This is a genomic window from Mucilaginibacter psychrotolerans, from assembly GCF_004519315.1.
Classification (GTDB): Bacteria; Bacteroidota; Bacteroidia; order Sphingobacteriales; family Sphingobacteriaceae; genus Mucilaginibacter; species Mucilaginibacter psychrotolerans.
The window spans coordinates 1-57671 of sequence record NZ_SOZE01000020.1 but is presented as its reverse complement, the minus strand read 5'-3'; the positions used below and the strand labels follow the sequence as shown (position 1 = coordinate 57671).

The 57671-nt window shown below is 45.5% G+C and carries 50 protein-coding genes and 1 tRNA gene (1 of these 51 running past the window's edge); 20 read left to right on the top strand and 31 right to left on the bottom strand.

The features are described from left to right. From msrB to E2R66_RS18230, 6 genes are all read right to left on the bottom strand, one after another. Positions 1-414: the 5' portion of a peptide-methionine (R)-S-oxide reductase MsrB gene (msrB, locus tag E2R66_RS18255; protein ID WP_133233209.1), read on the bottom strand. The gene continues 75 nt to the left of window position 1, outside the view; the window shows 414 of its 489 coding nt (coding positions 1-414); the start codon lies at positions 412-414; its stop codon lies off the left edge, out of view. Between the two features lie 178 nt (positions 415-592). Beyond that, on the bottom strand, positions 593-3304 hold the full coding sequence (locus tag E2R66_RS18250) for a DEAD/DEAH box helicase family protein (RefSeq protein ID WP_133233207.1): 2712 nt from the start codon (positions 3302-3304) through the stop codon (positions 593-595). A gap of 135 nt (positions 3305-3439) precedes the next feature. After that, positions 3440-6607 carry a DPP IV N-terminal domain-containing protein gene (locus E2R66_RS18245; RefSeq protein ID WP_133233205.1) on the bottom strand — a complete coding sequence of 1056 codons (3168 nt, stop codon included), beginning with the start codon at positions 6605-6607 and terminating at the stop codon, positions 3440-3442. Positions 6608-6677: 70 nt separating this feature from the next. Further along, complete coding sequence (locus E2R66_RS18240; RefSeq protein WP_133233203.1) at positions 6678-9008, bottom strand: transglycosylase domain-containing protein; 2331 nt, start codon at positions 9006-9008, stop codon at positions 6678-6680. A 132-nt stretch (positions 9009-9140) separates the two neighbouring features. Then, on the bottom strand, positions 9141-9689 hold the full coding sequence (locus E2R66_RS18235) for a protein-tyrosine phosphatase family protein (RefSeq protein ID WP_133233201.1): 549 nt from the start codon (positions 9687-9689) through the stop codon (positions 9141-9143). A gap of 3 nt (positions 9690-9692) precedes the next feature. Then, complete coding sequence (locus E2R66_RS18230; protein ID WP_158288446.1) at positions 9693-10580, bottom strand: diacylglycerol/lipid kinase family protein; 888 nt, start codon at positions 10578-10580, stop codon at positions 9693-9695. 162 nt (positions 10581-10742) lie between these two features. On the opposite strand from E2R66_RS18230, the gene E2R66_RS18225 reads away from it, so the two are divergent. From E2R66_RS18225 to E2R66_RS18215, 3 genes are read left to right on the top strand one after another with little or no spacing between them, the layout of a single operon-like run. Continuing rightward, the gene (locus E2R66_RS18225; RefSeq protein WP_133233197.1) at positions 10743-11555 is read left to right on the top strand and encodes a DCC1-like thiol-disulfide oxidoreductase family protein; all 813 of its coding nucleotides are present in this window, start codon (positions 10743-10745) and stop codon (positions 11553-11555) included. A gap of 7 nt (positions 11556-11562) precedes the next feature. Then, positions 11563-12489 (top strand): TIGR01777 family oxidoreductase, encoded by a 927-nt coding sequence (locus E2R66_RS18220; protein ID WP_133233195.1) that lies wholly within the window; start codon positions 11563-11565, stop codon positions 12487-12489. A gap of 3 nt (positions 12490-12492) precedes the next feature. Beyond that, positions 12493-12969, top strand: a complete 477-nt coding sequence (locus E2R66_RS18215) for an SRPBCC family protein (RefSeq protein WP_133233193.1) — start codon at positions 12493-12495, stop codon at positions 12967-12969. Here the strand turns inward: E2R66_RS18215 and E2R66_RS18210 are convergent. Together E2R66_RS18210 and E2R66_RS28415 are read right to left on the bottom strand one after the other, a co-directional pair. Continuing rightward, positions 12947-13789 carry an MOSC domain-containing protein gene (locus E2R66_RS18210; protein WP_133233191.1) on the bottom strand — a complete coding sequence of 281 codons (843 nt, stop codon included), beginning with the start codon at positions 13787-13789 and terminating at the stop codon, positions 12947-12949. The two genes, E2R66_RS18215 and E2R66_RS18210, sit on opposite strands and share 23 nt — an antisense overlap. Before the next feature lie 265 nt (positions 13790-14054). Then, positions 14055-14195 (bottom strand): hypothetical protein, encoded by a 141-nt coding sequence (locus E2R66_RS28415; protein ID WP_158288445.1) that lies wholly within the window; start codon positions 14193-14195, stop codon positions 14055-14057. A 78-nt stretch (positions 14196-14273) separates the two neighbouring features. On the opposite strand from E2R66_RS28415, the gene E2R66_RS18205 reads away from it, so the two are divergent. Beyond that, positions 14274-15983, top strand: a complete 1710-nt coding sequence (locus tag E2R66_RS18205; protein WP_133233189.1) for a GMC oxidoreductase — start codon at positions 14274-14276, stop codon at positions 15981-15983. Positions 15984-16250: 267 nt separating this feature from the next. Here the strand turns inward: E2R66_RS18205 and E2R66_RS18200 are convergent, their stop codons facing one another. Together E2R66_RS18200 and E2R66_RS18195 are read right to left on the bottom strand one after the other, a co-directional pair. Further along, on the bottom strand, positions 16251-16682 hold the full coding sequence (locus tag E2R66_RS18200; protein WP_133233187.1) for an SRPBCC family protein: 432 nt from the start codon (positions 16680-16682) through the stop codon (positions 16251-16253). Positions 16683-16723: 41 nt separating this feature from the next. Continuing rightward, a complete protein-coding gene (locus E2R66_RS18195) occupies positions 16724-17302 on the bottom strand; it encodes a DinB family protein (RefSeq protein ID WP_158288444.1) in 579 nt (192 codons plus the stop codon). 245 nt (positions 17303-17547) lie between these two features. On the opposite strand from E2R66_RS18195, the gene E2R66_RS18190 reads away from it, so the two are divergent. Then, positions 17548-18528: a GlxA family transcriptional regulator gene (locus E2R66_RS18190; RefSeq protein WP_133233183.1), complete on the top strand. Its 981-nt coding sequence runs from the start codon at positions 17548-17550 to the stop codon at positions 18526-18528. A 164-nt stretch (positions 18529-18692) separates the two neighbouring features. Here the strand turns inward: E2R66_RS18190 and E2R66_RS18185 are convergent, their stop codons facing one another. The 4 genes from E2R66_RS18185 to rnr form a co-directional block, all read right to left on the bottom strand. Continuing rightward, entirely contained in the window at positions 18693-20297 is a 1605-nt protein-coding gene (locus tag E2R66_RS18185) for a M1 family metallopeptidase (RefSeq protein ID WP_133233181.1), read from the bottom strand. 12 nt (positions 20298-20309) lie between these two features. Continuing rightward, the gene (locus E2R66_RS18180) at positions 20310-20747 is read right to left on the bottom strand and encodes an energy transducer TonB (protein WP_133233179.1); all 438 of its coding nucleotides are present in this window, start codon (positions 20745-20747) and stop codon (positions 20310-20312) included. A gap of 12 nt (positions 20748-20759) precedes the next feature. Beyond that, the gene (locus E2R66_RS18175) at positions 20760-21734 is read right to left on the bottom strand and encodes a polyprenyl synthetase family protein (RefSeq protein WP_133233177.1); all 975 of its coding nucleotides are present in this window, start codon (positions 21732-21734) and stop codon (positions 20760-20762) included. A 77-nt stretch (positions 21735-21811) separates the two neighbouring features. Beyond that, entirely contained in the window at positions 21812-23953 is a 2142-nt protein-coding gene (rnr, locus tag E2R66_RS18170) for a ribonuclease R (RefSeq protein WP_133233175.1), read from the bottom strand. A 234-nt stretch (positions 23954-24187) separates the two neighbouring features. Here rnr and E2R66_RS18165 point away from each other — a divergent pair, with 234 nt between their 5' ends. After that, on the top strand, positions 24188-25582 hold the full coding sequence (locus E2R66_RS18165; protein ID WP_133233173.1) for a tetratricopeptide repeat protein: 1395 nt from the start codon (positions 24188-24190) through the stop codon (positions 25580-25582). A 71-nt stretch (positions 25583-25653) separates the two neighbouring features. Next, positions 25654-26349 (top strand): DUF92 domain-containing protein, encoded by a 696-nt coding sequence (locus E2R66_RS18160; RefSeq protein ID WP_133233171.1) that lies wholly within the window; start codon positions 25654-25656, stop codon positions 26347-26349. Here the strand turns inward: E2R66_RS18160 and E2R66_RS18155 are convergent. From E2R66_RS18155 to E2R66_RS18140, 4 genes are all read right to left on the bottom strand, one after another. Continuing rightward, the gene (locus E2R66_RS18155) at positions 26342-27598 is read right to left on the bottom strand and encodes an aspartate kinase (protein WP_133233169.1); all 1257 of its coding nucleotides are present in this window, start codon (positions 27596-27598) and stop codon (positions 26342-26344) included. The genes E2R66_RS18160 and E2R66_RS18155 overlap by 8 nt on opposite strands. Continuing rightward, positions 27585-28415 carry a DUF3298 and DUF4163 domain-containing protein gene (locus tag E2R66_RS18150; RefSeq protein ID WP_158288443.1) on the bottom strand — a complete coding sequence of 277 codons (831 nt, stop codon included), beginning with the start codon at positions 28413-28415 and terminating at the stop codon, positions 27585-27587. Before E2R66_RS18150 ends, E2R66_RS18155 begins: the two co-directional genes overlap by 14 nt. 4 nt (positions 28416-28419) lie before the next feature. Next, positions 28420-28962, bottom strand: a complete 543-nt coding sequence (locus tag E2R66_RS18145; protein ID WP_133233165.1) for a GNAT family N-acetyltransferase — start codon at positions 28960-28962, stop codon at positions 28420-28422. A gap of 236 nt (positions 28963-29198) precedes the next feature. After that, positions 29199-29882, bottom strand: a complete 684-nt coding sequence (locus tag E2R66_RS18140) for a YggS family pyridoxal phosphate-dependent enzyme (RefSeq protein WP_133233163.1) — start codon at positions 29880-29882, stop codon at positions 29199-29201. A gap of 42 nt (positions 29883-29924) precedes the next feature. Between E2R66_RS18140 and E2R66_RS18135 the strand changes: the two genes are divergently transcribed. The 3 genes from E2R66_RS18135 to E2R66_RS18125 all read left to right on the top strand — a co-directional run bounded on the left by E2R66_RS18135 (position 29925) and on the right by E2R66_RS18125 (position 33822). Continuing rightward, positions 29925-30317: a DUF4296 domain-containing protein gene (locus tag E2R66_RS18135; protein ID WP_133233161.1), complete on the top strand. Its 393-nt coding sequence runs from the start codon at positions 29925-29927 to the stop codon at positions 30315-30317. After that, complete coding sequence (locus tag E2R66_RS18130; protein WP_133233159.1) at positions 30298-32661, top strand: endonuclease MutS2; 2364 nt, start codon at positions 30298-30300, stop codon at positions 32659-32661. Before E2R66_RS18135 ends, E2R66_RS18130 begins: the two co-directional genes overlap by 20 nt. Before the next feature lie 78 nt (positions 32662-32739). Further along, positions 32740-33822 carry an SGNH/GDSL hydrolase family protein gene (locus E2R66_RS18125; protein WP_133233157.1) on the top strand — a complete coding sequence of 361 codons (1083 nt, stop codon included), beginning with the start codon at positions 32740-32742 and terminating at the stop codon, positions 33820-33822. Positions 33823-33945: 123 nt separating this feature from the next. On the opposite strand, the gene prmC is transcribed toward E2R66_RS18125, so the two are convergent. After that, positions 33946-34818: a peptide chain release factor N(5)-glutamine methyltransferase gene (gene prmC / locus E2R66_RS18120; protein WP_158288442.1), complete on the bottom strand. Its 873-nt coding sequence runs from the start codon at positions 34816-34818 to the stop codon at positions 33946-33948. A gap of 33 nt (positions 34819-34851) precedes the next feature. Between prmC and ribD the strand changes: the two genes are divergently transcribed. Genes ribD through E2R66_RS18105 form a run of 3 tightly spaced genes read left to right on the top strand, consistent with a single transcriptional unit; the run spans position 34852 to position 37391 of the window. Next, entirely contained in the window at positions 34852-35907 is a 1056-nt protein-coding gene (gene ribD, locus E2R66_RS18115) for a bifunctional diaminohydroxyphosphoribosylaminopyrimidine deaminase/5-amino-6-(5-phosphoribosylamino)uracil reductase RibD (RefSeq protein WP_133233155.1), read from the top strand. Continuing rightward, positions 35907-36776 carry a DMT family transporter gene (locus tag E2R66_RS18110; protein ID WP_133233153.1) on the top strand — a complete coding sequence of 290 codons (870 nt, stop codon included), beginning with the start codon at positions 35907-35909 and terminating at the stop codon, positions 36774-36776. Before ribD ends, E2R66_RS18110 begins: the two co-directional genes overlap by 1 nt. After that, entirely contained in the window at positions 36777-37391 is a 615-nt protein-coding gene (locus E2R66_RS18105; protein WP_133233151.1) for an IMPACT family protein, read from the top strand. Positions 37392-37406: 15 nt separating this feature from the next. Here the strand turns inward: E2R66_RS18105 and E2R66_RS18100 are convergent, their stop codons facing one another. Together E2R66_RS18100 and E2R66_RS18095 are read right to left on the bottom strand one after the other, a co-directional pair. Further along, positions 37407-37730 (bottom strand): hypothetical protein, encoded by a 324-nt coding sequence (locus E2R66_RS18100; RefSeq protein WP_133233149.1) that lies wholly within the window; start codon positions 37728-37730, stop codon positions 37407-37409. A 166-nt stretch (positions 37731-37896) separates the two neighbouring features. Further along, positions 37897-38742 (bottom strand): helix-turn-helix transcriptional regulator, encoded by an 846-nt coding sequence (locus tag E2R66_RS18095; RefSeq protein ID WP_133233147.1) that lies wholly within the window; start codon positions 38740-38742, stop codon positions 37897-37899. A 137-nt stretch (positions 38743-38879) separates the two neighbouring features. On the opposite strand from E2R66_RS18095, the gene E2R66_RS18090 reads away from it, so the two are divergent. Next, positions 38880-39863 (top strand): phytanoyl-CoA dioxygenase family protein, encoded by a 984-nt coding sequence (locus E2R66_RS18090; protein ID WP_240049345.1) that lies wholly within the window; start codon positions 38880-38882, stop codon positions 39861-39863. 173 nt (positions 39864-40036) lie between these two features. On the opposite strand, the gene E2R66_RS18085 is transcribed toward E2R66_RS18090, so the two are convergent. After that, positions 40037-40109, bottom strand: a tRNA-Lys gene (locus tag E2R66_RS18085). Positions 40110-40299: 190 nt separating this feature from the next. On the opposite strand from E2R66_RS18085, the gene E2R66_RS18080 reads away from it, so the two are divergent. Continuing rightward, positions 40300-40983 (top strand): heme exporter protein CcmB, encoded by a 684-nt coding sequence (locus E2R66_RS18080; RefSeq protein WP_133233145.1) that lies wholly within the window; start codon positions 40300-40302, stop codon positions 40981-40983. Positions 40984-41295: 312 nt separating this feature from the next. After that, a complete protein-coding gene (locus E2R66_RS18075) occupies positions 41296-41934 on the top strand; it encodes an NAD(P)-dependent oxidoreductase (protein ID WP_133233143.1) in 639 nt (212 codons plus the stop codon). Between the two features lie 149 nt (positions 41935-42083). On the opposite strand, the gene E2R66_RS18070 is transcribed toward E2R66_RS18075, so the two are convergent. The 7 genes from E2R66_RS18070 to E2R66_RS18040 all read right to left on the bottom strand — a co-directional run bounded on the left by E2R66_RS18070 (position 42084) and on the right by E2R66_RS18040 (position 50475). Beyond that, entirely contained in the window at positions 42084-42782 is a 699-nt protein-coding gene (locus E2R66_RS18070) for a response regulator transcription factor (RefSeq protein WP_133233141.1), read from the bottom strand. Further along, the gene (locus E2R66_RS18065) at positions 42775-44430 is read right to left on the bottom strand and encodes a sensor histidine kinase (protein WP_133233139.1); all 1656 of its coding nucleotides are present in this window, start codon (positions 44428-44430) and stop codon (positions 42775-42777) included. The genes E2R66_RS18070 and E2R66_RS18065 overlap by 8 nt, the downstream gene beginning before the upstream one ends. 112 nt (positions 44431-44542) lie before the next feature. Next, positions 44543-45064 (bottom strand): hypothetical protein, encoded by a 522-nt coding sequence (locus E2R66_RS18060; RefSeq protein ID WP_133233137.1) that lies wholly within the window; start codon positions 45062-45064, stop codon positions 44543-44545. Between the two features lie 635 nt (positions 45065-45699). Next, entirely contained in the window at positions 45700-47136 is a 1437-nt protein-coding gene (locus E2R66_RS18055) for a Glu/Leu/Phe/Val family dehydrogenase (RefSeq protein WP_133233135.1), read from the bottom strand. A gap of 151 nt (positions 47137-47287) precedes the next feature. Further along, positions 47288-47497 (bottom strand): CcmD family protein, encoded by a 210-nt coding sequence (locus E2R66_RS18050; protein WP_133233133.1) that lies wholly within the window; start codon positions 47495-47497, stop codon positions 47288-47290. 1 nt (position 47498) lies between these two features. After that, positions 47499-48173 carry a cytochrome c biogenesis protein CcsA gene (ccsA, locus tag E2R66_RS18045; RefSeq protein ID WP_394347195.1) on the bottom strand — a complete coding sequence of 225 codons (675 nt, stop codon included), beginning with the start codon at positions 48171-48173 and terminating at the stop codon, positions 47499-47501. 151 nt (positions 48174-48324) lie between these two features. Beyond that, positions 48325-50475: an FUSC family protein gene (locus E2R66_RS18040; protein ID WP_133233131.1), complete on the bottom strand. Its 2151-nt coding sequence runs from the start codon at positions 50473-50475 to the stop codon at positions 48325-48327. 202 nt (positions 50476-50677) lie between these two features. On the opposite strand from E2R66_RS18040, the gene E2R66_RS18035 reads away from it, so the two are divergent. Then, positions 50678-53251 carry a phosphoenolpyruvate carboxylase gene (locus E2R66_RS18035; RefSeq protein ID WP_133233129.1) on the top strand — a complete coding sequence of 858 codons (2574 nt, stop codon included), beginning with the start codon at positions 50678-50680 and terminating at the stop codon, positions 53249-53251. 221 nt (positions 53252-53472) lie between these two features. After that, positions 53473-54003 (top strand): DUF4142 domain-containing protein, encoded by a 531-nt coding sequence (locus E2R66_RS18030; RefSeq protein ID WP_133233127.1) that lies wholly within the window; start codon positions 53473-53475, stop codon positions 54001-54003. Between the two features lie 7 nt (positions 54004-54010). Here the strand turns inward: E2R66_RS18030 and E2R66_RS18025 are convergent, their stop codons facing one another. Then, the gene (locus E2R66_RS18025; RefSeq protein ID WP_133233125.1) at positions 54011-54466 is read right to left on the bottom strand and encodes a DUF4268 domain-containing protein; all 456 of its coding nucleotides are present in this window, start codon (positions 54464-54466) and stop codon (positions 54011-54013) included. A gap of 94 nt (positions 54467-54560) precedes the next feature. Here E2R66_RS18025 and E2R66_RS18020 point away from each other — a divergent pair, with 94 nt between their 5' ends. Continuing rightward, positions 54561-56054 carry an alpha-L-fucosidase gene (locus E2R66_RS18020; RefSeq protein WP_133233123.1) on the top strand — a complete coding sequence of 498 codons (1494 nt, stop codon included), beginning with the start codon at positions 54561-54563 and terminating at the stop codon, positions 56052-56054. Position 56055: 1 nt separating this feature from the next. Beyond that, on the top strand, positions 56056-56961 hold the full coding sequence (locus E2R66_RS18015; RefSeq protein ID WP_133233121.1) for an SMP-30/gluconolactonase/LRE family protein: 906 nt from the start codon (positions 56056-56058) through the stop codon (positions 56959-56961). 35 nt (positions 56962-56996) lie between these two features. Here the strand turns inward: E2R66_RS18015 and E2R66_RS18010 are convergent, their stop codons facing one another. Further along, on the bottom strand, positions 56997-57407 hold the full coding sequence (locus tag E2R66_RS18010; RefSeq protein WP_394347196.1) for an XAC2610-related protein: 411 nt from the start codon (positions 57405-57407) through the stop codon (positions 56997-56999). Positions 57408-57671 lie beyond the last annotated feature (264 nt).

The window sequence follows — 57671 nt, the reverse complement described above, 5'->3', positions numbered from 1 at the left end:
AAACACATGGCCCAGGTGCAAGCCGGTGCTGCGCTCTATGACTTCGTCGCGCGTCATACCGTAGCTGTTATCGGTCACGATCTCTATTTTGCCCGCATCTACTGCTTTTACAAAACTTGGCCAGCCGGTGCCACTATCGAACTTATCGGCCGAACTAAACAATACGTCGCCGGTAGCTGCGCTTACGTAAACACCTTTTTCGTGGTTATCGTAATAAGCGTTCTTAAAAGGCTGCTCGGTGCCACTCTCCACCATAATGTTATACTGATTTGGCGTCAGTATCTTCTTCCACTCCGAAGGGGGTTTGCTTTTTGGGCGTGCCGCGCTTTGTTTTTTTGTTTGCCCGTTGATATTCTGGCAGCTAATAGAACCGAATACACCGATAACGAGTATTGCTAAAATTAATTTTTTCATTTTTCTTTCTTTGGTAATAATTTGTAAGCTATCTAAATATGCTTTGCTCAATAAATCTACGAAATATAGTGCCAATGCGTTTGTCATCTATTGGTCGTAATAATGAGTTTTTCCTTACAACGTTAATAGGCTTTTATAACTTTTTATTAGCCCGGGAAAGTGGTACACGGCATATAATTTATTTCCATTTACTTATCCGTTCATTTTTTTCAACAAATTCAGACGAAAGAGATTTAAGTCTGGATTGTACCAGTATCTTTCGGCCTGCAACCGTACGCGTGTAAATTAATTCGCAAGGGCCTACTTTTTTTTCCCATTGCTGTGCAAAGTAGCTAGCGGATTCTTTGTTGCGCCCAAGATATTCGGGCACCGTATGAAAATCTTTTTGCTTTATAAAACGTGCCAGCAGGCTTTTTCTTACGATAACGTATTTGGGGTTATCTATCGGCGCAATTATCTCTTGCAGCATGTTTATAAATGCCGAGCTTTCGTAGGTAGATCCGCCTTGCAGATGGCAACTTACGCCACCTAATTTGTCAAGCGATGCATGAATACTAAGATCAGGTATGTCTGATTTCACCATTCCAACTTTAATCATGGTGTTCAACAGCACTTCGCCAATTTGTTGCAGGTCTTTGGCAATGTCCAGGTATTTTATGTATAGCTTAAACGTTTTATATGCCTTGCGGCCAAATATCAATAAGCCTGCTAAACCGAAAAACGCCAAAAGAAGATATAGCTGATTTAAACTTCTTACTTTACTCAATGCTCTGGGCAACGATTGTACTGTTCCAATCAAAAACTCCATAAAGCCAAAACCAAGGGCCGCAGATAAGTGCGCTATGGTTTTGTTTAGATACAATTTAGTAACCGCTTTATAGCCCCGGATATCTGAAAATGGAATTTTAATTTCATCTACCAGGTTTGCGCCGGTCTCGAGCGCATTTTGCCATTTATGTTTCAGGCCTTCCCGGTCGGCAGCAACAAGCATCGTTTTCTGGTTTGATTCCTCCATTATAACGGATGATGCCACAGTAAATAGGTGGAGCCGACCGATGCCATTTTCGATAGTTAAACTATCAGAAACACCTACAAAACATTTACAACGTTTTTCCAGCATCTCAAAATCAGCTCCTCCTGATGTCGACGTTCTGTCTAGGCAGCATAAATGCCAAATATTGCCGGTTTTATCAGCGTTGTCGTTTTGGGTTCTGATTGCCCTACCGCGCATTTGGTTGGATAAAACAAATGAGCCTACAACACTTGCGAGGATAAGGCTGTTGATTGATGGCGCATCCCATCCTTCGCCTAGTAAAGATTTTGTTCCTACCAGTACACAGATTTCGCCCTGTTCGAATAATTGAGTAATGATATTTACGATATCATTTTTTATCTGCTCGCATCGTTGTATCAATATATAATCATCATCGGCCGGCAAACAACCGCATTCGATGTTATGGATACCCAAAACACGTATTTTTGCCAAAAAAGTTGGGTAGGCATCCTTCGGTATTATAACTACAGATCCTGTTAGCACCCCAATTTTAAAATTTTCATTTTTGCTTCGCCTAAGCTTCTCAAAAATAGGGATGATGCCAATTTTGTTTAAGTCGAATACTTGATCGGAGCTATTGGCATAAAATTCGTTCCTGATGAAATCAGTTAAAATCACCAAACGCAGGGAAGGTCCTAATTGACCATATTCGAACTTTACAATGCGTTCTATGCTATTTAATTTACTAAGACTAGAGGTTAACGAACTGACGATTTTTTTATTTTTTGAAAACATAATCTGCCGGTTTTCCAATGCACCACACCGCCTAAGATCAGCCTCCAGTTTTAGCTTATGATCCTTATATAATTTGAAATCTTCTTTTTCTTTATACAAATAAAAATCCAGCAGCGTCTCTGCCCAATTGTAGTCAAAGGCAGGTATCCTGGAGTTTTTATTGCCTGTTATTTCAACGAAACATTGGGGGATTGTTTTTCCGCAGGCATTCAGGAATATTAAACAGGCAGAGTAAAACGACAAGTTACTATAAATCCATTCCAGGTTTTCAGTAGGATTTGTCCACCCCCGGTGCGATTCTATAGCTTCAATCAGGGTCGCATCGGTTTTAAGGCTATGGAAAGCATTTTCGATATTTCTACGAAACGAGGTAATATTATCCCACTCGCTATCGGTTGGCTGAGAAAGATACACATAATCCTGGTGAGGGCACAAGTCGCCTTCTGTTACTAACTCCGGTACTGATATTTCTACCTTTATAGGACCGTTCAAGTCTATATACCGTTGCCATTCATTTGCCGATACGTCATAAGGAGGCGTTGCTGTTAAGCCGATGATAACGGGATTAAGGCGCTGTTTTATTTTAATTAAAGTTTGCCACCATTCATTTTTTAAATGGTGGGCCTCATCAACTACGATAGTGCCAACTTGCAGGGCTTTTAACAAGAGGACAATATTTTCTAAATTTTGATTTTGTGCTGGCCGGGTATGCTCCTCAGAGCTTAATTCTTCGCTGTCCTCCTCGGCTTCTGCATTTATATTATTGCAGGCAGCATGCAAACCCTGGTAAGTAACTACCGTTAAAAAATCAGGCTTACGTATTTCGCGTGAGATCCACTCCGGCGGTGTATCGGTCTGCAGGAACGAATCGCAAAATTTTTGGATCCACTGGTTGCGGATTGCAATAGTAGGAGCAAGGATAAGCGTTGGCCGGTTTACTGTGATAGCCACCTGAAGGCCTAATATTGTTTTACCCGAACCGGGTGGAGCGATAATATGTAAATGACCGTCTAAAAGATAGTTATCTAAATTATCCAGCACCCGTTGCTGATATGTACGCCAGGAGTGTTTAAACTGAATATCGATCGGGAATTTATCCAATAAGTGTCTACTTTACGGGCGTTATTTACAAAAAAAGCATTAAAAGAGCCGAAGCAATAACACTTCGGCTCTTTATAATTTGTTTAAAAATGTAGTTGCTATTTCACATTTAAAATCTCACTTCTCAAATCTTTTTTACCATCCCGGCGTAAAATTAAACCCGAATACCGGTTTCTTCACGTCCTTGCGGTTGAATGGGAAAGCGTAGTAAGGTTCTAATATAAAGGCGCCAAACACATTCACCCTTAACGATACACCCGCACTAAATGCAGGCACACGGCTTACGGTAACATAGTTGGTTGTTTGATTGGTGCTTGGGTCGGTAACGGGTGTTGTAGAAAGGATATCCGGCTCGGTTTTGAACAGGGTGATCTTATCTCCCTTGTTCCAGGCTAAACCGGAGTCGAAGAAAAAGTTAAGATCTGAAAAAAGGAACTTCGAAGGTAATAAGGCCAACTTCTCAGGGCCGGTAAATGGCAGGCGTATCTCAAAATTTGCTACAGCAATACGGCTACCGTTCAGCTGGTTGCTGTTCCAAACGCTGGTAGTGCCGCCAATGGTACTGTTGTCGCTATAAAGATCGTAACCGCGTACCAGCCATGGGTAGCTAACGGATAGCGGGTAGAAAGCGTTCGCGTCATCGCCAAAGCGGCCCGTGCCGTAAAACCTTGCGGCAAAGGTAACCGGCTGCGCCCGCACGTATTTGCGCAGGTCGATATTCGGCGAATAATATTTGTAAGTTCCCATATTGTAATCAATACCCAGCTTAAAGCGATAACCACCAAGCGGGGCGGCAATACCGAAATAAGAATCGTCGCCGGTAAGCGATGTACCGATGGTATAGGTGCTGAAGGGGCGATAATCATAACCAGTTTCGGCACGATATTGTTCGCGGGATATCTTGTGCTTTTTAAAGTCGATGGCGTTGTAAACGTTTCCCGCTGTATCTATAGGGTAGTAGGTGCTGTAGCGGTCGATACGGAAGCTGCTACGCGATGCACTTGCGCCGATTTCGTACCGCAGTTGTTTAGAGATAGGGTACTGTACAAAGCCTTGTATAGCATCCTGAAAGATGCGGATGATATCGGTGTGCTGGTCTAAAACGTTAGTCTGTTGCCCCTGGTAATCTATAGTGGTTGCTGTGAGGCCATAATTACCAAACTGGTAGGGGATATGCGACAAGCCGAAACCCCAATTCCAACGACCCTCCTGGTTAATGTAAATCCCTTGCGCGCCAAAATCATAAACCTCGCCGTTTACCGATGCGCTGGCGTAGATTTGATTACGGCCCAATATATCGCTAAAAACGCCTACGATGCCGCTGGATAAGCCGGTGCCGTAAGTGCCAATCTGCGCGCCAACGCCATTACTGGCCAAGGCATCCAGCTTAAATTTGGGTTTGTATGCTATGCTGTGGATAGAATCGGCAGAGAGTTTTGGGTAGGCAAGGTAGTTGTTTAAGTTAGAATTGATCAAATCTACCCCCACTGCGCGGGTTGGGGGCAGCATAGCCACCTCGAAATTGGTTGTGCCACCATCAACTATCAGTGGCTTAAACTCTGAAGCCTTGGCATTGTACACAGTATATTTCTGCGCGCGATAGTACGAGTACACGATATCATCGCTGGCGGAGATGCTTAGCGCAGGTGAATATTCGGTAATGCCGCAGATGCCGGTAAACAAATCTGTCATCTGCTCAACCTTGCCATTCGCCAACGTATAGCGGTACAAGTTACGGAAGCCGTCGCGGTTACTCAGGAAGTAAACCTGCGTACCGTCTGCAGAATATAGTGGGTTAAGGTTGTTGGCGTGGTTGAAGATTTTGATATCGGTAACCTTGCCGGTTGCGATATCAAGTTCGGCCAGATTGAAGGTGATTTCCTGTGATAAACCCTGATCGTAAGTGCTGCGGTCGCTGGAGAAGATAATCTTGTTGCCATCGCGCGAGAAGCTGGGCTGGTAATCGGAGTACTTATCGTTGGTGAGTTGTATAACTTTTTTTGTTTCGAAGTTATACATGTAAATATCGCCCTGGCCCTCTGACAGTGCCTGGAATGCCACGTTTTTACCATCTGGCGACCAGGTTAAGTTACTGAATTGCTCGGCCTTGCCCATGGAAATATCATTCAACACCTTGCCATCGGGCACGGCAACTACCAGCATACGGTTGCGCCCCTTACTAAATACGCTGAAGGCGAATTTCTTGCTATCGGGCGACCATGCACCTGCCGATTCGATAAAGTTGAACTCATCCACGTGCGAATTGGCCGTTTTGCTCGTTAACCGCTTCACGACTCGCCCCGTATGGGCATCGGCGAGGTAAAGGTCTATACTAAAGAGATTTTTTGAAGACAGGAAGGCGATGTATTGACCATCGGGACTAACCGAGGGTGCCACCGACATATCGCCACCGTTTTTATCGTCAATAATTTTTAAGCCTACCGGTTTTTGCAGGGTATCTTTTAAAAACGGCTTGTATGTAGATTCTATAGAGTTTTTCCAAAGGCGTGAAAGCGTTTTATCATCGTACCCAAACGTGCGCCTGATACCGTATTGAAGCCCAAAACGGGCGGTATTCTTAAAGAATGGAACGATGATGGTATCGCCATAGGTAGATCCCAGGAACGACCAAAAAGCCTCACCATATCGGTACGGGAAGTATTTATTACCGGTGGTAAGCTCTTCTACCGTTGGAATATCGTGATTAAGGTAGGCATCGCGCATCCACATGGCGGTGTAAGCATCTTTTTTACCCAACGAAAGATACTCGGCCATACCTTCCACCATCCAAAGCGGTATGTTGCCGATATTCTCGAAGTTGGAAGAATCGCGCCCCAATAGCATATGGTACTGGAAGGCGTGAACCAATTCGTGCCCAAGTACGTGCCTGGTGGTTTGGTTGGTTTCCATTACGGGCATCACCACCCGGTTTTTCAGGCCCTCCGTAATACCGCCTGTACCCACGCTTATCTCGCCATCTATGGCTGTTGTTTGTTGAAAATCGGGATGGTTGGCGTACAATATGATGGGGTTTGGCTTGCTGAAAGTATCGCGAAATACCTGCTGGTGCAGTGTGTACCAAAGCTCGGCCTCCTGGGCAAATCGCTTCATCATACTATCGTTTTTTATGTAATAGTATATCTCGAAGTGCGGGGTCTTATATACCTTAAAGTCGAGTTTTTTGTAGCGCACTTTGTTTTGCCCAAAGTATTGCGCTTTTGCCTGCTGACTAAATAATAGCGCAAGCGACAGGCAAAATAGTACAAGCGGAAGTTTTACGTAGGAAGAGTAACGTTTATTCATAAGGCTGTGTTAAGAATATGGCGTAATTTAATTAAAAGCACGCTTATAGCCAAACGCTGATATAGGCAATTTATTTAGGCGTTGGCGCATTATTTTCCGGGCTTTCTTCTTTTACAGGAGTTGTTATTACCCCTGAAGTATCCATTGGCATCTCCATCAGGCTATCTACTGCCGTGGTATCAGCTTCTCTTATCCTTGGAGAAGGGCAGTTATACTCTTTGGTTATTTTCACCCATGGCTTAGGGAAAGGCCCGTAGGTGTACCCCGAGTTCGGATCGGCGTACACCTTTTCCATAAACTCACCGAAAATGGGTAACGCCGTATGCGAACCCTCACCGGTTTCTGATGTAGTGAAATGCACGCTACGATCATCCGCGCCTACCCAAATGCCGGTTACCAAATCTTTGGTGATACCCATATACCAGCCATCTACATAATCACTACTAGTGCCGGTTTTGCCACCTATTTGGTTGTCTTTTTTCCATAGGCCGGGGTATTCCCAAAGTGCCTGGGATGTGCCGCCTGGTTCTTCCATCCCGCCGCGGAACATATAAAGCATCAACCATGCTGTTTCTTCGCTCAGCACCTGCTCGGTTTTAAGCGTAAACTCCTGTATAACGTCTCCTTTTTGGTCCGTTATTTTGGTAACCAGCAAGGGGTCTACCTTTTGGCCTTTATTCAGGAACGTGCTGTATGCCCGCACCATCTCAAAAACCGAAACATCATTGGAGCCCAAGGAAACCGATGGCACCGATTTTAGCGGACTCTCGATACCTATCTTGTGCGCATAATCTACAATTTTATCCCAGCCCACATGCTCGGTAACCTGGGCGGTAATAGAGTTTACCGATTTGCCCATGGCCCAACGTAGTGACATTTCGCGGCCCGAGAAGTTGAAATCGGCATTGTTGGGTTCCCAAACATCATCCTTGCCGTTATCCTTGAATTTGATGCTTACGCGTTTGTCGGTAAACTTATCGCAAGGGGTAAAGCCATTATCAATAGCAGTAACGTAGGCAAAAGGCTTAAAAGTAGAGCCCGCCTGGCGTTTGGACTGGTTTACGTGGTCGTAATTGAAGTATTTATGGTCGATACCGCCCACCCAAACTTTTATCTTACCGGTAGATGGTTCCATGGTCATCATGCCGGTGTTCAGGATTTTTGTATAATACTTGATGGAATCTACGCTGCTAAAGGTGGTATCCTGATCACCTTTCCAGGTGAACACGCTCATGCGTTTCTTCTTTTCGAAATAGGCGTTTATCTGCGTAGTATCCCCCTTATATTTTTTGGAAAGCAGTTTGTAAATGGGGAGCCTTTGCTCGGCTTTCAGCAAGAAATCTTTTATCTCTACACCTTTGCTGTCGCGCCAGGGATTTTTATCGCCCCATAAATTATTGAAGCGCTTCTGCAGCATCTTCATTTTATCGTTCACTGCTTCTTCGGCGTATTGCTGCAAGCGGCTATCTATAGTAGTGTATATCTTCAGGCCATCTTCGTAAAGGTCGTAGTTGTTGTCTTTACACCATTTATCCAGCCATTTTTCAACCGCGTGCCGTATGTACGAATCGCCTTGCCCGGTTTTGTCTACATAATGCCCGTCTAGTCCGATAGGGAACTGGGTGTACTTGTCGTAGTCGGCTTTGCTTAAGTAGTCGTATTTCACCATCTGACCAAGCACCACATTGCGGCGTTCAATAGCCCGCTGCGGATAAACGCGCGGGTTGTAAGTAGAGGTAGCCTTGAGCATACCGATCAATGTAGCTGCCTCGGTAGGGGCAACCTGTCCTGGCATTTTATTGAAGTATTTTAAGGTTGCTGTTTTTATGCCATACGAGTTATTGCCGAAAGGCACCGTATTCAAATACATGGTAAGTATTTGCTGTTTGGTGTACAAGTGCTCTATTTTATAGGCTGTAATCCATTCTTTACATTTAAAAACAAGGGTGCGCAGCACAGGTACGTACTGTACCAGGCCCTGTGAGGTGCGTTTGCGCGTATTGAACTGATTTTTAGCCAGTTGCTGAGTAATGGTACTTGCACCACGCCTGTCGCCTTTGGCAGTAGATACCAGCCCGCTTACAAAGCCTATGAAATCTACGCCGCCATGTTTGTAAAACCGTGTATCTTCGGTAGCAACCAACGCGTTGACCAGGTAGGGAGAAATAGCCTTATACTCCACCGGCGAACGGTCTTGTTTATAAAAGCGGCCGATGAGCTTACCATCTGCCGTGTACACCTCAGAGGGAAGCCAAACAACAGGGGTTTTGATTTCACTCATATTAGGCGAATGCCCAAATAGCCATAAGAAATTCAATTCTATGGCGCAGAAAAAGAGGATAACAAAGTAAACAAAGATGGTAAGATATCTCAGGTATCGGTTTCTTATACTTCTGAACATTGGGTAAAGATGGAAATTTATGCAACTATTACCATAGCCGCAGCATAAAAAATTAACAACGCAATTTTATTAACTAAATTTTAATTTAGGCACTACCAATAGAAATTATTTCCCGAAAATTATACGACAGCCTTAAATAGTACTGTTTTTAGGATTTGTATGGCAGATGATTTCTAAATGTTTTAATTGTGCTATCTGCGTTGGGCGTGGGTCAATAAAGGGGCGCACCCGTTTTACCGTGTTAAAAGCATCATAATAGGTGGCTCCCGCCTTGATGAGATAAGCAATAGCCATGGTAGGGCCGCGGCCAAGTCCTTGCCTGCAATGCACGTATACGGTGCCTCCCATGTTTATCTCAGTCTCAATAAAATTTGCACCTTTTAACAAAATATCCATGGTAGGGGGGGTATTGTCTACCGTCGGCAAATGGAGGTATTTGATATGCGCATATTTTGCTTTTGAATAAACCCGATGTTCGCGCATGTTTACAATTGCGGTTACGCCAAGCGCTTTTAATTTTTTTAAGCCGATGAGGTTGTACTGGCTACCCAGATAGAGGTGGGCCGTTATCTGGCTCTTTTTAATATTTGGTAAACCGTAAATGTATCGGTGTAAAATATCCAGCATCTTTTGCATAAAGATGTAAATTACCAGCCACCAGCTTTTTATTATATGGTACATAGTTTATTGTTTTATTGCTGCAACCAACACATTTAAGGCCAGCGGTAGTATTTTAATATGGATGTTGTTTGCCTGCCGTTCGCTATCATCGCATATATAATGGGTACTTTCCTCCATAGTAATCACAATCTCTTTGCAACGCCAGTGCTTCAACACTTCAGATTCGTGATGAAAGATCGTACTCCCCGCAACTTGCAGTACCGACAAAGGGTCGGTATCATGCATCAAGATGACATCCAGAAAACCATCGTTTATACTTATGCCCGGGAAAAGCGCCATATCGCCAATGCCCATGCTGCCGGCGTTGGTAACGGTTAGCAGTACGCCGGTTTCGATGAACGTTTCGCCGTCTATCATTAAATTGTAGGTTTGAGGCTTTGCTACCGCCGCAGTTTTTAAAGCGGAAATGCCGTAAGCTACCTGCCCAAGTTTCTCTTTCAGTTGGCTATCTACCTCCAGTATCATATCCGCCATAACCCCCATATTTACTCTAAGTACAAAAAGGTTACCGTTGGCTAGCCCCATATCTATCCGCATCAGCCGAATTTCTCCTCCGATGATGAGCGCCAAGGCATCCTGCGACTGCTGCGGGATGTTCAATTCTTTGGATAATATATTTGCCGTACCCCCTGGTATAATAGCCATTGGCGTGTTGCTACCGCAAAGGGCCCTTGCTACCTGGCTGATACTGCCATCGCCACCGTAAATGACCACCAAATCGGTTTGGCCCACTAAATCAGATGCTATGCTATAGCAGTCATCTTCTTTAATGGCAACGGTTACCGCCCAGTTAATTGTGGTTTTACAAAGGGCATGTTGTATGTAGCTTAGTATCGCTTCGCTTTTACCCGATGCAGGGTTGATAATAAAATGAATGTTTTGGAATAGCATGGTCATCAAGATTACTCAAATATCATTCCGCATATTGCAGTGATACAATCTTAGCAATGATTAGGTAGAAATTTTCTAAATAAACTTTCAATATGTTTTGAAAGTTCAAAACAATTGTTTTACATTTGTCCATGCAAAAGAATTAACAAACTAAGCAAACAGATGAAAACCCTGCAAAACCACCTGATACTTTACGATGCCGATTGCCCCATGTGCAAGGCATATACCAAAGCATTTACCCATACCGGCATGCTCGATGATGGGGGCAGGGCAAGCTACCAGGATATGCCCGAAGCGGCCTGTCCGCTGGTTGACAGGCAGCGCGCTGTAAACGAAATTGCTTTGGTTGATACGCAAACCGGCGAGGTAAGTTACGGCGTAGAAAGCTTGTTTAAGGTTATCGGCAATAGCTTCCCGTTGTTGAAGCCGCTGTTTGGGTTTGCACCTTTCGTGTGGCTGATGAAAAAAGTATATGCGTTTATATCTTACAACCGCCGGGTAATAATCCCGGCAGCGCATGATCTTAACGGCATACAGCCAAGTTTTAGGCTGGGTTACCGCCTCATTTACCTGGCATTTACCTGGCTGGTTGTAGGGGGTATATTGACGGTTTACGCGCATCATCTATCACCACTTGTACCTATTGGCCATCCGCTGCGCGAGTACTTTATCTGTGGTGGGCAGGTCTTATTTCAGGGCATCGTCATCAGCATTTATGCCCCGGCAAAACGTTGGGAGTACCTCGGTAATATGATGACCATTTCTTTAGCAGGCGCATTGCTACTGTTGCCGGTGTTGCTGCTGGCGAAATTCATTGCGCTGATGCCTTTAATTTGCACGCTATGCTTCATGGCTGTAGCGGGGCTGATGTTCTTAGAGCACATCCGCCGAACCAAACTGATGCATCTTGGCTGGTTGCTTACCGTTAGCTGGGTAGTGTATAGGTTGCTGTTGTTAGCCGTAATCTTAAACTGAATTGATCATGAAATACCATAAAATAGTACTCGCGGGCGGCAATGGCTACCTGGGCACGGTGTTAGCTAAATATTACAAGAACTTTGCGGATGAAATTATCCTGTTGAGCCGCAAACCGGCACCCGCCAATGCCAATATTAAAACCTTGGTTTGGGATGGCGAAACCGAAGGTGAATGGATGGATGCCCTAAATGGTGCAGATATGCTGATAAACCTTTGTGGCAAGAATGTGAATTGCCGCTATACCGAAAAGAATAAACGGGAAATTATCCGCTCACGCGTAGTGCCGACTGCCCTGCTTGGCAGGGTAATCAATAAACTGGCCGCACCGCCAAAACTTTGGATCAACCTGGCGTCTGCTACTATCTACCGCCATGCAGAAGACCATGCGCAGGACGAGACCACAGGTGAGATTGGCTACGGTTTTTCTATTGACGTTTGCAACCAATGGGAGCAAAGTTTTTTTGATACCGATACACCCAAAACACGCAAAGTATGCCTCCGGCATGGTATAGCCCTCGGGCGCAGCGATAGCGTTTTCCCGCGGTTGCTCAACCTGGTGAGGTTTGGACTGGGCGGTAAACAAGGCGATGGAGAGCAATATATTGCCTGGATTCACGAACACTATACCGCCCGCATCACCGAATTCCTGATGGAGCATACTGATCTTGATGGCGTTATTAATGCAGCTGCGCCGGAAGCTGCGAAGAACAAGGATTTGATGCGCATCATTCGCAAAGCTTATGGCATGCCAATTGGCTTGCCTGCACCGCAATGGCTGCTGGAGATAGGAATGTGGGTTATTGGCAGCGAAACAGAGTTGGTACTGAAAAGCCGCTGGGTAGCACCGAAACGCCTGCTGGATGCTGGCTTTGTATTTCAATTTCCTAAGGCAGCGCACGCTGTACATGATATTTTAAGTTTGAGGATGTAAGCCATGGCGATTATCAAGTTAACCACCAAAATAAAAGCGCCCGTTGCGGCATGTTTCGATCTATCACGCAGTATTGATTTGCATGTCAACTCTATGCAGCACACGAGGGAGAAAGCCGTCGCCGGCAAAACATCCGGCCTTATCGGCTTAAACGATTGGGTAACCTGGCAGGCCAAACACTTCGGTCTGAAGCTGAACATGACCATCCGAATCAGCGAATTTGCCGCAAATGATTATTTTATCGACGAAATCGTAAAAGGTCCATTCAAAATATTGCGCCATCTGCACCAGTTTAAACAGGCCGGGAGCTATACCATCATGACGGATGAGTTTATCTTTAAATCACCCTTTGGTTTTTTGGGAAGACTTGTGGACAAGCTGATATTGGAGAAATACATGACTCGCCTGTTGCAAAAACGTAACAAGGTTATAAAGCAGGAGGCGGAAAGGCAGATACCTAAGCCTGCTCTGGTGGCATAATGAAAAACCTGTCCTCTTCGTGTAACTCCAAAACTGTCAACTCGTCGCCAACGTTCATTACGCCAGTGCCGTTGTGCACCAAATTTTGCCCGAAGTATATCTTGTTATTCCTTGCCCTGTATTTAGCCAGGGTTTTTAGCGGCTCCTTACCTTTGGTAGCATTAACCTGATCTACGGTGGTCATTACGCAGCGGGCGCAAAGTTTTACGCCATACATGTTTATCCCGTTTATAGTGATATGCTTCATGCTATCCTCGCTATAGGGATTGCCACCTGTAAAAACGATATTCGGGCGGAAACGGTCCATTGGCAGGGCAGCGGGCATACGGCTGTTCAAATCATCTAACGAAGCCTGTCCGATGATGAGCATTGGATACCCGTCAGAAAAAGAAGTAACCATCCCCTCGCTGGTGTATCTCGGGTCGGTTTGGCGGAGGCTGCTGTCTGGCATATAAACCAGCCTTGCGGGCATCCCCAACTTAGCGGTAAACCATGCATCTATTTCGGCGCTTACCAATTGCGCGGTACAGGTATCGTCCCAAATGGTAACTTCCAGCAATTCTTCGGTTTGTGGGATGAAGGGGATATGGATGGAGGTGCCGTCGGGCTTGTAGGTTACCCATACTCCATCAACCTCTACAGAAGTCTTTAACAAGGCCATCTGTATATTCTCCCGTTGGGAGAGGAAGCGGTTGTTCTCGTAAATCAGCATCCAGCGGCGGTCGTACTGCAGGCCACGATCGGTAACGTGCGCACTATCCAGCGCAATGCCTCCTAAAGATTTGATGGGATAGATGTAAAGCGCGCTTACCTGTAACATGAGGCGAAAATAAGGCTTTGGTTTAGGAATTTAGATTGCCTTAGGATAAATTAACAGGATTAAAAGATTTATGGATTCGACAGGATTTTTTCTGAACCTTGATTTTCATGATTTAAAGATTACCTGATGAATAATTGTGGATGATTCATAATCCTAAAAGATAACTAATCATGGTTCAGAATATGCGATAGGATTGGGCTTTCTTACGTCTTAGGAGAGCCTCGTGTGCGATGCTTGCATATTTATCTGAATTGAATTTACAGAATTATAGAATTTTCAGAATTTTAAAACAAACCTTGTTATGGGGCATTCCCTTTCTAACCTTTCTAACCTTTCTAACCTTTCTAACCTTTCTAACCTTTCCAACCTTTCCAACCTTTCCAACCAACCCTGCAATCGTTTGCATTTTCAATTATTAATCTATAAACTTGTTTTCCCAATATATATAGCCGGCATTTTCACCGGCTAAAACCTAAATAAAAACATGTTAGTAGACGCACCGAACTTAAATCTTAAAGCCAATGCCGGCAATACCTATGATGCAATTGTAATTGGTTCGGGTATCAGCGGTGGCTGGGCCGCTAAAGAACTTACCGAACGTGGCCTTAAAACAATAATGTTGGAGCGGGGGCGTAACTTCGAACATATTAAAGACTATAAAACAGCCAATAATAATCCATGGGATTTTGAGCACCGGGGTAATGTAACACAGGCACAGCGCAACCGCCGGCCCGTTATTTCGCGTAACTGGGGCGCCCAGGAGGCGGTGATGGATTACTGGATAGATGAGCAGGAGGCGCCTTTTACCGAAATAAAACCCTTTAATTGGTGGCGAAGTTATCAGTTGGGCGGGAGGTCTATTCTTTGGGGCCGGCAAAGCTACCGCTGGAGCGATTTCGATTTTGAGGCCAATGCTAAAGATGGATGGGCTATCGATTGGCCCATCCGCTACAAGGATATAGCCCCCTGGTACACCCACGCCGAAAAATTTGCAGGCATCAGCGGTTCTATAGAAGGCCTGCCGCAATTGCCAGACGGCCACTTTCTGCCGCCAATGGACATGAACTGGATAGAAAGGGACGTTGCCGCCAGCATCAAAAAGAAATTTGGCCGGCATATGATTATCGGTAGGGTAGCTAATTTAACTACAGCCATTCCGGGCCGTACAAAATGTCAATTCCGTAACCGCTGTTGGGAGGGATGCCCCTTCGGCGGATATTTCAGCACGCAATCCTCTACGTTACCTGCGGCGTTGGCTACGGGTAACTTAACGGTACGCCCGCAATCAATCGTTACCCAAATATTGTACGATAAAGAGACCAGGCGCGCTAAAGGCGTGGAGATTTTGGACGCAGAAACCAACAAAACGTACCAGTTTTTTGCTAAAGTTGTTTTCGTGAATGCTTCGGCTTTGAATAGTGCCTGGGTACTGATGAATTCGGCGACTGATATCTGGCCCGATGGACTTGGCAGCAGCAGCGGCGAATTGGGCCATAATATTATGGATCACCACTACAACCTGGGCGCAAGCGGCATTATGGAGGGCTACGAGGATAAATATTACTATGGCCGCCGTGCCAACGGTATTTACTTAAGCCGTTTTGCCAACCTGTTTGGCGACAAACGCGAATACCTGCGTGGCTTCGGCTACCAGGGTGGCGCAAGCAGACAGGGTTGGAGCCGTGAAATTGCCGAGTTGAACATAGGCGCCCAATATAAGGACGCACTTTCAGAACCGGGGCAATGGCAAATGGGCCTGGCCGGTTTTGGAGAGTTGCTGCCTTACCACGAGAACAAAATAACCCTGGATAAAGAAAATAGAGACAAGTGGGGCCTACCAACCCTGGCGATGGATGCCGAGATAAAAGAGAATGAAAAGAAAATGCGCGTGGATATCGTGAATGAAGCGAAAGCCATGCTGGAAATGGCGGGCGTAAAGAACATAGAAACACATGACCGTGGCCACAACGTTGGCGACGGCATACACGAGATGGGAACCGCCCGAATGGGCCACGACCCCAAAACATCGGTGCTGAACAAAAACAATCAGGTATGGGATGCCCTAAATGTTTTTGTAACCGACGGTGCCTGTATGACCTCCGCTGCCTGTCAAAACCCTTCCCTAACCTATATGGCTTTAACTGCCCGCGCAGCAAACTTTGCGGCAGATGAGTTGAAGAAAGGGAAGATTTAGTAGTTGGAGATACGGATTGAAAGTTTTTTATGATCCGGAAGAGGAATTTGGATGGTGCCAAAACAAAAAATCCCTCCGGGTTAGGGGAGGGATTTCAGAGCGAAAGACGAGATTCGATCTCGCGACAGCGGCATTGGGTGAATGCACTCCTGAAACGCAATATTTAAACCTCTACAATCGTATCGAATTTTTAAAGATCCCCCTAAAACGCTCTTTTTTGTGGCCTGGATAAGAAGCCTTTTTCTTCGACCTGCTAATAATACCAACTTACAAATCCGGATTGCCCTTGCCGGTAGTTATCAGGTTGCGCAAGCTTTGCAGATAGTAATTCCAACCACCACTGCAACCTTCGTAACAATCCAACGCAGGAACCAGTCCTATATGAGTAAACCAAAGTGTCGTTTGCCCGCCCTTTTCTTCGATATCAAATACTACGGTAGTGCCGTTCCATTCGGTTTTATCGTTTACAAAATTGATGCTGCCATCGGTAGTTAGCCACACCACTTTCTTAAGCGGGACAACCTCGGTTAACAGATGTTTACTGTAGTGCACATCCTTGTGCCGGTACACAAACTCGTCGCTTTGTTGCTTCGACGCACCTTCGAGGCTCTCAGACCACCAGCCGCGCACGTTGGTTACGGCATCAAACACCTGCTGCGGCGTTTGGGTAACGGTAAATGAAGTTGTAAAATCTGTCATGGTATTTATTGGTTCGCCAGGGTATCAAGAAAAGTTTGCAATTAATTCTTTGGGAAATCAGTGCTGTTTTTTACTTCTTCCAGTTGTTGGGTATGCCTGTTGCTATGCGCTGCTATCAGCAAAATAAATTGGTAGCTATCGTAGGTGCCGAGTGGTAGTACGACCACGTGGTTACGCAGGTCCCGCTGCGTGTTTTTAACAAACGCGATTAATTTTTTACGGTTCTCTTTAAATGCTTTTAGTGCTTCCGCGACGGTTTTGTAAGGCGAGTTTGCCGGCTCCAGTGCTGCGAAGGTTTTTGATTTATGCGAGCGGTCTTCAACGGCAGCAACCAATTGCGCATCAGTAAATTTTATCCCAGCCCTTTGGTCGGGATTTGCGGGTAGTTTCAACACAGCATCCGCCATTTGCCAAAGCTCTTTTTCGGCTGCCGCAATGTGTTTTACACAGTCTTCCACGCTCCATTTATCGGTAGCGGGTTTGTATTGCAATTGTGCATCCGTAAAGCCTTTTATGGATGCGAAAACGCCTGCTTCGGTTTGCGTTAATAGTGTGATGGCATATTCCCTTTCCTGGGGCGTGAGCTGGTCTGTTGCCATCGTAACGGATGCTGTTGTCATTATCATTGGTTTTTGTTGGTCAGTTTTTGGGGCTTGATAGCCTTTTTTGCTGGCGCTAAGTCCAAGCAACGCCAGTAACAGGCAGATGTTCGTATTTCTCATGGTTTTGGGAGTGGTGTTTAAAATCGTTTGGCGATATCACAAATATAGATTCCGAATATCACTGATATGGGGTGTTATTCAGACAACATAACGGGTTGATTTAGACATTGCTAAACCACTACCTTTACAGTAAAGCATTCGTTATGAAACATCTTACCATCCTGGTGCCGAACGGCGAGAACAACCTCAGCAGTATTGTGGGGGCCTATAAGATTTTTACCCGCGCCAACGCTTACCGCAAAGAACTTGGTAAAAAGCAGGTATTTGAGATAGAGCTCGCCGGCATATCCAACGAGGTGGACTTTTACGGCGGTTTATTCACAGCCAGGCCGCATAAGCATATATCGGCAATCGGCAAAACCGATCTGGTTATCATCCCATCCCTTAATCATAATTACCATCAAGCTATAAAAACAAACAGCGAATTGATCGATTGGCTTGGCAAACAATACCGCAACGGCGCCTGTGTAGCCAGTATTTGTACCGGGGCCTACTTGTTGGCGGCAGCTGGTTTACTAGATGGTAAAAGCTGCTCTACGCATTGGTCGGCTGCAGATCAGTTGAAGCAGCTTTATCCTAAAATCAGTCTGCAAACAGATCAACTCATTACTGATGAACAAGGTATCTATACCAACGGAGGCGCTTACTCCTTTCTTAACCTCATCCTTTACCTGGTAGAGAAATACTATGACCGCGACACGGCAATTTTTTGCGCAAAGGTATTCCAGATAGAGATGGACAGACATAGCCAATCGGCATTTATTATTTTTAAAGGGCAACGCACGCATACCGATGAGCTGGTGAAAAAAGCGCAGGCATATATAGAGAGCATGCCCGAAGAAAAAATATCGATGGAAGACCTGGCGAGTTTTGCCATTGGCCGGCGCAATTTCGACCGGAGGTTTATAAAGGCAACCGGCAACACGCCTTTAGCATACGCGCAGCGGGTTAAGATAGAGGCGGCAAAAAAAGCGTTTGAAACCAGCAGGAAAGGCGTTAACGAAGTAATGTACGAGGTAGGCTATGCCGATTTGAAAGCGTTTAGGGAGGTATTCCGGAAAATTACCGGGCTTTCCCCATTGGAGTATAGAACCCGCTACAACAAGGATTTGGCAATGGGGTAGCTGTAAAATAATCGGCTACCCCAAATTTCTCTTTGTCGCCTGCCTCTTGAATACCAATCAGGCGCTTTAGAATGTTTTGTTGAGCAATTTCCAACAGTTATTCAACGTTTTTTCTCCGCAATAAAATTACCAAACGTTCATTTGGTAAATTACCGCAGATAGTTCTATTCATAAATCACCCGCTTAAAATACCAGCCATCGGCATCTATAACCGGCATGGTTTTGCTGCTGATGGTAATGCCTTTGCTATCTACCACCATACGCTGAGTGCCCGCATCGGTAGTGATGTCTACAGGCAACGGCATACTAATGTTGTTGAGCTTAACCAGGTACTTGTTGTCGCCCCGTGTGGGTGTAACGCTTATTTCCAACTTGTCGGTAGTACGAAGGAACATATCGAACAGGGGCTTGAGGCTTTTGCCATAGGCCGCGCTGAAGTATTGCTCCACATCGTCGCTATTGCTGAGGTTGCTATAGGTGTGTTTCGGGTCGATAGCGAAACCTTTCAGGGTAGGGAAGAAGAGACTATCGCCCATTACGTAGTTGATGGTATGCATAAAAAATGCCCCCTTGCTGTAGATGTCGCCATTGTAAGCCGATTCCTCGTCGATATCCTTACCCAATACCAGCGGTAACTTGTTTTGGAAGCTTTTGGCTGATTTCTTAAAGAGATTGATATATGCAGGCTTGCCCGCAAAATCCAGGGTAAAAAGGGCGTCTGCATAGGTGTTGATGCCTTCGTGGATCCAGTAATCCGCCCAGTCAATAGCGGTTACTTTATTGCCCCACCACTCGTGGCCAAACTCATGGTGCAGCAGCCCGTCGTAATCCTGGTTCCCAACTTTCACGTACCTGAATTTATTGCCATAGGCCACCATGCTTTGGTGTTCCATGCCCAGGTGCGGCGTTTCTACCAGGCCTACTTTCTCTTTAGCCCAAGGGTATTCGCCAAAGTATTTTTCCTTTTCGTGGATGGTTACTTCGAACATATCCATCAGTTTATTAGCCTTGTCGGCATGTTCATTCAGTACATAAAACCAAATGGGCACTGTATTGCCGGCTACGCTTTTGTAGGAGCGTTTAACCAGCTTATAATCGCCCACGTTGAACAGGATGCTGTAGTTATTGATGGTGTAATTGGTTTTCCAGTGGAAGGTGGCTTTATCGCCTTTCTTGGTAGTGCTTATTAATAAACCCGGACCGGCAACTACCAAGTCCTTAGGCACCGTGATAATCAAATCTGCGCCCTCGTTAGGTTCGTCAGATGGATGATCCTTACAAGGGAAGTACACTTTGCCGCCTGTGCCTTCGGCGGTAATGGCCAGCCAGTTGTGGCCGGTGCTGTCGCGGGTAAAGGTAAATCCATCGTCCCATGGCGGGCGCACGGCTATGTGCGGCTTGCCGCCGTAAACCACCTTTACACTTGCTTTTCCCGCTGCCAGCTCTTTTACCGTGTTTATGGTTATCATATTGCTTTTATAAGTAAACGGTTCTTTTTTACCATTCACCAATACAGCACTTACGTTTAGCGAATCCAGCAGGTCGAATAACAACGCATGCGTCGGCTTCGCCAAAAGCAAGTCGATAGTTGCGTAACCATCGATGGTTTTGTGCTCGAAGTTCACATCCAGCGCAATATTATAATGCCGGATATCCATATTGGCCTGCTCAGGCTTTAACACACCGCCGGAGGTGATTTTGCTTTTCTGGGCGGAGGCGGTTAGACTCAACGCACAAAAAATGGTGATGAGGTATGGTTTTATTTTCATAGTATCCTGATTTTATTTTAGACTAAAAGCAATAGGCAATGTCATTCGATAGCTGGCCGGTGCGCTACGTTTTGCCAAAAGCTTCCGGCCAGGTATCCAGAGTGGTGAACTTTTAATAACCCGTAGAGCTTCGTTATCATAATCATGGGCTAACGATTTTCTTAGCGTGAACCCTGATAATTTGCCATTCTTCTCCACAGTAAATTCCACCACAACTTTACCCTCGCGTTTAGGTCCTGTTGGCCAACGTAAGTTTTTCTTTATAAAAGTACTAAGTGCCGCTTGTCCTCCTGAAAAACTTGGGTATACGTCAATGCCCTCACTATCGGGAGATAGTACTTTATCTGTTTTCTGGGAATTGGTGTTCGCCTTTTCTTTGAGCTGATTTGATTGCGCGCAAACTGTTGCCGATGCAAACAATCCCATCAACATCAGCAAAGTCCAATTCATAACCTCAATATACTAATATTCCCTCACCAGCAAGCCGTCGGCAAAATCGCGAAGGTATTGTTTGCTGTCTTCGGGGAGGTTGATTAGCTCCAGAGCCTTAAATGCTTTTTCGGCGTAGGCCTGCATTTCTTCTTCGGCGTATTGGCGCACATTTACCTTGTTGTAGATTTCCGTAACAGCAGCTACTTTGTCGGCAGCATCGAAGGTTGTGAAGGTTATCCAGCGTTGCAATTCTTCGGCATCGAAGCCTTGTACCAGTTCTAATGCTTTTATCAGCAGGTAGGTTTTTTTATTGGAGATGATATCACCGCCAACCTGTTTGCCAAATTTTAGCGGGTCGCCATAAACATCAAGGATATCGTCTTGCAATTGGAAGGCAATACCTAGGTTCACGCCGAAATCAGACAATAACTCCGCATCCTTATCATCCGCCTCGCCAATCAATGCACCAATTTTTAACGCACCGCCAAGTACCACCGCCGTTTTAAGGCGTATCATGTTGATGTATTCGCTGATACTAATATCGTTGCTGGTCTCGAAGGTCATGTCCAACTGTTGGCCTTCGCAAACGCCTACAGCGGTATCATTAAAAATATCCAATACGCGACGCAGGATGTTATCGCGCACCTCCATCATCAGTTTATAGCCTTCTATCAGCATCACGTCGCCGCTCAGGATGGCCACATTCTGGTTCCATTTTTCATGCACCGTAGCGCGACCTCGGCGGATAGGGGCGTTATCCATAATGTCGTCATGCATCAGCGTGAAGTTATGGAACACCTCTATAGCCAGTGCAGGGGGAAGGGCTGCTTCCACATCGCCGCCAAATAGGTCGCAGGCCATGAGTAATAGAGCCGGGCGCATGCGCTTGCCGCCGATAGACAAAATATAACTTATCGGTTCGTAAAGTTCGGCCGGATAGGCGGGGTATTGCAGTTTTTCTACGGAGGTTGCAATAAGGGATTGCAGGTCTTCGAGTTTTCTCATGTGTTGGTTAAATGGTGAGTGGTTGACTAGGTGAATAGTAAAACCACTCACCTCTCAACCGTTCACCACTCACTAAATTAATTGGTTACTAAGCTAAAATCTATTTGTTTCTTGGTCAAATCTACGTTCTTTACGCGGATACTTACTTCATCGCCAAGCTGGTAAACCTTCTTTTTGCGCTGGCCAATAATGGCGTAGTTCTTTTCGTCGAGGGTGTAAAAATCATCGCTGATATCGCGCAGGCGTATCATGCCCTCGCATTTGTTTTCGATGATCTCCACATACATGCCCCATTCGGTAACGCCCGAAATAATGCCGGTAAATATGTTACCCACCTGGTCTTTCAGGTATTCGGCCTGTTTGTATTTCACCGAAGAACGTTCCGCATCGGCAGCTTTCTTTTCCATTAGCGAGCTGTGCTTGCAAAGTTCTTCATAATGGTCGCCGTTTACACTTTGCCCACCGTTAAGGTAGTGGAACAGCAAGCGGTGTACCATTACATCGGGGTAGCGGCGTATAGGCGAGGTAAAGTGCGTGTAATGGTCAAATGCCAACCCGTAGTGGCTGGATGTTTTAGTAGTGTAAATCGCCTTCGCCATACTGCGGATAGCCAGATGGGTAAGCACGTTCTGCTCTTTTTTACCTTCAACATCCTCCATTAGGTAATTGAGCGATTTGGCGATTTCCTTATCCGATTTGGTATTGATCTTATACCCAAATCTTGCCGCAAACTGTGCGAAGTTGGCGAGTGCATCGGGCTTGGGGGAGTCGTGGGCACGGTAAACAAAGGTGTACTTATGCTTGCCTTTGCCCATTTTGCTCACGTATTCGGCTACTTTTTTGTTAGCCAGCAGCATAAAATCTTCAATCAGCTTATGGGCATCTTTCCGCTCTTTTACGTAAACACCAGTTGGTTTGCCGGTTTCATCCAGCTTGAATTTCACTTCGGTGGTTTCGAAGCTAATGGCACCTGCTTTGAACTTACGTTCGCGCAGCTTATAGGCCAGCGCGTTTAATGTTTCTATTTCTTCAGGGTAATCGCCGGTTTTGGTTTCTATTACGTCCTGCACTTCCTCGTAGGTAAAACGCCTGTCGCTATGGATAACGGTTTTACCAAACCACTGCTCAATCACATTGGCGTTATCGTCCATCTCGAACACGGCGGCAAAACAAAGCTTATCTTCTTTTGGGCGCAGGGAGCAAAGCCCGTTCGATAAACGCTCGGGTAGCATGGGTATCACCCTGTCTACCAGGTATACCGAAGTGCCGCGCTCGTAAGCTTCCTTATCCAGGGCCGAATCGGGGATGATGTAATGCGATACATCGGCAATGTGTACACCTATCTCGTAGTTCCCGTTATCCAGCTTTTTGTAGGAGATAGCATCATCAAAATCTTTGGCATCGAATGGGTCGATGGTGAAGGTAAGCGTCTCGCGGAAATCCCTTCGTTTGGCAATTTCTTCTACAGATATTTCGGCTGGGATCTCCTCGGCATCCTTCTCTACTTCGGCAGGGAAGGAAAGCGGGAAACCGTACTCAGCCAAAATGGCGTTCATTTCGGTATCGTTCTCACCCTGGTTGCCCAATACATGCTTGATACGACCAATTGGGTTTTTGGCGCCTGCCGGCCAGTCGGTAATTTCTGCTACAGCTTTGATGCCGTTTTTGGCACCATTAAGATCAGGGATGGGAATGAAGATATCGTGCATCATCTTCCGGTCGTCGGGCACAAAGAAGGCAAAACGTTCGGATAGTTTTACCACGCCGGTAAACTCCATCTTGTTACGTTGCAATATCTCTATCACTTCGCCCTCCTGGCGTTTGCCCTTACTGATGGCATACACGTAAACCTTTACTCTGTCGCCGTTAAGAGCGTTGCGCAGTTTGCGAGGTGCTACGAAAATATCCGTTTCTGCTGGGTCGTCGGTAACGATGAATGCTGAGCCGTCGTTGGTCAAATCGACCTTGCCTTCCACAAATGTTTTCAACTCCAGCAACTGGAATTTGCCGGGGGAGATTTCTTTTAAAACGCCCTTAAATGCCTCTTCTTTTAATACATCAAATATCACTTCGCGGGCATCCGGGTCGCGCACATTGAGTTTCGCCGAAACTTGTTTATGGTTGAGCGGTGTATTGCCGTTTTGTTCGAATATATCCAGTACCATTTGCGTAAGCACCTGGTTGATGGATGAATTGCCTTTTTTCTTCTTTTTAGACATAGGTATTTGCTAACGCTGCTAAGATACGGAAAGTACCGTTAGGGAGGATTAATTTGGGAAGAATGCACTTACTTATACAAAGGATATGCAAAACTGGACCTTACCAGCGGGTTAATTGGCTGTTGTGTTTGACACGTTTTGTTTTATAGGAAATAACAGACGTACAGGTTAATTATTTATTATCGTTTTTTCATAGCTTTAGAAGCGCCAAAATACAACGCTTTCTAATACCCTATGACCGCTATTGCACAACGTTTATCAATGCTTATTTGTGCGCTGGCCCTCATGGTCTGCTGTAAGCAGAAACCGGCAGGAAAAACCTCAACCCCATCAAATAGCAATGAAATACAGCAGCTTATTAAAACAGGCGAGAGGCTGGAAAATGCACATGCAGATTCGCTTCCTGCCGTTGCTGCCCGGTTGCTTGAAATAGGGCAGGCAGGCGGTAGTAAAAAGGCTATTGTGTATAGTAGGATCTTTACCGCGCATTACTTGTGGATGTCTTCCCGGCACGAGGAATCGATGACTGCCGCAGTAAAGTGCCTGGCGGATATAGAAAAATACGATATCAATGAAGCTTACCCGGAGATATATGGTTTGATAGCCAACCTGCATAAAGAAAGCACTAATTTTAAGATGGCCTTCCAGGCGCAGGAAAAGGGGTTGAAATGGGCCATCGCTAATAAAGATACCGCAGCGATAATTGGTAACCTAAGCATGAAAGCGATGTTTATACACAGTTACCGCAAAGGGCACGGTGTTGATAATACCCTGCCGGATAGTTCGATAAATGTGCAGATAAGGGCGCTGAAGGTAGCCGAGTCCAGCCCGAAGTATGAGTTGTTGCGCATCCCGCTGTACGATAATGTGGGTCAATACTATTTGGATAATAAGGATTACAAACGCGCCATTGTTTACGCAGCAAAAGGCGTAGAACTGGCAGAAAAATACGATCGCAAGCGTTCCCTTACCTACGGCTATTGCTGGCTTGGCCAGGCGCTGTTTTTCACCGGCGGAAGGCAAGAAGGCATGGAGTATTTAAACAAGGCCCTCGATATTACCCGTGCCATAAAAGAGCCATACCGCGAAATGGAGATATACGAGCATATGTACGATTGCTACTTGTATGCCGGTGATTATAAAACCGCGCTGGGTTTGTTGAGCAAGGCAAAGCAAATGCGCGATTCGGTACGGGTAAAGGTGAATGAAGTGAAGCTTAGCGAACTGCAGATAAAATACGAAACAGCTAAAAAGGATAAGGAAATTGCCGAGATGGATCAGCGGCAAACGCGCAGGAACCGGCAGCTAATCGTTACCGTAGCAGGCTGCTTGCTGTTTATCGTGTTCAGTATTATATTGTTTTTGCAGTACCGCATTATCCGTAAGGATAACCAGTTGCGCATCATCAGTAGTTTGCGTAAAGATAAAGCGCTGGAGAATATCGCCTTTATCCAATCACACGAGTTGCGCAAGCCGCTGGCATCTATACTTGGATTGATTACAGTGATAAAGTTATCGGAGCAACATGTAGACCCTGAAGCCTTGGATAAACTGGAAAAAGCTGGCGAGGACCTGGATACCGCCATCCGGTCTATTATCGTACATGTGGAAGAGGAGGCGAAGGGCTGAAAGTACCCTGGCATTCTCATGTTTGGTACCATCCTTTAAATTTGCTGATAATTCCTCAAATTCGCAGCCGTATGCCCATTGCCAATATCGTTTTCTGCGCCATACTTCCTTTAGTACTGCTAATTGTTTACAAGCTGCGTAAACTTACTTTGAAAGGCACGCTAACCGGCGGCCTGATTGCCATTGCTATTTTTATCGGCGCAGGTGCTATGGGCGTTGCTTTGCTTGCGACTTTCTTCGTGTTAGCTACCCTCGCCACGGCATGGAAAAAGATAACCAAAGGTAAAACCCACCCGCAAATACGGAATGTGGCGCAGGTATTGGCTAATGGAGGGTTGGCGGCTTTGTTAGCCGTGCTCATATTCATAATGCCTGCATACGGCAACCTGCTTGCCATTTTGCTGGCAGCCGCTTTATCGTCGGCCACGGCAGATACGCTCTCTTCGGAGTTGGGCGTTGTTTACGGCAGGCGGCATTACCATATCATCACTTTTAAGCCCGACGAAAGGGGCAGGGACGGTGTAATCAGCCTGGAAGGTACGCTGATTGGCGTAGCAGGATCGACGGCCATCGCAACTGTTTACGCGCTCTTCTACGGCTGGGGCAATAGTTTTTGGGTGATTATTATAGCAGGCACGGCGGGCAACCTGTTCGATTCGGTATTGGGTGCGACGCTGGAGCGCAGGGGGTATCTAAAGAACGATGCCGTCAATTTCCTCAATACTCTTTTCGCTGCCCTTATTGCCTGGGTTCTCCTGCTTATTTGATCACCACCTGTGCCGTATTGCGGTTGGTTTGTTTCATCAATACCGTTTTGCCTTCGGTTATTTCCGCCAGTGCTTCATCGGTATAATGGCGCAGGGTTATCAGCGTGAGGTCGTCGTTATACTTCACCTTAAAAACCAGCTTTAATGCCGCCAGCAATTTTTCGAAACGCCCGGGTACAAGGTCAATGCAGGCCGTAAAGCTCAAAGCCGAAGTCTGCATTACATTTACCTTAACATGGTTTGCCGCAAACAGGCCGAATATCTCGCTGAGGTGACTTTCCGAAATAAAGGAATAATCCTTAGCCGACACTGATAACAGCACCTGCTTTTGCTTCACAATGATAACCGGTTTGGCAAAGCTATTCACAACATTGTCTTTTATGACTGTACCCGATGCATCAGGGTCTGTGAAGGGTTTTACCAATAGGGGGATACCTGCGTTTTGCAGAGGTTTAATGGTTTTGGGGTGGATAACGCTCGCCCCGTAATAAGTCATCTCTATGGCCTCCTGGTAGCTTAGTTCATCGAATTTGATGGTATCGGCAAAATGCTTCGGATCGGCATTCAGTATGCCGGGCACATCCTTCCAGGTGGTAACGGATTCTGCACCAATGCAGGAAGCGATGATGGATGCGGTATAATCAGAGCCTTCGCGCCCCAGCGTGGTGGTGAAGTTCTCCGATGTACCTCCCAGGAAACCCTGGGTAACTACTACGCTTTTCTCCAGCATATCGGGTAAGTCGTTTTGGATGCTGGCCCGGGTTTTATCCCAATCAACCACGCCTTCGCGGTAGGTATTATCGGTATGGATATAGCCGCGCACATCCAGCCATTTACTGGCTATGCCTTGCTGGTTAAGCCAGGCATTTACAATGCGGGTAGAAACCAGTTCGCCAATGGATACGATCTGGTCGTAAATAAAATCGTAATCATCGTGCGGCTCGTCTTCTATCATCCAGTCGATTTCTACGAAGGCGTTAGCTACCTCATCGAATACCGGGTGCCCCGTCTCGAATAATTCCGAAAGGATATGAAAGTGATAAGCCTTTATTTCTTCGAACAGCTCATGTACGTCGCCCTCGCCGTTTACATAGGCATTGGTAAGCCGCTCCAAAGCGTTAGTGGTTTTACCCATGGCCGATACCACAACCAGCAATTGCTTACCGGCATATCGCCCAACTACATTGGCTAAATTGATTACGCCCGGCGCATCTTTTACAGAAGCACCTCCAAATTTAAATACCAGCATTTTTTTCTATGTATTGCGCAACCACCGAATGTGGTTTTATGAGTGTTCTTAATTGTGCCCAGGGTATATTCAGCTCGGTTTGCCCGGCTACGTAGGGTTTTATTTCGTATTCGTTATACAGGAATCGAATACCGGTTGGCGTAAAAAGGTAATTTTCGTTAAGCGCGAATTTATTATCCTTAAAAAAATAGTCCTGTTCAAGAGAAGCATTATCTGCAAGTTTCTCATCCTTCCTAAAAATGCGTTCACCAATAATGTTTAACTCTTTTTCTGAATTAGGCAAAAGAATATCGTTTAGATAAACAACCTTTTTCGTCTTTGGATTCCAATTGATAAATGCGTCAAATCCCGAGCCGTGCGCCCCACCTGAAAATGAATAGGTGCCATACCTAATCGCTATAAGGCAACTGTCCTGATTTACTACCTGGGCATATTCCTGAAGATCAAATGCAATATTCTTTCGCTCATCATCTTTTTTATATTCCTCATAGCTCTTGAAAAAGGTGCTTATCATTGTCTGAAACGAGGAATCAGGCTTTTCGTCGCCGTTCGCCCCCAGGTTTAATAGTCTATTCTTAAGCGTATCGTTTAACGCATCCTGGCCCTTAAAAACCGGATAGCTTATCTCTGCCATCGTACAGGTGCTATCGGGTCCGGTACTGCAATCTTTTGCTCGTTCACGAATAGTTTTCATCTCATACAAAACCGTATCCGTAAAAATATCCGGTTCAACTTTGGTTTCCGGTTTACCAAAATTGCACGAGGCCAAAAACATCAGCACAACACCTATCCCCAACATCCCCCTCATCACTTTCATCCCCTTAAAAATTATTGATCTGTTCTTTGCTAAGCGAGGCATTCAGCCAACCGGCTTCTATGCTTGCCTCGTATTTTTTATAGAATTGTATGGCGGGTTCGTTCCAATCAAGCACCTGCCAAACCATGCCGCTGAAACCCAGTTCACGGGTTTCCTGTATCAGCCTATCGAACAGCAACTTACCCAGTCCTTTACCACGGTGACTTTCCGTAATCACCAAATCTTCCAGGTAAAGGCGCTGCCCTTTCCAGGTAGAGTAGCGTATATAGTACAGCGCAAAGCCGACGATGATGCCGTCATCTTCTACCACAAAGGCCTTCCAAACCGGCTTCGGCCCAAAACCAGCCTCCTCCAGTTCGGTCAGTGTTGCGGTAACGGCGTCCGGCTCTTTTTCAAAGATAGCCAACTCGATAATCAATTCTAATATGCGTGCGCAATCAGCTTTAACGGCTACTCTTAGGCCAGCCCCCCCCGCCCCCTGAAGGGGGAGCTTTTGCAGTCCCCCAACCCCCTGAAGGGGGAGTTTTTGATTTTTTTGTTCTTCCATATGTGGATGCCTCAATTGAAGCTATTCTGTAAATCCTTAAAATTCGTTTAACTGCGAAGCCCTCTTGAGTGCCTTAAAAAATAAATAACTGCGAAAAATTCGAGTCAGACAAGAATCCTGTTTAATCCTTCAATCCCTTAATCGTGTCAAATTCGAGTCAGGCAAGAATCAGGTTTAATCCTTCAATCCCTAAATCGTGTCAAATTCGAGTTCAGACAAAAAATCCTGTTAATCTCTTAATCCCTTAATCGAGTCACTCTTGCCCCAAAAATGGTACTGCCCAACCTCACCATATTGCTACCCTGCTCAATAGCAAGCTTATAATCTGCTGACATGCCCATCGATAGGGTATCGAACGATACCTCCTTGCGGAAGAAGCTGGCTTTTACACCATCGAAGAATGTCTTCAGTTCGTAGTATTCATCCTTTATCTGCTTTTCATTATCGGTATTGGTTGCAATGCCCATCAGGCCACGGATGCGGATATTCTTCAAGGCAGCATATTCCTCGCTGCGCAAAAGTTCTATGGCCTCGTCAAAACCCAGGCCGTATTTGGTGTCTTCATCGGCAATATATATCTGCAAAAGGCAGTCGATGATACGTTTATTCTTTTCAGCATGCTTATTTATTTCCTGCAGCAGCTTCATGCTGTCTACAGATTGTACCATGCTAATGAAGGGCGCTATGTACTTTACCTTATTGGTTTGCAGGTGGCCTATCAGGTGCCATTCTATATCTTTTGGCATGGTTTCGTGTTTTTCTACCAGTTCCTGCACCATGTTTTCGCCAAATAAACGTTGTCCTGCATCATAGGCCTCCATAAGTTCTGCCGCGGGTTTTGTTTTAGAAACAGCCAGCAAAGTAACGTTTGTACCTTCGGTTTCCTTTTTTAGGCTTTTGATATTATCTGCAATGCTCATTTATCCGTAAATTTGTTTTTGATAACGCCGCTAAATTACAGAATGCATAAATATATCATCTTGTTTTTTTCAGTATTGATGCTTTTTGCCGCTTGCAGTGGTAATAACGCCCCTGAAGGTACCATTGCCGAGGAGCCCATGATAAGCTTGCTTACCGATGTACACCTCACTGATGGCAGCCTGTACAGCGTAAGCCAAACGCCAGATAGTTTATATAAATATGGCTCGGCGCGGTACAAAGCATTGTTTAAAAGGCATCACACCACCGATAAGCAATTTAAGGCGAGCCTGAAGTATTACACTACCCAGCCGGTAAAAATGCTGGAGATGTATGATCGTGTAAGCGCCAATATACAGGCAAAAATAGATTCGTTAAATAAAAAAGGCCGGTCGAATACCGCGCCGGGAAACAAAAATGCTATACCCGTTAAATAGTGCCGATAAACTCGGCTTTACCGAGATAAAGGAACTGATAAAGGCACATTGCCTTAGCGTAATGGGCCAGCAAATGGTGGATAAGATACAGGTAATGAGTAATTATGACCTGATAGCCAAATTCCTTAACCAGGCACATGAATTCAAGAATATCCTTCAGAACGACGATGCGCTGCCCATCAACCATTTTTACGATATAAAATCACTGGCCAATAAGGCCAGGATAGAGGGTGCTTTCCTGTCAGAAGAAGAGTTCTTCCAGGTGCTGGCGTCGCTTACTACGGTTTTTGCAGTAATTGCCTATTTCAACGAGCGGAAAGACGTGTACCCTAACCTGGAAGCGCTTTTTGAGCACCTGCCTATCGAAAAGGCTATCATCCGCAAGATAGACCAGGTGATAGACCCCAAAGGGAAAATCCGTCATAACGCCTCGCGAGAGTTGATGGAGATTACCAGCGGCATTGCTAAAGCCGAACAGGAAGCGCGTAAGAAGATAGACCAGATATTTAAAGCGGCCAGTGCAAGCAACTGGACCGCGGATGGCTCGCTCACCGTGCGCGATGGTCGCCTTTGTATCCCCTTACTGGCCGAGAACAAACGAAAGTTAAAGGGCTTCATCCATGATGAATCGGCTTCCGGGCAAACGGTTTATATGGAACCCGAGGAAGTATTCTCGCTCAATAATCGGATTCGCGATTTGGAATTTGACCGCCGCCGCGAAATTATCAAGATACTTACCGGGCTGACCGATGAACTGCGGCCATATGTGCCGTTGTTGTTATCATACCATGGCTTGCTTACTAAGCTCGATTTCGTGCGTGCTAAAGCGCTGTTTGCGATAGATATAGAAGCCGAAATGCCCAAGGTGGTGAACGAGGGCCGGTTTACCTTTTACAACGCGCGCCACCCCTTGCTGTACCTCAACTTTAAAAAGGAGAATAAGACCGTTGTGCCGCTTAACGTTTCGATAGATGAAGGCACGCGAATTATCGTAGTCTCGGGCCCCAATGCGGGTGGTAAATCTGTTTGTATGAAAACGGTTGGCTTGCTGCAGATGATGGTGCAGGCCGGTTTATTGATACCCGCCAGCGCCGATAGCGTTGCGGGGGTATTCAAGCAACTGTTCGTAGATATCGGCGACGACCAATCCATCGAAAGCGATTTAAGTACCTATAGTGCGCACTTATCTAAAATGAAATATTTTGTGGAGGGTGCTAATGGCAAAACGCTGATACTTATAGATGAGTTTGGTACCGGTACCGACCCGCAATTTGGCGGACCGATTGCCGAGGCTGTGCTGGAAGCACTGAACCATAAAAAAGTGCGCGGAATGGTAACCACGCACTACTCAAACCTGAAAATATTTGCGAGCCACACCGAAGGGATAGAGAACGCCTCAATGTTATTTAACAATACCGCTATGCAGCCTTTGTACATGCTGGAAGTTGGTAAGCCCGGTAGTTCGTACGCCTTTGAGATTGCACAAAAGATAGGCCTGCCGCAAAATGTATTGAACCTGGCCCGAAACAAAATAAGCGCAGGCCAAAAAAAGGTGGATAGTTTACTGGTTGACCTTGAGCGTGAGAAGAAGGAAATATTCGATACCAAGCAACAGCTAGACAGGCAACAACGCCACGTAAACCTTTTGCTGAAAGAGAATGAAGAGCTGAAGAGCTTTTTAGATGAAAATCGCAAGTCATTGATGAAGGAGGCTAAGCAGGAAGCGAAAAACATTATCCTGAACGCCAATAAACTGGTTGAAAACACCATTGCCGAGATAAAAAGCAGCAACGCCGATAAAGAAGTAACTAAAACGCTGCGCGATACACTCACTGCTGAAGTGAAAAAGAACACGTTTAAGGCAGAAGCACCCAAAGCGGCGGCAGCAACCGATGAGGAAATTAAAGTAGGCGACTGGGTGAAATTGACCGACGGCGACACCACCGGCCAGGTAATGGAGCTGATAAAAGATAACGTAGTAATTGCCATGGGTGAACTGCGCACGGTAGTGAAACGCAAACGGGTAGAAAAAGTGGCAAAATCTACCGTGCCTAAAGAAATAAGGCGCAGCAATATTGGCCATACCAGTGATATTGCTAATTTTAGCCCGGAGATAGACGTACGCGGCATGCGTACAGAAGATGCGCTGTTCGCAATAGAGAAACTGTTCGACAGGGCTTTGATGATGGGCTTCGCTACTTTAAAAATTCTCCACGGCAAAGGCGACGGCATCCTACGTAAAATGATCAGGCAGTATTTGAAAAAATACGAACAGGTTGATAGGATGGAAGATGAGCACGCAGATAGGGGTGGCCAAGGTATAACTTACGTTTATTTTAAGTAATTTGGTCTGTCGCCTTTTAATTTAACCCCCAAATCATCCTTGAAATAAAATAGATTTGATATCATAAATATATTATCGATGAAACGATTCAGCATCTTTCACTTAATTGTCGTAATTGGTTTTTGTTTTTCTATTAGCTGCACGGCCGAAACCGTAGTTTCCTACAGCGACCCCAATATCCATTATATGGGCCGTGTGGGGATTAAAAATGATGCTGTAGAACTCACCTGGTCAGCCTCTTCGGTTGTTATCAATTTTGAAGGCACTAGCGCAAAAGCTACGCTTGATGATAATACCGGGCAGGATTTTGTAACCGTGGTGGTTGATGACAAAATGGTGAATACCATACAGCTAAAGAAATATAAAAAAAAGTATGAGCTGGCATCAGGTTTACCCGCCGGTCCCCATAAACTAGAGCTTTTTAAGCGTACCGAGTTTGCTATGGGTAGCATGTTGTTTTATAGTTTTACGCTTAATGATAGTGCAAAAGTTTTGCCCCCACCCACCTACAAGCACAGAATTGAATTTTATGGCAATTCTATCACTTGCGGTTATGCTATAGAAGATTTGGAGGGTAAAGACCGCGGCACTTACCAATTTGAAAATGGATACAAAAGCTATGCAAATATTACTGCGCGTCATTTCAACGCCGAGTACTATTGCATTGCTAAAAGCGGTATTGGGGTTACCGTGAGTTGGTTTCCGTATGTAATGCCCGACATTTATGACCGTACAAATGCACTTGATTCAACAAAATTGTGGGATTTTAGTAAGTATACGCCAGAGGTAGTGGTTGTGAACCTTTTCCAAAACGATTCGTGGATATTGAAGCAGCCCGATAATGCGCAATTTAAGGCCCATTTCGGCGATACGCCGCCTTCGGATGAGTTTATTATCAATGCCTACCAGAACTTCATCGGGAAAATCCGGGGCAAATACCCAGATGCCAAAATCGTATGTGCTTTAGGTGCCATGGATGCCACTAAAGAAGGTTCGCCATGGCCGGGGTATATCAAAGAAGCGGTAAAACGCATGCATGATAAAGGCATCTACACCAACTTCTTCCCCTACAATGGCACAGGTAAGCATCCCAATGAAGCCGAGCAAAAAGTAATGGCAGCTAACCTGATTAAGTTTATTGAGAAAAAGTTTAAATGGTGATTACGGTATAGACGCAATATTTTGCGTCTATACACCGAAATGACTTAAAAATCAATATTTTGCGTCTCTGAATTGCATGACCGATTTGCGTGCCCGGAGGCGCAAAATATTACTTCTCTAGGGTTATAATGACGCTTTTATCATCCTGTCCCTGCCACTCATATCCTTCCGCAACTCAATGTTAATAAAACCTTTATTGGCTAAGAGCTCAACCGTTTCCTGTCCAAACGCTTCGTTTATCTCGAAGAAAAGCAGGCCGCCTGGTAAAAGATTATTCCGGGCGAAATCGGCAATGGCATCATAAAACAGCAACGGGTTATCTTCCGGCACAAATAAAGCAGTATGCGGCTCGAAATCGGTGACGTTGGCATGCATCAGCGTCTTATCCTGCAGCGTAACATATGGGGGGTTACTTATGATAAGTGAATAGTGAGTAGTGAGCGGAGATTGGTTCAGGATGTCGGTTTGAATAAATTCAACATCTACCTCATTGATTACCGCATTTTGCTTAGCGGTTTGCAAAGCATCCGCAGAAATATCCAATGCCGTCAGCGCGGCATCCGGCAGGTTCTTTTTCAGGCTAATGGCAATGCATCCGCTGCCCGTACCAATATCCAAAATGCGTAAGGGCGTTTCCTCAATGCCCGCCGCCAGCTGCAAACTACCCACTGTCTCCAGCGTCCATTCAACCAACTCCTCTGTCTCCGGTCGGGGTATCAGTACTGCCGGGTTTACCAGAAAAGTTAGTCCATAAAACTCCGTGCTGCCTAAAATATATTGCACGGGCTTGCCCGTTTTTAGTTCTGCAAGGATGCTTCCAATGTTTTCCAATGCTTCAGATGGAACATCGTCCTCGGGGAATGCTTTTAATTTGGCGCGTGATATATCCGTTATCTCGCTCATTACCATCAGTGTTATAGCCTCAGCTTCATGAGCACCATAAAGCTCATCTAAACCTTGGTGGAAATTGAAGAATACATCCCTGATAGTTTTCATGCAACAAAGTAACATAAAAGCTACTTTTGTACCATGCCGCAACACCAAATATATATGCAGCGCTGCCTGGAACTTGCCGCTTTGGGCGCAGGCCATGTTAGCCCGAACCCCATGGTGGGTGCAATAATCGTGCACGAGGACAGGATAATAGGCGAGGGGTATCACCGCCGATACGGAGAGGCACATGCCGAAGTAAACGCCGTTAACATGGTCATAAACAACCATGCTAATTATGCCGACTTGATGCAAAACTCCACCATCTACGTGTCGCTGGAACCCTGTGCGCATCACGGCAAAACGCCCCCCTGTGCAGATTTGATTATCAGGCACCGTATCCCCAAAGTAGTGGTGGGTTGCCGCGACCCTTTCCCGCAGGTGGATGGCAAGGGGATAGAAAAGCTACTTGCAGCAGGTATTGAGGTTACCGTAGGGGTGTTGGAAAAAGAGTGCCGTTGGCTTAACCGTCGCTTTTTTACCCGTGTACAAATGCACAGGCCATACATTATACTAAAATGGGCGCAAACCGCCAATGGCTTTTTTGCACCCGCCGATGGCAGTCAGCATTGGATAACCGGCCCCGAAAGCCGTAAACTGGTGCACCAATGGCGTGCCGAAGAAGACGCAATTTTAGTTGGCAAGAACACTGTACTGGCCGATAACCCGCAATTAAACACGCGTTATGCCGAAGGAAAATCGCCAAAACGTGTGGTTGTAGATCGCAGGCTGGAATTGTCATCGGATTTAAACATTTTTGACCAAACGGTGGAAACTCTGATTTTTAACGAAATAAAAACCGACATTGAGGGCAAAATAAAATATATCGCCCTGGAAGATTTCGACCGCTATGTACCGCAGTATATGATGTATCAATTGTACCTGCAGGATATCCAGTCGGTAATCATAGAGGGTGGGGCGCGCACCTTAAATTCGTTTATAAAAGCCGGATTATGGGATGAGGCCCGTATTTTAACCGGACCGGACGCTTTAACCAATGGCATACCGGCACCAAATATAAGCGGCGCTAACAGGGGGCAATACCCCGTAGGAGTTGACCGTTTGCAAGTTTATTATAATCAGCCTAAAAGCTAATGTTATACGTTTTCCTGAGTGTTTGTTGCAGCGTAATTGTGTCGGTTTTGTTAAAACTGGCCAGGCGCTATAGTATTGATATTTCGCAGGCCATCACCTGGAACTACCCGGTGGCTGTCCTGCTTACCTGGTTCTTCTTCCGTCCACACGTAAACCTGGAGGTATTTAAGACCGGGCCTATATTGGTGTATGCCGCAGTGGGTATTTTGCTGCCGGTTATATTTATGGTGATGGCATCATCGGTACGGGTGGCGGGCATCGTGCGTACGGATATTGCGCAACGTTTATCGCTATTGATTCCCCTTGTAGCGGCCTTCTGGTTATTCAACGAAACACTTAATCCGCTCAAGATGGTAGGCGTAATTGTTGGTTTTGCTGCCATCCTTTGCTCGATACCCTGGCAAAAGCAAACGGCCAACCGAAGGGTATTGAGCAATGCCTGGTTTTACCTGCTCATCGTTTTCCTGGGCTTTGGGGCAATAGATATTTTGTTTAAGCAAGTTGCCGCTTTTAAGGCCGTGCCTTATACCACCTCGCTTTTCCTGATACTGATACTGGCGTTTATCATAGCATTCGTCAGCCTTATTTTTCGTGTGCTCACCAAAGGTGCGCGCATTTCCTGGCCGCATGTGATGTTCGGTTGGATAATCGGGGTGGCTAATTTCGGCAACATTTTGTTCTACCTTAAAGCGCACCAGCAACTTTCGGCAAGCCCGTCGTCGGTATTTTCTGCCATGAACATTGGTGTGATAACTGCCGGCGCAATAGTGGGTTTGGTATTGTTTAAAGAACGGTTAAGCCTGCTCAACAAAATCGGCATAGGGCTGGCCATAGTCGCTATTATCATAATAACTCTCTCTCAAAATTAAATGCTTTTCGACGATACGTACAAAACAATTGCCTCTGCAAGCGAAGGCGTTTTTCGCGACCGTGGTAGCAAATTCCTCGGCTACGCTTATCCGGTTTCGTCGGATGTTGATATAAAGCCCCTCGTTGCCAAACTAAAGGCCGAACACCCTAAGGCCAACCATCATTGCTGGGCCATTAGGCTGGGTATAGATAGGTCCGTTTTTCGCGTGAATGACGACGGCGAGCCTTCGGGTACCGCAGGCAGGCCCATTCTTAATACGCTGCTATCTAAAAACATAACTAATGTGTTGGTTGTAGTAGTGCGTTATTTCGGCGGTACGCTTTTGGGCGTTCCGGGCTTGATCAATGCTTACAAACTGGCTACCGAGGCGGCCCTGGAGCAAGCGCAGATTGTTGAAAAGACGGTGAACGATGTTTATACGATTACCTTTGAATATGCTTTGATGAATGATGTGATGCGCATCATTAAAGAAGAGCACTTACAGGTGCTGGAGCAAATTGCCGAACTGGATTGCAGTATTAAATTTTCGGTACGCAAAACCCAGGTAGAGCAAGTAATGGGCAAGTTAAATACCCACAAAGGGCTCAAGTTACAATGGGTTGGCGCGCAATAATTTGATAAAGCCCTCTTAGTGTACGAGGATAGCTTTTGTATTTGGTGCAGCCGCTGTAAACAAGCGATGAAAGAAGTTCTTTAATTGCGCTAAAAACGATGGCTGTTGTATCGGCGTTATTGCTATAATTTCTTCTTCTTGTTTTGGCCCTTCTGAGGGGTGCTCCATCTCGTGCATTTCTTCCAGTATGCTTTCTCGGATGGCTGGGTCGCGGTTTACGATTTCGTCGAGCTCGGTCAAATCGTTGAAGTTGGCGGTGCCGTTGCGTTGTTTTTTGATAAGGATATCGAAGCGTTCCTGTAAAAAAGTACGCCTGATGAGGGGCCTGTTATTTTTCATAATGCACCAAATATGTGTATTAACAACAAACTAAATGCCATGGTTACAATGTATTGATTGTTAGTTTATTGGTAGATTATTAAACCTATTATTGTTCATAAACGATACAACGGTGTGTGCGGTTTTGTAACGGGGTAACCACGCTGTTATAGTTAAAAGCCGTCTTCTAAATCAACCTGCTCTTCTTAAACTCCGATGGGTTTTGGCCAACCAGCTTATTAAATAATTTGTTGAAGTATGACAGACTGTCGAAGCCTACGGCATAGCAGGTTTCGGTGATATTCTTGTCCTGCATCAATAGGTTTTTGGCAATATCTATACGGTACTGGTTCACAAAATCGGTAAAGGTGATATTTGTCTGGCGTTTAAAGTAACGGCAAAAGGCGGCAGTCGTCAAATTCACTTTACCGGCCACCACATTCACATCGGGCTTTCGATTGTAATTTGCATCAATATATTCGTAAATGGCACCCATGCGTATCTTATCCTTCAGGAAAAATTGAATACTGATGTCGTCGGCATTCAGGATGGTAAACTCATTGGATCGGGCCAGGATGTTGAATACCTTTATCAACTCTATTAGTTGCTCAAAAGAATCAAGGCTTGCTAATGCTTTCAGATTTTCGGTAACGATGGCTTTTGTTTCGCCATGAAACGCTATGCCATAGGCTGCTTTTTTAAATAGCTGATTAATGACCGCCAACTCCGGCGATGTACCGATGGCATTGCCAAGGAAATCTTCGCGAAGCTGGATAACGATCTGGTGGTAATCGCTGCGCAGGCGGTAATCAAAATTGAGGTGGGGGAGGTTGCTGCCTATAAATACCAAATCGCTTTGCGTATAACTGCTAATATGCGAGCCTACATGGCGTATCCCTGCATCAGCCTCTACATAAACCAGCTCAAATTCGGGATGATAATGCCACAAAAAGGTGTTGCGCAACCTTGGCGAAAATAGTTTGAACGATTTGCCGGGTTCAAAATCCACCCGCTCTAATTGTATCTCATTCATGCAGTATTGGCTTAATTACCGGCATTAATTTAACAATTATGTCAATACAGAGCAAATTTTGGTCATTATGCAGGATATTTCTGCATTAAGCTCGGCATACCTTTGTTTTATCAAAACGAAGCAAAACCAATAAAACCATGATATCAGAACAACAAACTATGGCTAATACCATGATAGCCCCCGGACCCCAAAATGCACATAAGGAGATACCGGGCAACCCATCCACCGCAAAGTCAAGCCAAATGAAACTAAACGACCGCAGCAACGGCAAACCCTTGCAGGTGCTGAGCGAGGATGACTGGAAATTTTGGATTGAGAATGGCTACGTAGTGATCAAAAATGCCGTACCGAGCGATCAAGCCGAGAAACTCGCTGCCTACTTGTGGGAATACGAGGGAAAAGATGCCAACGATATAGAAACCTGGTACAAAAGGCCAAACGCCCAAATGCAGATGAAAGAGCTAAACAATACCGGCATGGTGGAGATTTACAATCACCAATTGATGTGGGATAACCGGCAGACTCCGCGGGTGTACCAGGCATTTGCAGATATATGGGGTACAGAAAAACTTTGGGCTACGATAGACAGGGCTAACCTCAACTTCCCGCTGCGCCCGGGGTTTGAGTACAAAGGCTTCATTCACTGGGATTACGATCCCGAAACCAAACCCCAAAACGTGCAGGGCGTACTGGCCCTTGCCGACCAAACCGATGAAACGATGGGTGGTTTCCAATGCATCCCGGAGTTATATCGCACCTATGATACCTGGAAGCTTAGTCAACCCGAAGACCGCGACCACTACAAACCCGATCCCACAGGTTTCGATTTGGTAAAAGTTAAGCTGGAGGCAGGTGATCTGCTTATTTTCAATAGTCTGCAGCCGCATGGTATCCGCGCCAACACCAGTGGCAACAAGGTACGTATAGCGCAGTACATTGCCATGATGCCTGCCCAGGAAGATAACCAGGAACTGGTAGACTGGCGCATAAACAGCTGGCAAAGCCGCGAAGCCATGCAAGGCTACGCCTTCCCCGGCGATCCATTGGAGCGCGAAAAACAAAATCCAATAGCCGAACTAACCGACCTCGGCAAAAAACTGCTCGGTTTAGAAAAATGGTAATGATTTTGTTTGAGGTGTGGAAATGAAGCCGATGGAATTTGCATATTCTACCACGATGAATAGGATTGGGGGACGGTTGTGAAATATAAGCCTCAAAACGCCCAAATACACCCGCTTTGTGAAACCAAAAACAGCCTTTACGTTAGTGTAAAGGCTGTTTTTGATATTGGGGGTGACCCGGGAGAGATTCGAACTCTCGACCCAATGATTAAGAGTCATTTGCTCTACCAGCTGAGCTACCGAGTCGTACTGGTGCCGGTATTTTTTTACCGGGTTGCAAATATACAGCTTTATGTGAGCAATCAAACAGCTTTTTGTCAATATGCTGCCAGAAAATTAATTGCTTGCTGCGAAGACTGGCGACAGGGTTTATGCGGCAAGTATTCACAACAACCACGGCTCAACCATCGGTACAATAATTAGTATATTTGTGCCGATGAGCCTTTTTAACCAAACCGTCAACCTGCTTAAGAAAGAGATCATACTGGAATGGCGATCCAAATACGCCTTCAATGGCGTGCTGTTGTATATCGTATCTACGGTGTTTATCTGCTATATATCATTCAACCTTAACCCGGGGTTTAAAAACAGCAGTGGTTATCCCATTGTGTGGAACATCCTGTTTTGGATAATTATGCTGTTTGCATCGGTAAATGCTATTGCCAAAAGCTTTATGCAGGAGAGCAAGGCCAGGTTGCTATACTATTATACCATTGCACACCCGCAAGCTATTATTCTTTCTAAAACCATCTATAACATCTTGCTGATGGGGCTGTTAAGCGTACTGGCCCTGGTCGTTTACATGCTGTTTTTTACCAATACCGTTGGCGATTTGCTGTTTTACTTCCTTGCGGTATTGCTAGGCAGCATTAGTTTTTCCACCGTTTTTACTATGATATCGGCCATTGCCTCAAAAGCCGGCAACAACGGCACACTGATGGCGATATTGAGTTTTCCGGTTATCATACCCGTTATCCTTATCCTCATCAAAATAAGCAAAGCCGCGATGGACGGGTTGGATAGGGGCCTCAGCCTGGGTAACATCGGCGTACTGGCAGCTATCAACGTCATCGTTATAGCTACCTCGCTGCTGCTGTTCCCGTATCTATGGCGGGATTAGGTTGAAGAAGTTGGAGAGGTTAAAAAAGTTAGAAGAGTTGTGACAAGTTAGAAAGGTTAGGAAAAGTTAGAAAGGTTGGAGAGGCAAAATCCCTGGAAAATCCCTTAAATTTCTTTGATTTTCTAAAAAAATCAGGAAATTTTGATTCAAAATCCTGTTCAGTCCTTAAATTCCGAAATCCTGTCTATCTTTGGCTTATTAAAATCTCTTTATAAATATCCCAGTCTTTTACGCCGCCGCTAATGGCGATGTATCCTTTATGCCCAACCGGCATAACACTCATTTTCTATTTTCATTTTTATAAAGAACCATATGCAACTACATACAAAAGTCGCTGTTATAGGCGGCACCGGTAAGGCCGGTAAATACCTTGTTAAACAATTACTTGCTCATCATATACCTATCAAACTCCTGCAACATCAATCCGTAACGGTGCACACAGATAACCCGCTGATTGAAATTTTGGAAGGCGACGCACGGGACTACGATGTTTTGCTAAACCTGCTTGCAGGCTGCACTGCCGTAATCAGCACCGTTGGCCAACCTGCCGGCGAGCCACCGGTATTCAGCGATGTAAGTGCCAAAATTTTAAAAGCGATGGATAGGCTCGGCATCAAGCGATACATAGGTACCACAGGGCTCAACGTTGATACACCTTCCGATAGTAAGGGCCCCAAAACCAAGTTCGGTACCGAGTGGATGTACCAAAACTACCCAAAAACCACTGCTGATAAGCAGGTGGAATACGAATTGCTTGCAGCCAGTAACCTCGACTGGACGCTGGTGCGCCTCCCCATGATACAGCAAACCGATGACTTGCCCGATGTTATTACCAGTCTACAGGATTGCCCCGGTGATTACATCAGCGCATCAAGCCTGGGTAAATGGATGATAACGCAGCTAAGCAGCGATGAGTTTCTGCGGCAGGCACCGTTTGTTGCTGATAAGTAATTAGTTAGAAGGGTTGGAAAGGTTAGAAGAGTTAGAACTATACCTAGTTGGGGTTGTTAAAGGCACCGACTTTTCTAACCTTTTCAAACTTCTTTAACCTTTCCAACTTCTTCAACCTTTTTAACCCTTCCAACCTTTCTAACTTAAGACTACCACACCAGTTTGTACCCTACACCACGGATGTTGATGATCTGGATGTTGGGGTCTGCGGCTAAATGGCGGCGTAACTTGGTTATGAAAACATCAAGGCTGCGGGCGTTGAAAAAGGTATCATCGCCCCAAATGGTATCTAACAGAATTTTACGGGTTAAAACTTCATGCTGGTTTTTGCACAGCAATTTTAGAATTTCACTTTCGCGGGCGGTGAGCTGCCAGGTATTAATGCCTTGCTGCAGGGTGTTTTTGGCGGGGTTAAATAACAGGTTGCTTATTTGATACTGCTCTTTAACCAGTCTATCACTTGGTTTTAATGCCAGCAGGCGATTTGTGCTCAACAGTACCCGCATCCGCACAATTAGCTCTTCCACGCTGAATGGCTTTTTTAAATAATCGTTTGCGCCGCTTTCAAAACCCGCCACCACATCCTTGGGTTGCGATTTGGCCGTGAGGAAGATGATGGGCGTTGTTTTATCAGCCTCGCGTATTTTGCGGGCCAGCTCAAAACCATCCATTTTGGGCATCATTACATCCAGCGCTAAAATATCGGGCTTATATTCCTTATATTTCAGCAGCGCTGCTTCGCCGTTGGCACATAGTACCACCTCAAAGCCGGCCTCTTCCAAACTTTCGCGCACAATATGCGCCAGTGCCAGCTCATCTTCGGCCAGTAGTACTTTTATTTTATCCATTTTTGATGGGAATAGTTACGGTAAACTCGCTTCCTTTGTTCACCTTGCTGTTTACCGATATCTTGCCGCCATGGGCCTCTACCATGTATTTAACGTAATTGAGCCCCAAGCCGGTTCCTTTCACATTGTGTACATTTCCCGCCGGTACACGATGGAATTTATCAAAAACGTGTTTAATATGCTTTGCAGGTATGCCCATGCCGTTATCTTTTATCGAAAAAACGGCGTATTTATGCTGTTTTGTTAAGTCTATTTCAATATCCACCGGCTCGGTTGCATATTTAATAGCGTTATCTACCAGGTTGAGCATCACATTGCGTAAATGCATTTTATCGGCCTCTATTGCGGTAATTCCATCACGATTGATGTAAGTGATGCTTACCTCCTTGGCCGTTTTTTGTTTTTCGGCTGCTATCAGCTCATTCATCAGTTCATCAATAGCTATCCGCTCCTTTATCAATACCACCTTTTTGCGCTCAAATGCGGCAACATTCAGCACTTTGGTTACCAACCCGTCGAGCCTGCTTAATTCATTCCTGGATGTTTGGAGGTAGCGTTGCGTTTTTTCCGGGTCGTTCAAGCCATTGAACTTCTGCAAGCCTTCTATGGCAACGGTTATGGTGGCAATAGGGGTTTTCAGTTCGTGCGTCATATTGTTAATAAAATCATCCTTCAGCTCAGTCAGTTTTTTTTGCTGAATGATGGTGCGGATGATGTAGAACAGGCAAAATTTGGTAAAGACGATAAGCAAAGCCGATAAACCCAGTATGATGACCATTTCGCTTAAAATACCTATTTGAGCACGATTGAAGCGGGCACGTACATATAAAACGTCCTTGTCGGAATGCTCTAGAAACACGAAGCCGTGGTATTTATAGGTGAACTGCTCCGTTTCGCTGTAGCGAAGTTGGTCAATAACATGAGGGCCGGGTTCATCTGCGGGAATAGGTTTGTCGGAAAAGTCCAAATCGAAATCGAACTTTCGCATCCTGGGATGCATTTGTTGTAAAGCTTTCTTAAAATAGTAATTGAGCTTTAAGCTGTCGGCCTTCCGGTAATTGGGTGGCATCTCATAGGTGCCTTTGTCCGGCAATGATCTAATTGCATCTAAGCGTTTATTGAGTGTATTAATACTCCTGCCGGGATGCGCTTTATGGTAGGCTATTTCGTCGAGAAAATTCCCCATCGTATCCTCCATCCCCAAAAGCGTTATCAATTTTTCCATCAACATTGGCTGATAAAAAGAGATCTCTGTAAGTACCTCCGGAATGCTTGCCCCGGCACGGAGTCTCTTTTTATAAAAGTTATAATCCGGTATAGTGGTGTTATAGGGCTGATTGCCGAAATTTGTGTACTTGTTGGCAACGGATATTAACATCACCAGGTGGGCCGTATCTGCACTTGGCAGGGTATCGAATTTGATGGTGATTCCGGGTGCCGAAAGCCGCTTTACCATTACCACCCTAATGGAGTCGAAATAGTCTTTCTTGCAACTATCCAGAGCGCGCTGCATGGCGATATTGATGTCGCCATCGAACTTTTCTTTATTGAGTTTGTAGGCCGTAAAACTCCAGTACAGTTGCAGCACAATTATGCCGGTTAATAAAATAGCAGTTAAAAATAATACGATATACAGTTTCTTTTTCATGATTTTGATTGCTTAAGGTAAAAGTAATCCGCCCAAAAGCAACCGGCCCCTTCTGTTAACATTCGTTAAGGTTAAATAAGGATGGGTAAGGTAAAAGTCAAATAGTTAGAACCTATTCCCGAATCAATTTACGATCTCTTACAATTTCGAAACCAAAAAGCCCGCTACTTAAGGTTAATACCGCATAGTGCGAATTCGCCAATATGCGATCACTATCACACGGTACCTCCAGATTAACCCGACGATAACTAATTTCCGCATGTGGCCCGCTTTTTTTGTAACTGTAGAATTTGTGCTCGATTGGCCGCTTGATTGTGTAAGCCGTCCTGTCTGCAAAAACACAATTGGCATAAAGAAATAAGCCGGCGGCTAAAAACCAATAGTACATAGTGTAATAATACTTTTTGTCGCAAAATAAAAGTATGGGCAAGCAAAAAATAACAGCCGATAACCAAAGCCATTTACTATCAATAATAATGTTCTTGGTTTCTAACAACAAGTACCAGGCAAACACAATGGACAAAACTCCAGCAATAGCGTTTAAAGTACCGACCCATTTGGATGATTTCTGCTTAAGACTGAGCGCCTGCCGCTTTTGCATCCGCTTTTCCTCGCGTTGTTTTTCTGTAAGCATATCTTAATTTACGGCTAGTTTACTGTCTCTTATAACTAAATATCCAAGCCGGCCTTCGCTTACTCTTAAAATTACATAGTTAGACTTTGATATTTCTCGCTTATCACTAAAGTTAAAACCCAGTTCATGACCTTCATACGATACTGATACCGAGCCCCCACTTTTAATTAAATGAGGGTACTTTTTTGTTATTTTGAGTTTAATTTCTTTTGCTATACGCTTATCCGCGAGTACATTATTAATCATCAGTGGCACACCGAAAATTAACGAGCCGCTCCCGAAAAAAGCAAACAAATAATATTCGCGTTTTTTTGCAAACAAAACACCAACGAGCCCCCTAACGAAGCATATAAAAGTGGTAATTTCATATCGAACAAAACATCTTCCGCAACCAAAAGACTATAGCAGAAACATAGACCGCAAAAACACCATAATACCACTAATACTGCCCTGGCAAATGTTACTTTAGGTTTACTGAGATTGCTATCAATTATTTTTTGCAACTCCCCGGCTGTTTTATTCCGCAAACGTCTCATCGCTCTAAATATACTGTTTAATCAAATTGGTATAAAAGCAAAAAGAGCGTCATCGCGGACGCTCTTTCTAATATATCGAAATTGAAAACTAGTTTCAGATCACGGCCACACGCCAAGGTTCATGTACGATACCGCTATTTTGTTGATAGCACCCACCATGGCTGCATTGCGCAGGGTGCCTACTTTAGGGTTGTTTTTGTATATCTCGCGTATTTCGTGGTAAGAGCGTATCATAGTATCTTCAAGGCCTGAATTTACCAGTTCAAGCTCGGATGCGCCTTTAACGATTGTTGAGCGCTGCATAGGCGTTAATGCCGTACCAGTGATGCCCTCTACCATGTTTACCAGGTTAAGGTTAGCGGTTTCTTCAAACCTGCGGTTCATACGGCCAAAGGCCACGTGGCTAAGGTTCTTCAACCACTCGAAGTACGATACCGTAACACCGCCCGCGTTGGCATACATATCGGGGATAATGATACCACCGTTTGCATAGAACGCTGCCTCTGCCTCCGGCGAAGTTGGGCCGTTAGCACCTTCGGCAATAATCTTTGCTTTGATGTTGGCTACATTCTGCGTAGTTATTTGGTTTTCTAAAGCGGCTGGTACCAATATATCGCATGGCTGCTCCATACCGTCCATGGTGTTCTTGAACTCTTGTTTGGCACCTGCGTACCCTAAGATTGAGCCGGTTGCTTTGCGGTGCTGGAAAACGGCTTCCACATCCAAACCATCTTCGTTGTATATAGCACCTTCAAACTCGCAAAGGCCTACGATCAGCGCGCCAAATTCTGACAGGAACTTAGCCGAATAGTAACCCACGTTACCCAAGCCCTGTACGATGATTTTCTTGCCGCTAAGACCGGTAGTCAACCCAATCTTCTGCATATCCTCAGCCACGCCAACGCACTCACGGATGGCAATAGCCACACCACGACCGGTTGCTTCGCGCCTGCCGGCAATACCGTGCAGGGCAATAGGTTTACCCGTTACAGCGCCCATCGCGTCCAATTGGCCGGGGTTCATGGTGGCATAAGTATCGGCAATCCAGCTCATTTCTCGTTCGCCGCTACCGTAATCAGGCGCAGGTACGTCAATGCTTGGGCCAATAAAGTTCTTTTTGATCAGCTCTACGGTGTAGCGACGGGTAATGTTTTCCAGCTCGCTTACGGTGTAACTTTTAGGATTTATTTTAATGCCGCCTTTAGCACCGCCGAAAGGTACGTTTACGATGGCGCATTTGTAGGTCATGAGGGCGGCCAGGGCCATCACCTCGTCCTCGTTTACCATTTCGCTATAGCGGATACCGCCTTTGGTTGGGCTTTGGTGGTGCGAGTGTTCTACGCGCCAGGCATCTATTACCTCGAAACCGTTGCCCCGGCGTATAGGGAAACGAAAACGGTAAACGCTATTGCACGATTTTATCTGATCGAGCAAACCGGCATCGTGCTGGGTAAACTGTGCTGCATAATCAAAATTCTTGCATACGTCACCAAAAAAGTGAGTATCCTGATTCGCAGTCGGATTGTTAATATTCATAATTTAGGATTGGTAAATAATTAATCTCTCAAAAAACTCCGCAAAGTTGATTCTTTTTTTACGAATAATGCAAATTTTTGAGTAAAGCTATTCTGTTTAAATTGTAAAGAAATTCAACATTAGCAATTAAACAGCCAAAGGGAGTTTTGGTTTAATTATCCTTCTCTAATTTTTTTAGGCGGCGGTCCATACTAAACAAAAAGATAGCCAGGCCGGTGAAAATAATGCAGATGGTTAGGATCACCACATAAATTTTACCCGAGCTGCGCAAGGCATCAGCCATTTCAACATCCTGGCCGGGTTGCGCCATGGCAACAGAAATGCTACAAAGCATCAGCAACAATAAAGTAAGTTTCTTCATATTAGTCAATGGCATTCTTTTTATATTCAATTAAGCGCATACGGTAGCGCAGGGTAGCTATCCACAGGGCAATAAAGCTCCAACCCAGCATGGCGGGGTAAAAGGCCAGCTTCATGCCGTTATCCAAATCGTACTTGCCAAATGCCGGGTTGCCGCCGCTGCCGGGGTGTAAGGAGGCCGTCATGCGCGGCAGCACAAATATCAACACAATCATCACCGGGAAAGCGAAGATGTTGTAAATGGCCGATATTTTGGCGCGTTTCTGTTCTTCGTCCATCGAGTTACGCAGCACCAGATATGCGCAGTACAGTAAAAAGGCAATGGCAGCGCTGTTTTGCTTGGCATCGCCGCTCCAGAATTCGCCCCAGGTGTATTTGGCCCAAAGCATGCCTGTACACAGGCCCATCACATAAAAAACAAGGCCGGTGTTTACGCATTCAACGGCAGCAATATCATATTCTTCTTTACCGCTGCGCAGGTATTTGATACTGTAATATACCGATACAACGAACACTGTAAGCATCCCCATCCACATAGGTACGTGGAAATACAGGTTGCGGATAGTCTCATGAATAATGGGCAAACGGGGCACTTTGAACAGCAACCCGGTAACAAACGTAGATAATACCAGTAGTACTGCTATCACCTTCCACCAAGTTTGATAAATGAATTTCATATTATGCGGCAAAGGTAATTATTTGTTTGATGATGGATAGTGACCGAACTCATAATTACTATTGTTACAGTACAGTGGCATATCGGTTATGATGTTGCATGAGTTAACTTGAAGGTATTAAGAAAATGGCAGCAAAAAGCAGGCTGTTGTGTTACCGCAATATACTCTCGGTAACCTTAGCTATATCTAAGGTTATTTTACTGATGAAACCCAGTTGCTCTTTCATCAGTACATCTTCTACCGAAAGCGGGGCAGGAGGGGCTTCAGCAGTTTTGGTAGCTTCTACAGGTTTGGGCACGGGTGGTGGTATGGTTTCGCCGCTGATTTTTTTATTGGTTTCTTTCAGTACGGCAATACTTCGTTTTACCAGCTTTAGCGTATCGGCGTGCGGTTGCTGCGGACCGGTTTTGATAAGCGCCGAAGCAATATTTGCCGTGTAGGATGCCAGGATATGGTTAAGCACCACAAATTTGTGAATATCCTTGATATTGCGCTGCTTGCTTTTTGGCTCGGAGGTCATGCGCTCGAAAATGGCGGATAAGTTGGCCGAGTTTACGAAGACATCTTTACGGGCCAGCTTATAATCGGTAACCAATACCGGTTTGCCTGATAGACTGTCGAGTACTTTTTTGAGGTAGTTGATGTTGGCCGTGATTACGTTCTTCAAATCGGTTTGTATCGTCTCGAATTCCCAGGTGGGGAAGATAACATAGCTGGCAATAAAGGCGATAGCACCGCCTATAAACGTATCTATGATACGCTCTGCCGCCACGTTGGATAGCCCCAGGAATTTGAAGAGGATAAGCACGTAGGGCGTCATGAAAATAACGCTCACCACGTAATTCAGCCGCAAAAAGCTGTAGGTGCCAATCATCAGCACCACCAGGATGATGAACTGTACGGTATTATTGGGTATAAAGTTGAGTATCACTATGCCAATGGCCCCGCCAGCGATGGTACCAATGAGCCTTTGGTAATTGCGCTGTTTGGATAGGCTGAAGCCCGGCTTAAGAATTACGATAATGGTAAGCAGCACCCAATAACTATGCCCACCCAACGATACGTTTTTGGCCGTAATATAGCCCACTAAACACACCAGCGATACCCTCAATGCATGCTTGAAGGTAGCAGAATTGAGGCTGATGTTGTCCCAGAAAATATGTGCGGCAAAATCCTGGTGGGTTACAAATTTGGAGTATTCCACCTCGCGGGTATCGTTCAGCAACATATCCGATGCCTTAGAGTGGTAGTACTTGTATATATTGCTGATGCTCTTGCTAACATCGCGCAGGTTGATGAGTATCTTTTTCAGCACCAGGTTGCTGGTTTCCTTATCATCGGCGCCTACCTCGTCTATCTTCTGTTTCAGCAGTTCCAGCTTATGGTTAAGGTGATTCAGTTTTTCGGGGCGTGTATTGGCCAATACGGCATAGCCAATGTTATCCAGGTCGTCGGCCACGCTGTTAAGGAAATCGGCAATCTCGGCCAATACGCCTGTGTGCCCGAATTTCTCACGGATCTGGCGGTAATCGTAGTGCGTGGCCATGATCTGCTCGAACATATCCACCAGATCAATAAATGTAAGCACTAAAATCCTGCTCGCACCGGTAGATTCTTTCACCATCAGCCGGCTTTTAAACAACATCTCGCGCACGGCATCCTGGTGGTTGCTTACCGATATCTGCTGCAATACCAGCCGGCGGTAGTTGTCATCGATATCTGTTTCTACCCGGTAAAAATCGGCCTTAAGGCGCAGGAAACGCGCCACATCGGCCACGTTCTCACCAAGGGTTTGTTGCGCAGCACGGTACGGTCGTATTCCGAAGAACACCAAACTGAAAAGCATATACCAAACCCCGCCTGCCAAAATAGTGGCGCAGAACATCGGTAGTTCCTTTGGCGGCACTTCCTTATCCATTATAAATATCATTACTAGCAGGGCAGAGGTACCTACCGATGCGGCCCGGTTGCCGTAAACCACCAGCATGCTGAAGAGGAACGAAAAGGCAGTAATTTCCAGGCCGAGGCTGTATGGGTTGAGGCGGGCATAGCCGGTTATCAGCGATATAACCAGCAGTAATCCGTTGCCTATCCCCATGGCATTGCGCTTATGCTGCACGGGGCCGGGACTGTCTATGGCGCAGATACATAGCGCGCCCAGGCTCATGGTGAGTCCCAGGTCGAAATTGCCGAGCTGCATGGCCACCAGCGAGGGCAGCAATATACCTGTAGAAATACGCAAGCCGTCAGAAAAATACTGGCTGTAAAAAAAGCTCTTTATTTCTCGTTGGTGGTTTTTCATCAAGGTATTCAGCGGGATATTTTTTGTGGTTGCAAATTTAAGCAAATATTATCGCCCTCCATTGCAATAACCATAATTGCATAAAAAGGGTTTATTTTTTATTAATTATTCAGATTTTAGCGTAATTTAGTTTTAGATACTTAAATTCACGCCAAAATATCCGCAATGGGTATAGTCGTAAACTTGCCAAACCTGTTTTAGTATGCCATCAACGCAAAGGCTTAGCCAAAGAGAAACAACATTTAATCATGAGGTTGTAAAACGTTTCGAGTTGTATAACAGCTTGTTTCAGACGTTGCCCTTTTACCAGGTTAAGGATACCGGTATCTTGCTGCCTTTCTTTAGTTCGCACTGCGATAAGGGGGCCATGGAAGAGCTTTCGCCCACCGAAGTCATCGAATCTTTCTTCAAAAAATACGTACCGGATATCGACCACCGCGAACAGCTGAACCGTTTGTTCAGGTTTATACAATATATAGAGCGGCAGGTGGTTTTGTTCGATGCCATCGAAGATTCTTCTTTCGGCAAAGTTGGCCGCTCTGATGATACAGGCACGCTGCAAAGCATGGTTTACCAGGCATCGCTCAGTGATGAGGCCCGCGATAGTTTTAGCAAGCAGTTAAAGGATTTCTCGTTACGTTTGGTGCTAACCGCGCATCCTACCCAATTTTATCCGGGCACGGTGCTGGGTATCATGACTGACCTGATAGAGGCCCTTAAAACCAACGATATACCAAGCATTGATGCATTATTGCAGCAATTAGGCAAGACGCCATTCTTCAACAAAACATCGCCAACACCGGTAGATGAGGCAGTGAGCCTGGTTTGGTTTTTAGAGAACGTATTTTATAATGCCCTCTCGGCCATCCAATCAAAGATGCGCGAAGAGTTTGATATGGACAGCGCACACCAGGTACTTGAGCTGGGTTTTTGGCCGGGCGGTGATCGCGACGGTAACCCTAACGTAACTACCGAAACCACCCGCCAGGTGGCTATATTGCTTCGTAAACACATTTTCCGCTCGTATTACCGCGATTTCAGGTTGTTAAAACGACGCATTACCTTCCGTGGTTTTGGTGATAACCTGGCGAAACTGGAAAAACTACTGTACGATAACGCTTTCAGTACGCCTGAAAACCCTAAGGATTTGCAAGCCGAGATGCTCGAAATCCTCAATTCGATGCGCGAAACGTTAGTTACCAGTCACGATAACCTTTTCGTGGATATCGTAGAAGACCTGATACAGAAGGTACAATTATTCGGCTCTTATTTCGCTACGCTGGATATACGCCAGGATAGCCGCGTGCTGCGTAGCGTGTTCGACTACGGTACCAAAAAAATATATACAGGTGTGCCCAAGGGTTACGCCGAAATGGACGAAGCCGCGAAACTGAAAACGCTGCCTTTCACCGAAGCCGATTTTGTTTGCCCGACCGATGCCGATGATATGACGCGCGACACGCTGGACACCATCCGCCTGATGCGCCAGATACAGGAAAGCAACGGCGTAAAAGGTTGTCAGCGCTTCATCATCAGCAATTGCCAGCAGGCATCTGATATTTTGCAACTGATAGACCTGTTCTTGTGGAGCGGCTGGAAGAAAGAGCAACTCACCGTTGATTTTGCGCCGCTGTTTGAAACCGTGAACGATTTAATACACGCAGGCGATGTAATGGAAACGTTGTACACGCATCCGTTCTATAAAAAGCACCTGCAAAGCCGCGGCAACAAGCAAAGTATTATGCTTGGTTTTAGCGATAGTACCAAAGATGGTGGTTACCTGATGGCCAACTGGAGTATTTATAAAGCCAAGGTAGAGCTTACCGCTATAGCCCGTAAACACAATATCGACCTGGCATTTTTTGATGGCAGGGGAGGCCCACCGGCACGTGGCGGTGGCAAAACGCACCGCTTCTATGCATCCATGGGTACCGAAATCGCAAACGACCACATCGAACTGACCATACAAGGCCAAACCGTAAGTTCGCAATACGGATCTGTAGAAACGGCGAGGTTCAATACCGAGCAGCTGATCAACGCCGGGGTAACATCGGCTTTGCAGCCAAACCCTAACGATACGCTGGAGAAAAGCGATAAGGCCCTGATAGCCCAAATGGCCGAAGCCAGCCACGGGCGTTTCCTGGCCTTGCGCGAGCAGCCTTTGTTTGTAGAATACCTGGAAAAATTCAGTCCGCTGAAATTATTGTCGCAGATAAACATCAGTAGTCGCCCAACCAAGCGCAATGCATCGGCAAAGCTAAAGCTGGAAGATTTGCGTGCTATCAGCTTTGTAACCTCGTGGAGCCAGCTAAAACAAAGTATCCCTGGTTTTTACGGCGTGGGAACTGCCCTTAAAACCATGAAAGATGCGGGTAGCTGGGAAGATGTAAAATCCCTTTATCATAAATCGGGCTTCTTTAAAACGATGCTGGACAACTGCATGATGTCGATGTCGAAATCCGACTTCCGCGTAACCGCTTACCTGGAGAAAGACAAAAAGTTCGGCAAATTCTGGAAAGGCCTAAAGGATGAATTCGAGCTTACGAAGAGCCTTTTATTAGAGCTTACCGGCATGAGCGTACTGATGGAAGAGTCGCCGGTAGAACGCCGCTCAATCGCCATCCGCGAGAAAATCGTACTGCCTTTAGTTATCGTACAACACTACGCCCTGCAATTATTAAGCAATACGCAGGATGAAGAACTCATCGGCATTTACAACAAGCTGGTGATACGTACCGTGTATGGTATTGTAAACGCCGGCAGGAATTTGGCGTAAATATTTCCCGCGCAGGCTTTGATTTCTTTACAAACCAAAGCCTGCGCTTTTTTCTCTCGACCGACTGGGCATTTATTCTCCATAAAATATTCTCCATAAAATCCGTTCGCGCTTTTCTTAAAACGTAAAATAATCAGCCTGCTGTAAAATAAAACCCCGCTTTATTAAACAGTAATAGCTTAAGTTTGTTAAACCAATTATAAACTTAAGATTCCCGTTCCATGAAGCAACTGGCTGGCATAGCTTTTATAGCAATCGTACTTTTCTCCTTTTCCGCCTGCAACGAAAATCGCAGGGCCAAAAATTATAATGACACAATTTTAGATGCCGATGCGCAAAGCTTTGTTGATAAAGGCGTTGAGAGTTTAAGCACAGGTATTCAGCTTTCGCAACAGGCTATAAAAACATCGCATAACCAATCTGTAATAGATTTTGCCAAAGATGCCTTAAGCACACAACAGGCAACACTAAAAGATTTGAAAAAGCTAGCCAAAAGTGTATCATTCAAAACGGTGGATACTTTATCAAAAGCGCACACCTTATTTATAGCCGAACTATCTAAAAAATCGGGAGCGGGGTTTGATAAGCAATATACGCAGGCCATGGTAGAGGACAATGAACGCATTATTGCGCTGATTAAAGCGGTAATGGGTAATCCCAATAAAAACGTTACTGCATTCGCCGATATGGTATTGCCGAAGCTAAGTGAGCTACATAAGCGCGCAAATGATATTTGTACCGATTTGTTGTAATGCCCCTTTAAACCTCAAACGCGGGTTTTGCCATGCTCCAAAATTCGTCCAGTGCGATGATGCGCGGTTTAAAGAAGGAGATAAGCATTGGCCAATCTTCTTTTTGGAAGATGCTTACGGGCCGCAGTTCGGCACAAATGCGGCTGATGGTTTTGCCATAATCGTCGGTAGTGTGCAATTGCCAATCCCATTCTTCGCCTAAAGTGTCGTGCAGCATACTTTTATACGATTCAAACTGCTCGAAGAAGAGCTGTTGCAATTCAATATCCGGATGGCTCAATTCTATGGCGATGGTGGCGTGCTTGCTATCGGCCTGCATCTTAAAAAAGATATGCTTAACGCCGGTTTTGTAATTAATCCAGTTGATGCGCAGGCTGTCTGCAGAAAGTACCGGCCCCATATATTGGCCGAAGGCGGTCCAGAATGCTTGTTTTAATTGAGATGCCTGGTCTTTTGAATACATGTAAACTGAATAATCGGCAAAGATAGCTTAATATTTACCCGCTAAAAAATCGTCCGGTTTATTTACTTTAGCAAAACCAATCACCCTCATCTGCATGAAGTATCTTTTATTATTCCTCCTGCTACCCGTAATTGCTTTCGGCCAATCCGCCCCAAAACCATACGGCCCCTTGCCAACTAAAGGGCAGCTGCAATGGCAGGAAACCGGCATGTACTGCATCATCCACTTTGGCCCGACAACCTATAAAGACAAAGAATGGGGCTATGGCGACGAAGGCGCCGGGATAGTAAATCCAACGCAGTTTAGCGCCATGCAAATCGTTGGCGCGGCAAAGGCAGGCGGCTTTAAAGGCATCGTGGTAGTAGCCAAACATCACGATGGTTTTTGCCTGTGGCCCACTAAAACTACTGATTATAACATCTCCAACAGTCCCTATAAAAACGGTAAGGGCGATATCCTGGCCGAATATCGGGCCGCCTGCGATAAGCTGGGCATGAAGATGGGCGTGTACTGCTCGCCCTGGGACCGCAACAACGCGTTGTACGGCAAGCCCGAATACGTAACCAACGTTTACCGCGAGCAGCTTAAAGAGTTATACACCCGTTACGGCCCGCTGTTTATGAGTTGGCACGATGGTGCCAATGGCGGCGATGGCTATTATGGCGGCGCAAAAGAAGTACGCACTATAGACCGCTCTACCTATTACGGTTGGGACGAAACCTGGGGCATCACCCGCCTGCTGCAGCCCAATGCTGCCATATTTGGCGATGTTGGCCCGGATGTGCGCTGGGTAGGCAACGAGCGGGGCCAGGCCGGCGTTACCAGCTGGGCTACTTATACACCCCATGCACCCGAAGAAGGCAAACGCCCCGGAAATGGCTACGTAAAAGATTATGAAGGCACCGAGGGCCACCGCGACGGAAAATACTGGATGCCTGCCGAATGCGACGTATCGCTGCGGCCGGGATGGTTTTACCATAAGGATCAGGATGACAAGGTAAAATCGCCGGACACCCTATTGAGTTTGTATTACCAAAGCGTTGGCCGTGGCGCATCGCTGGACCTTGGCCTTTCGCCGGACACACGCGGTTTACTCAATGATAACGATGTAAGATCTTTAAAAGAGTTCGGAGATATTCTGAAATATACCTTCAAAAAAAATATTGCCAAAGGCGCTACCATTACGGCAAGCAATGTAAGGGCTAATAATAAAAAGCTTTTCGGTACAGCTAATTTAACGGATGCCGACCGGTACAGCTATTGGGCTACCGACGATAACGTTACGAATCCGCAGCTTGTAATAGATATGCATACGCCTAAGTTCTTCAATGTTATCCGCCTGCGCGAAAACATAAAACTGGGACAGCGGATTGAAGAAGTAGTGGTAGATGCCTGGCTGCGTGGTAAATGGGAGCAAATAGCAACAGCTACTAGCATTGGTGGTAACAGGCTTATCCGGCTGCCGAAAATGATAAAGTCAAGTAAAGTAAGGCTGCGGGTTACTAAATCGCCGGTTTGCGTTGCCTTGAGCGATTTTGGCTTATTTTCACAAGTAGTTTTCCCAGCACCAGTTATTAGCGAACCTTAATATGAAAAACTTCAGGAATTTAATTATGATGATCTGCGGAATTTGGGCGCTTTTGCCTACAGAATCCCGTGCGCAACAACCGAACATTTTATTCAATGCTTCGGAAAAACCAAAGCTAATTTCCAAAGTTTTTGGCTTTACCGAGGGCCCCGCCGTGGATAAAAAAGGCAATATCTTTTTTACCGACCAGCCGAACAACAAAATATGGGAGTACACAACCGATGGGCAGCTATTCGTGTATATGGATAGTACGGGCAGGGGCAATGGCATGTACTTCGACCCGAAGGGCAACCTGATTGTTTGTGCCGATGAGCATAATCAGTTGTGGCTTGTAAAGCATGGCAAAAAGAAAAAGGTACTGCTGGATAACTATCAAGGCAAACTGCTTAATGGCCCGAACGACCTTTGGGTGCACCCCAACGGCAACATCTACTTTACCGACCCATACTACCAGCGCCCCTGGTGGAGCCGCACCAAACCCGACCTCGATGGCCAAAAGGTGTACTACCTGCCCAAAGGCAAAACCGAGGCGGTGATGATAGAAGACAGCCTGAAACAACCCAACGGCATCGTAGGCTCGCCCGATGGGAAGTTTTTATACGTAGCCGATATAGGCGGCGGTAAAATTTACAAGTACAACATCAACGCCGACGGCACCCTGAGCGGCAGAAAACTATTCATCAATAAAGGTGCCGACGGCATTACGTTGGATAACCTGGGCAACCTTTACCTGGCCGGCAACGGCGTAACGGTTTTCAATCCCGAAGGCCAACAGATAGCCCACATCGATGTCCCCGAATCGTGGACGGCCAACATCTGTTTCGGCGGTAAAAACCGCGATGTGCTGTTTATAACTGCATCGAAAGCTATTTATACGATGCAAATGAAGGTGAAGGGAGTGGAGTAGGGCTTGGTTGATGGGGGATGGTGAGTTTTTTGATTTTATTTCCCCCACTTTTTTAATATTGCTTTTACTGCCCGGTCATATTTAACGTTATCATCCATCCGCCCATCCACCCGATGCCAAAGGGTTAAGAGTTTGTTATGGCTATCTACCCTATAAAATTCCCATCCAACACTCTCGCCATATAAGCCGCCGCTTGTAATGATGTTGTTTGCGGTGTCCAGCTCGGGATTAGGCAAGTCCTCGAAACCTTTCACGTAAGTTATCTTATGACGAATGGTGTCCCTCAAGTAAAGATGATAGGTAGGATTTGCCCTGCCGCCAGTGTTGTAGAATACCATAATATCCGGCACACTATCATTGTTCATGTCGTTAAACTCGATAAAATTACCTCTACTGTATAACGAATCACGGAAAATTAGGTTGCTTTTTTTACCATAGGTATGCACGAAGCTTAAAACTGCATTTTTTTCATCCTCGTTGTAGGAATCATTTTTTAAGACCTTATACAATAACTTGTAATGCGAATCAAGGGTCAAAATACGTTGATAACTTTAATAGATAATTGCCTGATTATGAGGTTTTTATTTGTCTATTAATTTGGTTAAAGCCCTGAAAATCAGTATCTTAAAGAAGATTTCCAGATCAAACTTTAAGAATGATTCCCAAGGCTAAAGCACTCGATTTAATCGCTATATACCTGTATATATGCA

What these genes read in the sequence shown, in the direction of transcription:
- E2R66_RS18245 (WP_133233205.1), bottom strand. Translation starts at nt 6,607, where the DNA reads ATGAATAAACGTTACTCTTCCTACGTAAAACTTCCGCTTGTACTATTT.
- E2R66_RS18240 (WP_133233203.1), bottom strand. Translation starts at nt 9,008, where the DNA reads ATGTTCAGAAGTATAAGAAACCGATACCTGAGATATCTTACCATCTTT.
- E2R66_RS18235 (WP_133233201.1), bottom strand. Translation starts at nt 9,689, where the DNA reads ATGTACCATATAATAAAAAGCTGGTGGCTGGTAATTTACATCTTTATG.
- E2R66_RS18230 (WP_158288446.1), bottom strand. Translation starts at nt 10,580, where the DNA reads ATGCTATTCCAAAACATTCATTTTATTATCAACCCTGCATCGGGTAAA.
- E2R66_RS18225 (WP_133233197.1), top strand. Translation starts at nt 10,743, where the DNA reads ATGAAAACCCTGCAAAACCACCTGATACTTTACGATGCCGATTGCCCC.
- E2R66_RS18220 (WP_133233195.1), top strand. Translation starts at nt 11,563, where the DNA reads ATGAAATACCATAAAATAGTACTCGCGGGCGGCAATGGCTACCTGGGC.
- E2R66_RS18215 (WP_133233193.1), top strand. Translation starts at nt 12,493, where the DNA reads ATGGCGATTATCAAGTTAACCACCAAAATAAAAGCGCCCGTTGCGGCA.
- E2R66_RS18210 (WP_133233191.1), bottom strand. Translation starts at nt 13,789, where the DNA reads ATGTTACAGGTAAGCGCGCTTTACATCTATCCCATCAAATCTTTAGGA.
- E2R66_RS28415 (WP_158288445.1), bottom strand. Translation starts at nt 14,195, where the DNA reads ATGCAAACGATTGCAGGGTTGGTTGGAAAGGTTGGAAAGGTTGGAAAG.
- E2R66_RS18205 (WP_133233189.1), top strand. Translation starts at nt 14,274, where the DNA reads ATGTTAGTAGACGCACCGAACTTAAATCTTAAAGCCAATGCCGGCAAT.
- E2R66_RS18200 (WP_133233187.1), bottom strand. Translation starts at nt 16,682, where the DNA reads ATGACAGATTTTACAACTTCATTTACCGTTACCCAAACGCCGCAGCAG.
- E2R66_RS18195 (WP_158288444.1), bottom strand. Translation starts at nt 17,302, where the DNA reads ATGACAACAGCATCCGTTACGATGGCAACAGACCAGCTCACGCCCCAG.
- E2R66_RS18190 (WP_133233183.1), top strand. Translation starts at nt 17,548, where the DNA reads ATGAAACATCTTACCATCCTGGTGCCGAACGGCGAGAACAACCTCAGC.
- E2R66_RS18185 (WP_133233181.1), bottom strand. Translation starts at nt 20,297, where the DNA reads ATGAAAATAAAACCATACCTCATCACCATTTTTTGTGCGTTGAGTCTA.
- E2R66_RS18180 (WP_133233179.1), bottom strand. Translation starts at nt 20,747, where the DNA reads ATGAATTGGACTTTGCTGATGTTGATGGGATTGTTTGCATCGGCAACA.
- E2R66_RS18175 (WP_133233177.1), bottom strand. Translation starts at nt 21,734, where the DNA reads ATGAGAAAACTCGAAGACCTGCAATCCCTTATTGCAACCTCCGTAGAA.
- rnr (WP_133233175.1), bottom strand. Translation starts at nt 23,953, where the DNA reads ATGTCTAAAAAGAAGAAAAAAGGCAATTCATCCATCAACCAGGTGCTT.
- E2R66_RS18165 (WP_133233173.1), top strand. Translation starts at nt 24,188, where the DNA reads ATGACCGCTATTGCACAACGTTTATCAATGCTTATTTGTGCGCTGGCC.
- E2R66_RS18160 (WP_133233171.1), top strand. Translation starts at nt 25,654, where the DNA reads ATGCCCATTGCCAATATCGTTTTCTGCGCCATACTTCCTTTAGTACTG.
- E2R66_RS18155 (WP_133233169.1), bottom strand. Translation starts at nt 27,598, where the DNA reads ATGCTGGTATTTAAATTTGGAGGTGCTTCTGTAAAAGATGCGCCGGGC.
- E2R66_RS18150 (WP_158288443.1), bottom strand. Translation starts at nt 28,415, where the DNA reads ATGAAAGTGATGAGGGGGATGTTGGGGATAGGTGTTGTGCTGATGTTT.
- E2R66_RS18145 (WP_133233165.1), bottom strand. Translation starts at nt 28,962, where the DNA reads ATGGAAGAACAAAAAAATCAAAAACTCCCCCTTCAGGGGGTTGGGGGA.
- E2R66_RS18140 (WP_133233163.1), bottom strand. Translation starts at nt 29,882, where the DNA reads ATGAGCATTGCAGATAATATCAAAAGCCTAAAAAAGGAAACCGAAGGT.
- E2R66_RS18135 (WP_133233161.1), top strand. Translation starts at nt 29,925, where the DNA reads ATGCATAAATATATCATCTTGTTTTTTTCAGTATTGATGCTTTTTGCC.
- E2R66_RS18130 (WP_133233159.1), top strand. Translation starts at nt 30,298, where the DNA reads ATGCTATACCCGTTAAATAGTGCCGATAAACTCGGCTTTACCGAGATA.
- E2R66_RS18125 (WP_133233157.1), top strand. Translation starts at nt 32,740, where the DNA reads ATGAAACGATTCAGCATCTTTCACTTAATTGTCGTAATTGGTTTTTGT.
- prmC (WP_158288442.1), bottom strand. Translation starts at nt 34,818, where the DNA reads ATGAAAACTATCAGGGATGTATTCTTCAATTTCCACCAAGGTTTAGAT.
- ribD (WP_133233155.1), top strand. Translation starts at nt 34,852, where the DNA reads ATGCCGCAACACCAAATATATATGCAGCGCTGCCTGGAACTTGCCGCT.
- E2R66_RS18110 (WP_133233153.1), top strand. Translation starts at nt 35,907, where the DNA reads ATGTTATACGTTTTCCTGAGTGTTTGTTGCAGCGTAATTGTGTCGGTT.
- E2R66_RS18105 (WP_133233151.1), top strand. Translation starts at nt 36,777, where the DNA reads ATGCTTTTCGACGATACGTACAAAACAATTGCCTCTGCAAGCGAAGGC.
- E2R66_RS18100 (WP_133233149.1), bottom strand. Translation starts at nt 37,730, where the DNA reads ATGAAAAATAACAGGCCCCTCATCAGGCGTACTTTTTTACAGGAACGC.
- E2R66_RS18095 (WP_133233147.1), bottom strand. Translation starts at nt 38,742, where the DNA reads ATGAATGAGATACAATTAGAGCGGGTGGATTTTGAACCCGGCAAATCG.
- E2R66_RS18090 (WP_240049345.1), top strand. Translation starts at nt 38,880, where the DNA reads ATGATATCAGAACAACAAACTATGGCTAATACCATGATAGCCCCCGGA.
- E2R66_RS18080 (WP_133233145.1), top strand. Translation starts at nt 40,300, where the DNA reads ATGAGCCTTTTTAACCAAACCGTCAACCTGCTTAAGAAAGAGATCATA.
- E2R66_RS18075 (WP_133233143.1), top strand. Translation starts at nt 41,296, where the DNA reads ATGCAACTACATACAAAAGTCGCTGTTATAGGCGGCACCGGTAAGGCC.
- E2R66_RS18070 (WP_133233141.1), bottom strand. Translation starts at nt 42,782, where the DNA reads ATGGATAAAATAAAAGTACTACTGGCCGAAGATGAGCTGGCACTGGCG.
- E2R66_RS18065 (WP_133233139.1), bottom strand. Translation starts at nt 44,430, where the DNA reads ATGAAAAAGAAACTGTATATCGTATTATTTTTAACTGCTATTTTATTA.
- E2R66_RS18060 (WP_133233137.1), bottom strand. Translation starts at nt 45,064, where the DNA reads ATGCTTACAGAAAAACAACGCGAGGAAAAGCGGATGCAAAAGCGGCAG.
- E2R66_RS18055 (WP_133233135.1), bottom strand. Translation starts at nt 47,136, where the DNA reads ATGAATATTAACAATCCGACTGCGAATCAGGATACTCACTTTTTTGGT.
- E2R66_RS18050 (WP_133233133.1), bottom strand. Translation starts at nt 47,497, where the DNA reads ATGAAGAAACTTACTTTATTGTTGCTGATGCTTTGTAGCATTTCTGTT.
- ccsA (WP_394347195.1), bottom strand. Translation starts at nt 48,173, where the DNA reads ATGAAATTCATTTATCAAACTTGGTGGAAGGTGATAGCAGTACTACTG.
- E2R66_RS18040 (WP_133233131.1), bottom strand. Translation starts at nt 50,475, where the DNA reads ATGAAAAACCACCAACGAGAAATAAAGAGCTTTTTTTACAGCCAGTAT.
- E2R66_RS18035 (WP_133233129.1), top strand. Translation starts at nt 50,678, where the DNA reads ATGCCATCAACGCAAAGGCTTAGCCAAAGAGAAACAACATTTAATCAT.
- E2R66_RS18030 (WP_133233127.1), top strand. Translation starts at nt 53,473, where the DNA reads ATGAAGCAACTGGCTGGCATAGCTTTTATAGCAATCGTACTTTTCTCC.
- E2R66_RS18025 (WP_133233125.1), bottom strand. Translation starts at nt 54,466, where the DNA reads ATGTATTCAAAAGACCAGGCATCTCAATTAAAACAAGCATTCTGGACC.
- E2R66_RS18020 (WP_133233123.1), top strand. Translation starts at nt 54,561, where the DNA reads ATGAAGTATCTTTTATTATTCCTCCTGCTACCCGTAATTGCTTTCGGC.
- E2R66_RS18015 (WP_133233121.1), top strand. Translation starts at nt 56,056, where the DNA reads ATGAAAAACTTCAGGAATTTAATTATGATGATCTGCGGAATTTGGGCG.